Origin of the sequence: Mycobacterium sp. 1165196.3, assembly GCF_001673415.1 — a bacterium.
Taxonomy (GTDB): domain Bacteria; phylum Actinomycetota; class Actinomycetes; order Mycobacteriales; family Mycobacteriaceae; genus Mycobacterium; species Mycobacterium europaeum_A.
On sequence record NZ_LZLU01000078.1, the window covers coordinates 1 to 40,491 of the forward strand.

38 protein-coding genes and 2 pseudogenes are annotated in these 40,491 nt (G+C 68.5%); 18 read left to right on the forward strand and 22 right to left on the reverse strand.

The features are described from left to right. Window positions 1–182: 182 nt before the first annotated feature. Window positions 183–1,388 (forward strand): annotated as a pseudogene (locus A5659_RS07965) (cation-translocating P-type ATPase); the annotation flags it as partial. Between the two features lie 6 nt (window positions 1,389–1,394). On the opposite strand, the gene A5659_RS07970 reads toward A5659_RS07965, so the two are convergent. Then, complete coding sequence (locus A5659_RS07970; protein WP_067180265.1) at window positions 1,395–2,960, reverse strand: AMP-binding protein; 1,566 nt, start codon at window positions 2,958–2,960, stop codon at window positions 1,395–1,397. Continuing rightward, window positions 2,950–3,864, reverse strand: a complete 915-nt coding sequence (locus A5659_RS07975) for an SDR family NAD(P)-dependent oxidoreductase (protein WP_066870045.1) — start codon at window positions 3,862–3,864, stop codon at window positions 2,950–2,952. Before A5659_RS07975 ends, A5659_RS07970 begins: the two co-directional genes overlap by 11 nt. A gap of 283 nt (window positions 3,865–4,147) precedes the next feature. Between A5659_RS07975 and A5659_RS07980 the strand changes: the two genes are divergently transcribed. After that, window positions 4,148–4,891, forward strand: a complete 744-nt coding sequence (locus tag A5659_RS07980) for a cutinase family protein (protein ID WP_066870042.1) — start codon at window positions 4,148–4,150, stop codon at window positions 4,889–4,891. A gap of 21 nt (window positions 4,892–4,912) precedes the next feature. On the opposite strand, the gene A5659_RS07985 is transcribed toward A5659_RS07980, so the two are convergent. The 4 genes from A5659_RS07985 to A5659_RS08000 form a co-directional block, all read right to left on the reverse strand. Next, window positions 4,913–6,277 carry an aldehyde dehydrogenase family protein gene (locus A5659_RS07985; protein WP_067180304.1) on the reverse strand — a complete coding sequence of 455 codons (1,365 nt, stop codon included), beginning with the start codon at window positions 6,275–6,277 and terminating at the stop codon, window positions 4,913–4,915. A 35-nt stretch (window positions 6,278–6,312) separates the two neighbouring features. Next, window positions 6,313–7,407, reverse strand: a complete 1,095-nt coding sequence (locus A5659_RS07990) for an AMP-binding protein (RefSeq protein ID WP_067180268.1) — start codon at window positions 7,405–7,407, stop codon at window positions 6,313–6,315. Between the two features lie 136 nt (window positions 7,408–7,543). Next, complete coding sequence (locus tag A5659_RS07995; RefSeq protein WP_067137919.1) at window positions 7,544–8,308, reverse strand: SDR family oxidoreductase; 765 nt, start codon at window positions 8,306–8,308, stop codon at window positions 7,544–7,546. Window positions 8,309–8,470: 162 nt separating this feature from the next. Further along, complete coding sequence (locus A5659_RS08000) at window positions 8,471–9,430, reverse strand: oxygenase MpaB family protein (RefSeq protein WP_066870035.1); 960 nt, start codon at window positions 9,428–9,430, stop codon at window positions 8,471–8,473. A 191-nt stretch (window positions 9,431–9,621) separates the two neighbouring features. Between A5659_RS08000 and A5659_RS08005 the strand changes: the two genes are divergently transcribed. From A5659_RS08005 to A5659_RS08015, 3 genes are all read left to right on the forward strand, one after another. Continuing rightward, window positions 9,622–10,227 carry a TetR/AcrR family transcriptional regulator gene (locus A5659_RS08005; protein WP_067180308.1) on the forward strand — a complete coding sequence of 202 codons (606 nt, stop codon included), beginning with the start codon at window positions 9,622–9,624 and terminating at the stop codon, window positions 10,225–10,227. Window positions 10,228–10,267: 40 nt separating this feature from the next. After that, window positions 10,268–11,644, forward strand: a complete 1,377-nt coding sequence (locus tag A5659_RS08010) for an adenylate/guanylate cyclase domain-containing protein (RefSeq protein WP_066870032.1) — start codon at window positions 10,268–10,270, stop codon at window positions 11,642–11,644. Window positions 11,645–11,780: 136 nt separating this feature from the next. Beyond that, a complete protein-coding gene (locus tag A5659_RS08015; protein WP_066870028.1) occupies window positions 11,781–12,527 on the forward strand; it encodes a methyltransferase domain-containing protein in 747 nt (248 codons plus the stop codon). Window positions 12,528–12,561: 34 nt separating this feature from the next. Here A5659_RS08015 and A5659_RS08020 read toward each other — a convergent pair whose 3' ends face one another. Continuing rightward, a complete protein-coding gene (locus A5659_RS08020; RefSeq protein WP_067025525.1) occupies window positions 12,562–13,011 on the reverse strand; it encodes an SRPBCC family protein in 450 nt (149 codons plus the stop codon). 59 nt (window positions 13,012–13,070) lie between these two features. Further along, window positions 13,071–13,766, reverse strand: coding sequence for an SDR family oxidoreductase (locus tag A5659_RS08025; RefSeq protein WP_067180272.1), 696 nt, complete (start codon window positions 13,764–13,766; stop codon window positions 13,071–13,073). Between the two features lie 84 nt (window positions 13,767–13,850). Between A5659_RS08025 and A5659_RS08030 the strand changes: the two genes are divergently transcribed. Then, entirely contained in the window at window positions 13,851–14,510 is a 660-nt protein-coding gene (locus tag A5659_RS08030; RefSeq protein ID WP_231997773.1) for a CGNR zinc finger domain-containing protein, read from the forward strand. On the opposite strand, the gene A5659_RS08035 is transcribed toward A5659_RS08030, so the two are convergent. The 3 genes from A5659_RS08035 to A5659_RS08040 all read right to left on the reverse strand — a co-directional run bounded on the left by A5659_RS08035 (window position 14,445) and on the right by A5659_RS08040 (window position 16,246). Further along, window positions 14,445–15,056, reverse strand: coding sequence for a bifunctional 2-polyprenyl-6-hydroxyphenol methylase/3-demethylubiquinol 3-O-methyltransferase UbiG (locus A5659_RS08035; RefSeq protein ID WP_067180276.1), 612 nt, complete (start codon window positions 15,054–15,056; stop codon window positions 14,445–14,447). The genes A5659_RS08030 and A5659_RS08035 overlap by 66 nt on opposite strands. Before the next feature lie 28 nt (window positions 15,057–15,084). Further along, on the reverse strand, window positions 15,085–15,246 hold the full coding sequence (locus A5659_RS28090) for a hypothetical protein (protein ID WP_197497949.1): 162 nt from the start codon (window positions 15,244–15,246) through the stop codon (window positions 15,085–15,087). Window positions 15,247–15,400: 154 nt separating this feature from the next. Then, a complete protein-coding gene (locus A5659_RS08040) occupies window positions 15,401–16,246 on the reverse strand; it encodes an SDR family oxidoreductase (protein WP_067180280.1) in 846 nt (281 codons plus the stop codon). 93 nt (window positions 16,247–16,339) lie between these two features. On the opposite strand from A5659_RS08040, the gene A5659_RS08045 reads away from it, so the two are divergent. Then, window positions 16,340–16,954 (forward strand): PaaI family thioesterase, encoded by a 615-nt coding sequence (locus A5659_RS08045; RefSeq protein WP_066870011.1) that lies wholly within the window; start codon window positions 16,340–16,342, stop codon window positions 16,952–16,954. Window positions 16,955–16,968: 14 nt separating this feature from the next. Here the strand turns inward: A5659_RS08045 and A5659_RS08050 are convergent, their stop codons facing one another. The 4 genes from A5659_RS08050 to A5659_RS08065 form a co-directional block, all read right to left on the reverse strand. Beyond that, window positions 16,969–17,733 carry a DUF2127 domain-containing protein gene (locus tag A5659_RS08050; protein ID WP_066870053.1) on the reverse strand — a complete coding sequence of 255 codons (765 nt, stop codon included), beginning with the start codon at window positions 17,731–17,733 and terminating at the stop codon, window positions 16,969–16,971. Between the two features lie 65 nt (window positions 17,734–17,798). After that, the gene (locus A5659_RS08055; RefSeq protein WP_067025520.1) at window positions 17,799–19,187 is read right to left on the reverse strand and encodes an MmgE/PrpD family protein; all 1,389 of its coding nucleotides are present in this window, start codon (window positions 19,185–19,187) and stop codon (window positions 17,799–17,801) included. Between the two features lie 111 nt (window positions 19,188–19,298). Continuing rightward, a complete protein-coding gene (locus tag A5659_RS08060) occupies window positions 19,299–20,255 on the reverse strand; it encodes a LysR family transcriptional regulator (protein WP_067025517.1) in 957 nt (318 codons plus the stop codon). Window positions 20,256–20,264: 9 nt separating this feature from the next. Continuing rightward, complete coding sequence (locus A5659_RS08065; RefSeq protein ID WP_066870003.1) at window positions 20,265–21,140, reverse strand: IclR family transcriptional regulator; 876 nt, start codon at window positions 21,138–21,140, stop codon at window positions 20,265–20,267. A 124-nt stretch (window positions 21,141–21,264) separates the two neighbouring features. Between A5659_RS08065 and A5659_RS08070 the strand changes: the two genes are divergently transcribed. From A5659_RS08070 to A5659_RS08090, 5 genes are all read left to right on the forward strand, one after another. Next, window positions 21,265–22,308 carry a zinc-binding dehydrogenase gene (locus A5659_RS08070; RefSeq protein ID WP_066870000.1) on the forward strand — a complete coding sequence of 348 codons (1,044 nt, stop codon included), beginning with the start codon at window positions 21,265–21,267 and terminating at the stop codon, window positions 22,306–22,308. After that, complete coding sequence (locus A5659_RS08075; protein WP_067180284.1) at window positions 22,305–22,718, forward strand: nuclear transport factor 2 family protein; 414 nt, start codon at window positions 22,305–22,307, stop codon at window positions 22,716–22,718. Before A5659_RS08070 ends, A5659_RS08075 begins: the two co-directional genes overlap by 4 nt. After that, window positions 22,719–23,540: an SDR family NAD(P)-dependent oxidoreductase gene (locus tag A5659_RS08080; RefSeq protein WP_067025514.1), complete on the forward strand. Its 822-nt coding sequence runs from the start codon at window positions 22,719–22,721 to the stop codon at window positions 23,538–23,540. A 244-nt stretch (window positions 23,541–23,784) separates the two neighbouring features. After that, window positions 23,785–25,089 carry a sodium:proton exchanger gene (locus tag A5659_RS08085; protein ID WP_066877115.1) on the forward strand — a complete coding sequence of 435 codons (1,305 nt, stop codon included), beginning with the start codon at window positions 23,785–23,787 and terminating at the stop codon, window positions 25,087–25,089. Between the two features lie 28 nt (window positions 25,090–25,117). Further along, window positions 25,118–25,954, forward strand: a complete 837-nt coding sequence (locus A5659_RS08090; protein ID WP_082975976.1) for an SDR family oxidoreductase — start codon at window positions 25,118–25,120, stop codon at window positions 25,952–25,954. Here the strand turns inward: A5659_RS08090 and A5659_RS08095 are convergent. The 6 genes from A5659_RS08095 to A5659_RS08120 form a co-directional block, all read right to left on the reverse strand. Next, window positions 25,951–27,720 carry a SulP family inorganic anion transporter gene (locus A5659_RS08095; RefSeq protein ID WP_231997775.1) on the reverse strand — a complete coding sequence of 590 codons (1,770 nt, stop codon included), beginning with the start codon at window positions 27,718–27,720 and terminating at the stop codon, window positions 25,951–25,953. The two genes, A5659_RS08090 and A5659_RS08095, sit on opposite strands and share 4 nt — an antisense overlap. Window positions 27,721–27,744: 24 nt before the next feature. Beyond that, window positions 27,745–28,818, reverse strand: coding sequence for a sulfate ABC transporter substrate-binding protein (locus tag A5659_RS08100; RefSeq protein WP_066877131.1), 1,074 nt, complete (start codon window positions 28,816–28,818; stop codon window positions 27,745–27,747). Between the two features lie 177 nt (window positions 28,819–28,995). Further along, window positions 28,996–30,561 carry an NAD(P)/FAD-dependent oxidoreductase gene (locus A5659_RS08105; RefSeq protein ID WP_067025510.1) on the reverse strand — a complete coding sequence of 522 codons (1,566 nt, stop codon included), beginning with the start codon at window positions 30,559–30,561 and terminating at the stop codon, window positions 28,996–28,998. Further along, window positions 30,558–32,357, reverse strand: a complete 1,800-nt coding sequence (locus A5659_RS08110) for an NAD(P)/FAD-dependent oxidoreductase (protein WP_067025509.1) — start codon at window positions 32,355–32,357, stop codon at window positions 30,558–30,560. The genes A5659_RS08105 and A5659_RS08110 overlap by 4 nt, the downstream gene beginning before the upstream one ends. A 157-nt stretch (window positions 32,358–32,514) precedes the next feature. Next, complete coding sequence (locus A5659_RS08115) at window positions 32,515–33,009, reverse strand: DUF417 family protein (RefSeq protein WP_066869971.1); 495 nt, start codon at window positions 33,007–33,009, stop codon at window positions 32,515–32,517. Window positions 33,010–33,076: 67 nt separating this feature from the next. Then, window positions 33,077–33,691 (reverse strand): TetR/AcrR family transcriptional regulator, encoded by a 615-nt coding sequence (locus A5659_RS08120; protein WP_066869968.1) that lies wholly within the window; start codon window positions 33,689–33,691, stop codon window positions 33,077–33,079. Window positions 33,692–33,851: 160 nt separating this feature from the next. Between A5659_RS08120 and A5659_RS08125 the strand changes: the two genes are divergently transcribed. Further along, the gene (locus A5659_RS08125) at window positions 33,852–34,412 is read left to right on the forward strand and encodes a pyridoxamine 5'-phosphate oxidase family protein (protein ID WP_067025508.1); all 561 of its coding nucleotides are present in this window, start codon (window positions 33,852–33,854) and stop codon (window positions 34,410–34,412) included. Here the strand turns inward: A5659_RS08125 and A5659_RS08130 are convergent, their stop codons facing one another. Further along, window positions 34,413–34,883, reverse strand: coding sequence for an SRPBCC family protein (locus A5659_RS08130; RefSeq protein WP_067180289.1), 471 nt, complete (start codon window positions 34,881–34,883; stop codon window positions 34,413–34,415). A gap of 126 nt (window positions 34,884–35,009) precedes the next feature. Here A5659_RS08130 and A5659_RS08135 point away from each other — a divergent pair, with 126 nt between their 5' ends. The 5 genes and pseudogenes from A5659_RS08135 to A5659_RS27640 form a co-directional block, all read left to right on the forward strand. Next, window positions 35,010–35,222: a heavy-metal-associated domain-containing protein gene (locus tag A5659_RS08135; RefSeq protein WP_066878453.1), complete on the forward strand. Its 213-nt coding sequence runs from the start codon at window positions 35,010–35,012 to the stop codon at window positions 35,220–35,222. Next, entirely contained in the window at window positions 35,219–37,474 is a 2,256-nt protein-coding gene (locus A5659_RS08140) for a cation-translocating P-type ATPase (protein WP_067180292.1), read from the forward strand. The genes A5659_RS08135 and A5659_RS08140 overlap by 4 nt, the downstream gene beginning before the upstream one ends. 173 nt (window positions 37,475–37,647) lie before the next feature. Next, window positions 37,648–39,048, forward strand: coding sequence for an alpha/beta hydrolase-fold protein (locus tag A5659_RS08145; RefSeq protein WP_067180296.1), 1,401 nt, complete (start codon window positions 37,648–37,650; stop codon window positions 39,046–39,048). A gap of 255 nt (window positions 39,049–39,303) precedes the next feature. Beyond that, window positions 39,304–40,113, forward strand: coding sequence for a polysaccharide deacetylase family protein (locus tag A5659_RS08150; RefSeq protein WP_067180300.1), 810 nt, complete (start codon window positions 39,304–39,306; stop codon window positions 40,111–40,113). A gap of 153 nt (window positions 40,114–40,266) precedes the next feature. After that, a pseudogene (locus tag A5659_RS27640) lies at window positions 40,267–40,491 on the forward strand (triacylglycerol lipase); the annotation flags it as partial.

Consider the following 40,491-nt stretch of genomic DNA (forward strand, 5'->3'; position numbering starts at 1 on the left):
CGAGGTTCTTCGCCGCGGCGTCCACGGCGTCGGCGTCGGTGTCGTCGTCGTCGGTCTCGTGCTTCCAGCCGCGCTGCGCCACGGCGAGCACCCGCAGCCCCTGCTCGGCGAGGCCGTGCACCATCGCCTCGGCCCGCTTGAGGTCGGCGTCCGGGTCGGCGAATTTGCAGCGCGGCTGGAAGCACGAGACCGACGACGACGACACCGACGCCGACGCCGTGGACGCCGCGGCGAAGAACCTCGAGTTGCTCGGCTACGTCGGGCTGGCCGACACCGCCCGGGCGTCGGCGCGCCCGCTGATCGAGGCGCTGGTGGACGCCGACCGCGACGTGGTGCTGATCACCGGCGACCACCCCGTGACGGCGCGCGCGATCGCCCGGCAGTTGGGCCTGCCCGAGGGCGCCAGAGTGGTCACCGGCGCCGAACTCGCCGGCCTCGACGAGGACGCCTGCGCCAAGCTGGTCGCCGACGTGCAGGTGTTCGCCCGGGTCAGCCCCGAGCAGAAGGTGCAGATCGTGGCCGCCCTGCAGCGCTGCGGCCGGGTGACGGCGATGGTCGGCGACGGCGCCAACGACGCCGCCGCCATCCGGATGGCCGACGTCGGTATCGGGGTGAGCGGTCGCGGTTCGTCGGCCGCCCGCGGCGCCGCCGACATCGTGTTGACCGACGAGGATCTGGGCGTATTGATGGACGCCCTGGTCGAGGGCCGCAGCATGTGGGCGGGCGTGCGCGACGCCGTCACGATCCTGGTCGGCGGCAACGTCGGTGAGGTGCTGTTCACCATCATCGGCACCGCGTTCGGCGCCGGCCGCGCCCCGGTGGGGACCCGTCAGCTGCTGCTGGTCAACCTGCTCACCGACATGTTCCCCGCGCTCGCGGTAGCCGTCACCTCGCAATACGTCGAACCCGACGAAGCCGAATACGAATCGGCCGAGGCCGCCGAGGAGGCGCGCCGCCTGCACCGGCGCGCCGTGCTCACCGGGGCCACGCCCTCACTCGACGCCCCGCTGATGCGCCAGATCGTCACCCGTGGCGCCGTCACTGCCGCCGGGGCGACGGCCGCCTGGGCGATCGGGCGCTGGACGCCGGGTACCGAAAGGCGCACGGCCACAATGGGTTTGACCGCGCTGGTGACGACGCAGCTGGCGCAGACGCTGCTGACCCGCCGGCACAGCCCGCTCGTCGTGGCGACGGCCCTGGGCAGCGCCGGCGTCCTGGTCGGCATCGTGCAAACCCCGGTGATCAGCCAGTTCTTCGGCTGCACGCCGCTGGGGCCGGTCGCCTGGTCCGGGGTGCTGGGCTCGACGGCGGGAGCCACCGCGATCTCGGCGCTGGCCCCCAATTGGCTGGCCAAGCAGGTCGCCGCCCTGGAGCCCGGCGAGGAATGATCGTGTTCAGCCGGACAACTCCCGGCGCAGCACCTTGCCGGTCGGGTTGCGCGGAATGCTGTCCACGACGTTGATGTCGCGGGGCTGTTCGAAGCGGGAGACCCGGTCCTTCAAATATTCGCGCAGCTGCGCGGCGTCGATCTCGCTGCCGGGCTGGGCGACCACGTACGCGGCCAGGCGCTGACCGAACCGCTCGTCGGGGACTCCGATGACGACGTTCTCGGCGACGGCGGGGTGCTGGGCGAGCGCGTTTTCGACCGCGCGCGGATAGACGTTCTCGCCGCCGGAGATGATCATGTCGTCTTCGCGGCCGACGATGAAGAGCCGGCCCGCGTTGTCCAGATAGCCCATGTCGCCCGTGCTGGTCATGCCGTCGACGACGGCCTTCGCGGCGCCGTCGGTGTAGCCGTCGCTGGTCAGTTCGCCGCCCACGAAGATCCGCCCGGTGACCCGCGGCCCGACCGGTCTGTCGTTCTTGTCGAAGATCCGCACCGGGCAGCCCACGACCGGCCTTCCGACGGTTTCGGGCGCTTCGCGCAGATCCGCCGGCGTGGCCAGCGCACCGATGCCGACCTCGGTGGAGCCGTAGCCGTTGTAGAGGACGTCGCCGTAGGCGTCCATGAACCGCTGGCCCAACGTGGGATCGAGGCGGTCGCCGCTGGAGATCACCGTCCGCAGGTAGGGCAGCGGGTTTCGCGCCCGCACCTGCTCGGGCAGCTCCAGGATGCGCGCGAGCACCACCGGCACCGCGGTGAAGGCGTCGGCACGATGCAGCGACGCCTGCGCCAGCGCGGCTTCGGCGTCGAACTCGCGGCGGGTGAGCACGGTTCCCCCGAGCGCGAGGGTCAGCATCAGCATGCCCAACCCCAGCCCGTGAAACATGGGCATTGCCACCGAGATTCGCGACCCGGTGTGCAGCCGGGTGCGGTCCAGGATCGTCACCCACACGCCCACCGCGGAGCGCAGCTGCGGTGAGCGGGGCACCCCCTTGGGGGTGCCGGTGGTGCCCGATGTCAGCAGGACGATGCGGCCGGGGGCGGCCACGGCCGGTCTGCCGGCGCCTTCGTCGGCGCCGAGCGTCGCCGGATCGACGGTGCCGACCGATTCGTCAGCGGCCCGCAGCCGCTCGACGAATTCGGCGTCGGTGACCACGGTCGAAATGCGGTGCGCTTGCACCGCGGCGGCCAGCGCGTCGCTGCGAAACTCCGTGCTCATCGGGACGACATCGGCGCCCAGCAGGGCGGCGGCGAACACGCCGGCCACAAAACCGCGTCCGTTGCGGCACATCACCCCGACCGCCTGCCCGGGTGCAACGCCGTCGTCGGCCAACCGCCGCGCCAGCGACTCGGTCACCAGTTGCAGCCGGCGATAGCTGAGCGCGCCGTCGTCGTCGACGATCGCGGTCCGGTCGGGCCACCGGGCCGTCGTGACCGCCAGCAGGGTGTACGGATTGGTGCCGCCCCGGCGTGCCTCGCGAAGCAGCCGGAAACCCGCCAGTGGCGCCGGCGGACTCAGCAGGCCCGAGCGCAGCAGGGCCCGGGCAGCGGTGGGAATCACCCGGTCATTCGTCATTGTCGGCCTCGTCGGTGTCGGACTCGCTGAAGAACCGGCGATGCCACAGCCGGGCGGCGTAATCGGCCGGCCCCGCCAGCAGCACCGAGGCCAGCTCGGCCGGCAGCACCCAGGGCGGTTCGATGGTGCGGGGCCGCTCGATGACCGCCTTGGCGATCGCGTCGGCGGCCTCGTCCGCCGACAGGCCGGGTAGGCGGCCCAGCAGCGGGGTGGGCGCGATCATCCTGGTTCGGACCAGAGCGAAGTAGACAGTGGTCACGTCGACGCCGTCGGTGTGCAGTTCCGGAGCGACGCTGCGCAACCAGCGGTCGAAGGCGCCCTTCGATGCCTGATAGGCACCCCATTGCGGACCCGGCGCCACCCGCACCCCGACGCTCGAGACGTTCACGATGTGCCCGCTGCCGTTGTCACGCATGGCCGGCAGCAGACCCAGGAGCAGCCGCACCGGTCCCAGGTAGTTGATGTCGATCGTGCGCTGGAAGTCGTGCGGCCGGTCGTACTGGTCATGCAGCGAGCGACGCAACGATTTGCCGGCGTTGCTCACCACGATGTCGGGCGGGCCGTGCTCCTCGGTGATGCCCTTGGTCAGGGTGCTCACCGCGGATTCGTCGGTGAGGTCGGTGGGATAGGCAACCGCGTGGCCCCCACCGGCATTGATCGACGCCGTCAGGTCGCAGAGCCGTTCCTCGGATCGGGCGACGACCAGGACGGTGGCTCCCGCGGCGGCCAGGCTGCGCGCGGTCGCCTCGCCGATGCCGTAGGAGGCGCCGGTCACCAAGACGGTTTTGCCGGAGACGGCGCCGCGCAACTTGTCGGGATCCGACACCCGCGCCGGGTTGGCCACGTGGTCCGTGACCGTGTTCAGGGCCTGCGTTAGTGCGTTCAACTTCGCTGCCGCATTCACTCGAGCCGCTCGCCGAGGTCGGCTGTTGCTTCACCGTAACCCCGGCTCGTAACTACGAGTAGCAGACCACACTGGGGTGCGGGCCCGCGCTCCGGCCCGGCGCTGCCGCCCAGCGGACGACCCGAGCGAGCGGTGGGCGCGACGGGCCCGGGCGCCCGCGCCGGATGGCGTCGCGCACAACCAATCTCAGCCCGTCCGCAATCGCGGCGGTTATTTTATGAGAACACGGTAATTTCGGTGTTTCTGGTGTTTAAGCGGCGTGTTGGCTGGGCACAATGGCGGCATGATCGCACGTCACGTCATTCGTACCCTTGGTTCCGCAGTAGTTCTCGCAGCGTCGGGCGTGGCCGTTTCGGCCGTGTCCGCCTCCGTTATCCCCTCCGCGTCGGCCCAGTGTCCGGACGTGCAAGTGGTGTTCGCCCGCGGCACCGGTGAAGCACCGGGCGTGGGCCCCACCGGCCAGGCCTTCGTCGACGCCCTGCACCAGCGCGTGGGCGGACGGTCCTTCGACGTCTACCCCGTCAACTACCCCGCCAGCGATCAGTGGGCGACCGGCATCGACGGCGTCAGAGACGCGGGCGCGCACGTGAATTCGATGGCCCATGACTGCCCCAACACCAAGATGGTGCTCGGTGGCTACTCGCAGGGCGCGGCCGTGATGGGCTTTGTCACCTCGGCCGCCGTGCCCGACGGCATCGACCCCAACACCGTGCCCAAGCCGCTGGCCCCCGACGTGGCCAACCACGTCTCCTCGGTGGTGCTGTTCGGCATGCCCAACGTGCGGGCGATGAACTTCCTCAACGAACCGCCCGTGGTGATCGGCCCGGCGTATCAGGACAAGACCATCAAGGTGTGCGCCACCGAGGACCCGGTCTGTTCCGACGGGATGAATTTCGCCGCGCACGACACCTACGCCGACGACAGCGCGATGATCGACAAGGGAGTCTCGTTCGCCTCCAGCCACCTGGCCCTGGACGGCCCGGCCGCAACCGCGGTCGCGTCGCCGCGTGGCAGCTTCGGAGAGTAACCGCCTGCCCGGGGTTCCTGGCTAGTCCCTGATGAAGCCCTTGTTGCGCATCAGGGCATCGGCCAGGAATCCGTCGTGCGGAATGTGCGGGGCGTGCCACCACGTGGGGTGGTGGCCGCAGTAGACGTTGCCGACGGTCGGCTCGGCGATCAGATCGTCGATCAGCGCCTCGTCGCCGGTGATCGCGGTGACCACCAGCGAATGCCGTAATGGTTGGACCCCGTCGTGGCGCGACCAGGCCGACACCCACGCACACGGGAAGGGCAGCTCCAGGTTGAGCTGGTCCGGATCGGGTTGTGCCATCACATGCAGGGCCGGGCGCAGCGCGGCGTAGCCGTCGCCGAGTTCGGCGACCACCCGGTCGGCGCCGAGCAGCGGGGTCGACCCGACGGCCTTGGCCGCCAAGATGTTCGCGACCGCGCGCGCCTGGTGGACGGGCAGGGTGGGCAGGACCGCCCGCTCGTCATCGGTGGGCAGCGGTTCGATCGCCGCCAGCCGTTCGGCGATGGCATGGGCCAGCGCGGCGGGATCGCCCTCGTAGAGCACCGCGGTGGTGTTGACGCATGCCATGCCGCCGTGGTTGGCGATCGAGTCGACGATGACGTCGAGGTAGTCGCGCCAGTCGCGGTCGGCCGTGATCACGATCTTGCTGCGCCCCGGCCCGTTGACGATCACCGCCGGGTCGTCGGCGTACTTGTCGACCACCTGCTGGCCCCCGTACACCATCGCCAGGTCGGCCGCCCGGATGATCTCGTCGGCGCCGGCATGGTCGGTGGGCAGGTAGACGGCGTCCTCGGCGCGGAACCCGGCCCGCCGCAGCGCGCACACCAGCCGGTGAGCCGTCAGCGGCTCGCGGCGTGAGGGGCGCACCGCGACCCGGTAGCCCAGCGCGAGGGCCTGCGGCCAAAGCCCATGGACGCCCGGGCCGTTTCCGGCCGCGTGCACCGCGAACACCTCCCCGCGCCGCACCCACACCGCACCGCCCGCGCGGGTCCGCTCCTCGCGCCAGTCCAGCGCCGCCCCCACCGGCCGCGCCGGCCGCACCGCGTCGACGGCGTCGCCCACCGCGTCGGCCACCCCGCGCGCCCCGGCCCGGGTGACCGCGATCGGCATGCCCGAAATCCGGGCGGCCAACGTCACATAGGCCTCGAAATCCAGCCCCGCGACGACGCCGTCGGCGAAGATGCCGGCGGCGCGGGACAGCGCGGCCACGCGCCGGGCAACGGGCAGCGGTGCGATCCTGCGCTGCGCGCCCAGCGTCCGTGAAACATACAGCGGTGGAACCAGGCTCAGCTCCGCGACCGCGGCACCGGCGGTGGTGGTGACCAATTCGCGTTTGCGGGTCCGGTACTCACCGCCCGCACCGAGGGCGTCGAGTGCCACCAAACCGGTTGCCGCACAGCCACTGTCACTGTCCACGCTCAGTACACGCCCTCGATGACGGCCTCGCCCTCGAAGGTGGACACCGGCCGCACCTCGCTGACCGAATCGCTGAGATCGCCCGCCGGTCCGGGCATCCTGATCGCCCGGTCGCGCTCCAGGTTGTTCGGTATGAACATGCCCTTGCTGATGTGGTGCATCACCACCTGGCCCGGACGCCCGTAGGGCACCCGTTCCCCGGTGTCGGGATCGACCACCCAGAACACCACATACGGGGTGCGCGGATCGAAGACGAAGGAGTCGTCGTCGCCGGTCCGGGTTACCGCCTGTGACAGCACCATGGTGCTGCCGAACGCCATGGCGATGGTCGTCGCGGGAAAGATGTCGCGCAGCAGGTCGAGGGTGTCGGCGTCCACGTGCGCCCCGCTGAGCAGCAGGTAGCGGATCTTGTCGTTGACCAGGTCGACCACCCGATCGTTGCGGGCGATCGCCTCCAGCAGCGGCGGGGTGGTGTGCAGGTTGGCCACGGACTGCGTCTGCAACACGAAGACGGCCTGCTCGACAACGTGGTCGACGTAAGCCGCCACCTCGGTTGCCGCCCCGCGCGCGGCGAGCCGTTTCACCCAGCGGGGATCGATGTCGATTGCGTGGAAGACGGAGCCGAGCCGCTGCGACACCAGCCGGGAGAAGTAGCCGACGCCGTGCGGACCGCTCGGCATCAGACACAGAAAGCCCTGGCCCCGCCGGAAACCGCCCGCGGCGAAGTCCTCGGTTTGCCATTCGACTACCTGTGCGACCCAATCCGGCAGCTGCACAGTGCGTTTCGGGGCGCCGGTGGTACCCCCGGATTCGAAGATCTGGGGCACCGGTGGCCGGGACCCGTAACCGCGCGGAATGAGGTCTTCCACTGGGACACTGCGTAATTCGTTGACCAGGTTGGGGAACAGTTGTAGGTCGGCGAAGGTGTTGACGTCGGTCAGCGGGTTGAAGTTCAACGTGCGGGCGGCCCGCAGCCAGAACGGCGAACCGGTGTCGTCGCCGAAGTGCCAGGCCATCGCCGCCCGCAGGTAGGCCTCGGCGTCCGCCACGGGCGCCGCCCGCGGGACGCCCAACAACGAGAAATCGACTGCGGCCATGCCCTCGATACTCTCGCATCCAGGACGGTGCCGCCAAGGACGACGGGCGCCCGCGGCCAGCGGCGTGTCCCCTTATCCGCTTATTTCACAAGGAATTTCATCTATGTGCACGCGGTGTTCAGCGGAACCGCCCGGCCTAGCCGCCGAACATGGCGGTGATCGTCTCGTTGAAGCGGGGGTAGATGTCGTCGTAGGTGCCGTCGCGCTCGGCGAACCGGAACATCTTGGCGCGCTCCACCACGATTTCCTTGGCCTGCGGCTGCGTCTGCAACAGGGTGACGGTCTCGGTGATGTAGTCCTCCAGCGGCATCGCCCGGGGATCGAATCCCCGCTCGCCCTGCAGCGCGGTTTGCACGTGCGGCGGGATGATTTCGATCACCTGCACCGAAGTGCCGCGCAGTTGGAAGCGCAGCGATTCGGTGTAGGAGTGCAGCGCCGCCTTGGAGGCACAGTAGCTCGGGGTGAGCGCGCTGGGCATGAAGGCCAGACCGGACGTGACGTTGAGGATGGTGGCGTGCGGCTTGCGCAGCAGCGCGGGCAGCAGGGCCGAGGTCAGCCGGATGGGGCCCAGCAGGTTGATGGCCACCGACTGCTCGGCCAGGCCGACGTTGCCGGTGGTGAGGTCTTCGACCCGTTGAATTCCGGCGTTGTTGACCAGCACGTTGAGGTCCGGGTAGTGGTCGGTCAGCTGGGTGGCGAACCGGCGGATATCGGCGGCGTCACCCTGATCGAGCGACAGCGTCTGGATGCCGGGGTTGGCCTCGGCGACGGCCCGCAATTGGTCGCTGCGCCGGGCGGCGATGATCACCTGGTTGCCCAACCGGTGGAAGGATTCGGCCAGACCTCGGCCGATTCCGCTGCCACCGCCGGTGACCAGAACGGTATTGCCCGTCATCTGCATCGCGGTACTCCTTCGGGTCGCCCTGCCACCGGCTCGATCGACCGGCCCACTGAGCCGACCTAGCGGAATGCCCCAATGCGCAGCCGGCTAACCACCATGCCTCATCCGCACGGGCGCTGTCACGGATATCGCCGCGACGATGCCGAGCCGCCCCAGACCCGGTTACGCGGCCGGGCGGTTGTGCAGCCGGCGCGGGTCGACGCCCGCGCGGTCCCACGCGTCGGCCGCCCAGCTCGTGTAGAGCACCCGGACGGGCAGCCGGTTCAACAGCGGGTTGAGCGCGCGAATGGCTGCGGCGACGCGCTGAAAGCGCTTCTCCTTCTTGGCATCCCATCGCAGCTGGCACACCTCGCGCATCTGCGGCGGAAGCGTTCCGACCACGACCAGCCGGGTGTAGGCGTTCAGCGGAGCCGAGAGCACTTTCCACACCGGTTTGGGCATCCGGCGCGGGCCCGGGATGCCCTTGCGGATGTAACCGGTGCCGTACAGCACGGTCTTATGGGGGACGAACCGGTCGAGCATCTCGTCCCAGTAGGCCAGGAAGTCGTCGTAGGTCTGCGGTTGCCCGCGGTCGCTGACGCCATACAGGCTGTACCAGAGCTTGCCCTCGTTGAAGATCTGCTCCTTCTCTGCGCGGCTCAGCCTCCGGATGAACATGTCGGTGTTGTAGATGACCTGGTCGACGAAGCTGGCGTGCGCCCAATAGAACAGCTCGGGATTCAGCGCGTGATAGCGCGAGCCGTCGCTGACCGTGCCCTTGATCGTCTTGTGAAAGTCCCGCACCTTGCGGCCCCACTCGTACGGTTCGTCGGAGTAGACGGTGTTCATCAGGGGCGGTGCGGTGCGCTTGGCCCGACCGAGCGTGTCGCTGAAGATGACGGAGTGGTCCAGCACGCCCTGGGCGAGCTGCTCGATGCAGTTCTCCACCCCGGCGGTGCGCTGAAAGCCGAACAGCTGAGTCCGGACGTCGCCGTAGAACTTCCAGATCAACGAGTCCGGCCCCAACCGCGGGGCGGCGTCGGCGATCTCGTCGTCGACCGGCATCGGCATCGCCTCGCGAACGCCGGTATCGAAACGCGACCCCGCACTTGCCGCGGTTAACTCATCGTTTTGGGCGGTCATGCCCACCTCCTCGCCGTACCCGCGCCGCGCGACGGCAACCCGGTGTGAATCAGTGACACAAAGATGTGTCTTTGTTTCAGTCGCCTCGAACACTAACAAGCGCGCGTCGCCGTCGCACCTCCCGGGCAGGTCTTCGCGCCGGAAAAGTCGCCCGTGAACCATGCCGAGGAGTTGATACGATGCCGCCAATCATGCAGTCCGAACCGGGCTCTGCCACTGCCGAGGCGCTCACCGATCTCGACCGCACCATCTTGGACACCGCGCGCAGCGTGTTCGAGATTTACGGCGTGCGTCGGGCCAATATCGACGACGTCGCCGCCCGCGCCGGGGTCAGCCGCAGCACCATCTACCGTCGCTTCCCGACGAAGGAGAACCTGTTCGCCCACGTGGTGCGGCGCGAAGCCGGCCAGTTCTTCAGCACCCTGGACCAGGCGACAACCGGCTGCAACCCGCAACAGGCGGTCGTCGAGGCCTTCGCGCTCGGGGTACGCCTGGTACAGGACTCCGCGCTGTACTCGCGGATCGCCGAGAGCGAACCCGAACTGTTCGGCATGTTCTCCCGGTCGCAGGCGTTTCCGATTCGCCAGTTCGCCGACGGGATCGCCCACACCCTGCGCCGTTGCGGCGCCGACCTGGCCGAGGCCGACCTGGACAACATCGCCGACATCCTGCTTCGCGTCGCCTTGGGCATCATCGTCTTCCCCACCGACCGGCTCGACACGTCCGATCCGGCGGCGGTTCGCGACTACGCCGCGCGCTATCTGGTGCCGATCATCGGCGGCGAGCGGTCCCGATAATGGGCCTCGAATTGTCGGCGGCCTGAACTAGCCTTGAACCGTGGCTGGGAGTTCTGCGGCGCCGCGGACTCGGTACGCCAGTTGCGGTGAGATCGACATCGCCTATCAGGTCTTCGGCGATGGCCCGATGGACCTGCTCATGCTGCCGGGCCCGCTGATCCCGATCGACTGCGTCGACCTCGAGCCCTCGATGTACCGCTTTCATCGCCGGCTCGCGTCGTTCTGCCGGGTGATCCGCTTCGATCAGCGCGGCATCGGCCTGTCCTCCCGGGTCCCCTCGCTGGACATGCTCGGTCCGGAGTCATGGGCGCAGGATGCGCTCGCCGTGATGAATGCGGTGGGTTGCGAGAAGGCCACGATCTTCGCTCCGGGTTTCACCTCGCTGGCCGGTCTGGTTCTCGCGGCCGACCACTCCGATCGGGTGAACAGCCTCGTCATAGCCAACGGCGCGGCGCGCACGCTGCGGGGGCCGGACTATCCCATCGGCGCCGAACTCGACGCCGCCGAGCGATTCACGTCGGTCGGGATGGAGCCGGACGCCGTCGAGCAGGGCTTCGACATGCTCGGCATCATCGCCCCCAGCGTCGCGCACGACGACGCGTTCCGCTCGTGGTGGGACATGGCCGGCAACCGGGCGGCGTCACCCAGCATGGCCCGTGCGTTCATCAACAAGGTCCGGGAGGGCGATGTCCGCGACAGGCTGCCGCGCGTCGCCGTGCCGACGCTGATCGTCCATCGCGACAACCCCGCCTTCAGCCCCGTCGAGCATGCGCACTATCTCGCCGAGCGCATCGCCGGCTCGCGTCTCGTCGAACTGCCCGGACAGGACTCCCTGTACTGGGTCGGCGACACCGGCCCGATGCTGGACGAGATCGAAGAGTTCATCACCGGAGTCCGCGGCGGCTCCGACGCCGAGCGGCTGCTCACCACCATCATGTTCACCGACATCGTCGGCTCCACCGAGCGCGCCGCCGCGCTCGGCGACCACCGCTGGCGCGACCTGCTGGACAACCACGACAGGATCGTGCGCCACGAACTGCAGCGGTTCGGCGGTCGCGAAGTCAACACGGCCGGTGACGGATTCGTCGCCACGTTCACCAGCCCCAGCGCGGCGATCGCCTGCGCCGACGCCATCGTGGACGCCGTTCGTGTGCTGGGCATCGAGGTGCGGGTCGGCATTCACGCCGGCGAGGTCGAGGTGCGCGGCGCGGACGTCGCGGGCATGGCCGTCCACATCGGCGCGCGGGTGGCCGCGCTCGCGAGACCCAGCGAGGTGCTGGTGTCGTCCACGCTGCGCGACATCGTGACCGGCTCGCGGCACCGGTTCGGCGACCGCGGCGAGACCGCGCTCAAGGGCGTGCCCGGGTACTGGCGGCTGTACGCCCTGGTCCGCGAGCACGCCGTCGTTCGGCGGTAACCGGACCGCAAATCGCAGCGGTCGAAGAGCCGGCGCCCCCGGCGTAGGCTGCGGACGGGACTCACCGGAGCCGAAGCATCCCGGCTTTCCGTTCGATTTCTGGCGTCCGGCTTGGTATTTGACCGAAGGAGTACGCATGACCGACGTGCACGTCTCGCTGCCTCCCGCCCTCCGGCGCGCGCTGGACCTGCTCATCGATCCGCCGGCCGATCCCGACGTGAGCCGGGGCTATCTCGACCTGCTCGGCCCCGGCGCGGCCGCCGGTGGCGCCGTCGAGCAGAACACCGGCCCCATCCAGGCGGCGTGGGCCTCGCCGATCGGGTCGCTGCTCTACGACAACGCCCAAGCGCTTTCTCGGCGCTGGATCAGCGCATGGCAACTGCCGCTGGAATGGTTGGACGTTCCGCAGGGCGGTATCGCGCTGGACGTCGGATCGGGGCCGGGCAACGTCACCGCGTCGCTGGCCCGTGCCGCCGGTCCGCAGGGGCTGGCCCTCGGCGTCGACATCTCCGAGCCCATGCTGGCCCGCGCGGTCCGCAACGAGGCCGGGCCGCAGGTCGGCTTCCTCAAGGCCGACGCACAGCGACTTCCGCTGCGCGACAGCACCATTGACGTGGCGGTGTCGACCGCCGTGCTGCAGTTGGTTCCGAATCCGGCCGACGCGCTCGCCGAGATAGCGCGCGTGCTGCGCCCCGGTGGCAGGCTGGCCGTCATGGTGCCCACCGCCGGGCGCCTGGCCCGGTATTGGCGGATGCTGCCCAACGTCGGGGCGCACGCGTTCGACGACGACGAAATCGGGGATGCGTTGGAGAACAACGGCTTTGCCAGTGTGCGGGTGAAGACCCTCGGGACGTTCCAGTGGGTGCGCGCCAAGTTGGGCTGACGCGCCCAGGTTTTTCGATGGCGGGTGCGCGGACCTAGTCCGGCGACTGGGCCAGCACGGCGAGTCGGTCCATGGACTCGCGCAGCATCTCCGCCGTCGTCGCGCGGGCGCGCTCGAGGCGGGTGGCGTCGGTCAGCGCCGTCCAGTCGTAGGTGTGCGTCACCGTGGTGAGTTCGGCGTTGACCGGGCTCAGTTCCCAGCGCCACAGGTGCCCCGGCGGCTGCTTGCCGGGTTCGGCTGGGCGCCAAGCTATTACACTGCCCTCGACGAACTCGGTGACGTGGTTTTCGCGCACCGCGCCGTTGGTCAGCGTCGTCTTGAACACGTCACCCACGCGATGCACACGACCGGAGGCAGACGATGCCAGATTGCCGTTGCCGTCCCAGCTCGGCTGGCGGGACGGATCGGCGATCAGTTCGAAGATGCGCGCCGCATTGGCCGACATCACGCGGGTGGCGCTCACGATGCGTTCGGTATCGGACATATCGCTATCCAAACACGTGCGGCCGTACGGCGCGCCGGTGACTTTGGGCGGCAGGCGGTTCACCCCATTCGGGGCAGCGCCTCGATGGGTCCGGACAGTACCGATTTGACGTAGCGGGTGTCGTCGTCGGCCAGCACCTCCGTGTCGTCCCGCTCGATGCCGTCGACGATCGCCCGGGCCACCTGGCGCGGATCGTTCTTGCGTGCCTCGAAGCCGGCGGTCATGTCGGTGTCGGTGAAGCTGAGGTGCGCGGCGACGACCAGGGTGCCCTGCTTCTCGAGCTCGATGCGCAGCGAGTTCGTCGTCGACCACAGTGCGGCCTTGGAGTCGCCGTACCCGCCGGATCCGGGCATCCAGGACAGGATCGAGGCGATGTCGACCAGCGCACCGCCGCCGTTGTCGGCCAGGATCGGGGCGAAGGCCTTGGCCACGCGCAGCGCGCCGAAGTAATTCGTCTCGAAGACCGCTCGCACCTCGTCGATGTCGCTGTCAAGCAGTGTCCGGGCGCCGAGAACTCCGGCGTTGTTGATGACAATGTCGGCGTCCGCCGCCGTGGACGCGAGCGCGGCAACCGAATCCGGGTTGGTGACGTCCAATGCGACGCTGACCACGCGGGGGTCCTGGCTGGGCTTCGGCGCCCGGGCGGTGGCGTAGACCTTCGCCGCGCCCCGGTCCAGCAATTCGGCCACGATGGCTTTGCCCAGACCGCGCTGCCCACCGGTGACCACTACCGTCGACCCCTTGACGTTGACCATGTCCTGCTCCTTTGACGTAGGCAAAAATGTTTTGATTGCGTCACGCTAATTGACCGCCGTGACATAGTCAAGTATTCTTTACTTATGTCTTCTCAGTGGGTTGCGTCACAGCGATACGGCTGTGGCGGCGCTCCCGGTGGCCTGGGCCTGGTCCAGGACTTCCTCAACACGAGGGCCATCGACGGGTACGGGCCGGACCTGCTGGCCGAACCACGCCTCGCCGGCGACTGGGCGACGGCCGCCGTGCGGGCGTGGTCGGCCGCGCGCGGCGTGGACCTGTCGCCCCCCGAGCTGGGTGCCGCCGACCTGGCCAAGCTTCGCGCGCTGCGCGCCACCATCGAGCAACTCGTCGCCGGCGAACAATCGCGATCTCATGGCGCCGACGGCGTCGCCGCATCTTTCGCGCTGTCCGATGCCGGTGAGGTGCGGTTGGATCCCCATGGCGGCGGTTGGCGTTGGCTGGCATCGGCGCTGTGGGGCGAGATCCTGTTGAGCCAGCAAGCCGGCACCTGGCGGCGGATCAAGCGTTGTCACAACCACCGGTGCGGCTCGACGTTCTACGACCGCTCGAAAAACAACAGCGGCGTCTGGCATGACGTCAAGACGTGCGGCAACGCCGTCAATCTGAGGGCCTCCAGGGCGCGCCGGCGCGAACGCGAACGTGAACGCGCGCTGCACTCAGACGTTGCGCCAGAGCAGTCGGTAGCGGTAGTAGACGCCCCGCCGGATGCGGGCTCCGGGTAGGACGTCGTCGGCCGCTCGCCGGATCTCGGCCAGGCTTTCGCGGGGATGGGCGACGGGTACACCGATGTCGCGGGTTTCCCGGTGCAGCCTCGAACCGGCGCGTACCGCCGGTAAACACAGACCGGCCCACAGCCAGTCGGCAACGCTCTTGTTGGCGGACAGTCCCACCACCGCCAATTGCCCAGCGGGCCGCAACATTTGACGCACCATCTGCAAGGTGTCGCGCAGCGGCAGGTGATGCAGGCTGGCGACGAACGTGATCAGGTCGAAGGAAGCCTCGCCCGGCTCGAACTCCTCGAAACGCCGCAGTTGCGCCGAGGCGTTCGCGATCGGCTGCAATCGCTGCGCGGCGCGCCTCACCGATGTCGGATCCGCATCGATCCCGACGACGCTGCGCGACACCGCGGCTAATCGCTGAGCCAGCAGCCCTTCCCCGCATCCGACGTCCAAAACGTCGCCGCGGTGCCGCGAAGCGATGCCGACCAGCCACGGGTGATAGGCGCTGTTGTGGTTCCAGTAATCCTGGTGTTCTGCGTAGTCATCCACCGTCGACTCAGTCTGCCTGACCGGGCCGTCAACAGCGCTCGGCGCCCCGGGACATCAACCGCGGGCCCACGGCGGCCGGCCGTCGGGTGCTTTTGAGCATCGCCTGCCAGGCGCCGGAGGCACGTTTCAGGGGCGCGACCACGTCGAAAGTCGCGGGAGCCTGGCTGACCCAGGCTGGAAGTGTGGCCACCGTCTGATCCTTTGTTCTTTCGGCTTGTGCGCCGTCTCATTCAATTGCACCGCAGCCGTTTTACGGGGGTGCCGCGCCGCGGTAAACGCCACGAAAAGCCGTTCTGTGGTCTACCGCACACGCGGGGCGCGAGGAAAGACACGCAACAGTTCCCCTAATGAAAACCCTTGAACCGGCGTAGATACCCGGGCAATCGGTGTGCGGGCACAGCCTTGGGCCAGTCGTCGGGGCGAAAATACGCGTCGGTACCGCCGGCCACGAATACTACACTGCCGCACAGGAAATCGGCGGCATCGGACAGCATGAAGCACATCCACTCGGCCATGTGCCCCGCGTCACCGAAGCCGCCCACCGGCACCGGAAACGCCCGGACGGCCTTGGCCTGCCTCGGATCCGAGAGTTGCTCCTGCAGAAGAGGTGTCATGATCGCGCCCGGTGACAGGGCGTTCAGCCGCACGCCCGACCCGGCCCACTCCGGTGAGGCCGCATGTCGCCGCACCCAGCGGCTGACCGCGATCTTCGAGGCGCCATACATCATGGTCGGCGCCCCTCGGCCAAGTAGCCGCACCGCCCGCCACGCCTTGTCGGCATCGTGTGCCAGCAACGCGTTGACGGCCCGACGCGGCACCGCGGGCATCGTCGTCGCCGAATTGCTGGCCACCACAACAACCTTCGCGCGCTCCGCGGCGGCCAGCGCCGCACGCCAGGCGACGAGTAGCTCGACCACCCCGAAGTAATTGACCGCAGCGATCTGCCGGGCGCGATCCCGGCCGCGGCCGGGACCCAACCCGGCGGCCAGCACGGCGCCGTCTAGCCTGTTGCCCGCGGACGCCAGGACGCGTTCGGCGGCCGCCCTGCGCCCGTCGGGCGTCGACAGGTCGGCCACGACATCGGCATCCTTGATGTCGACGCCGATGACGGTGTGCCCGTTGTCCCGAAGGCGCTGCGCCGTCTCGCGGCCCATCCCGGAAGCCGATCCGGTTATCGCGTAGGTCCCCATTGACTCCTCCGTTCCCAGCGCAGTATGCCCGTTGACCCCGGGCGCTCCGGTGGGCACCAGCCCACCCAGCGGACGCACTGTTAAGTTGCCAGGATGCATGACCCCACGCCCTGCATCGATTTCAGCCAACTCGAGTCGGTTTACGCGCCGCTGGCCGAATCGGTCCGCCGACTCCTAGACATCAGCATCCGCACCGAAGCCGGGCCCGCGGCGGTGGCGGCGGCCATCGCCAGGATCGACAGTGCGACAGACGAATTGAGCGACGCGCTGCTACCCGGGCCGTTCGGTGTACACCGAACCGCCGACGGCCAGACCATCGCCTGGGGCAACGCCGTGGTGGGTCTGCGAAACCCGGTGGCCCCACCGCTGGTCATCCATCACGATCCCGACGGACTGGTGTGGTCGGAATTCGTGCTCGGCGCCGCCTACGAAGGCCCACCGGGTACCGTGCACGGCGGCGTCTGCGCCCTGGTGCTCGACCACGTGCTCGGGGCGACGGCCCACCAGCCCAACAGGCCCGCCTATACCGGCACGCTGACCCTGCGCTATCGCCGGCCCACCGCGCTGGGCAGGCCGCTGCGCGCGGAGGCTCGCGTCGATCGCGTCGACGGGGTCAAGATTTTCGCCGTCGGCCAGCTGGCCGACGATCAGGGCGTCACCGTCGAGGCCGAGGGCGTTTTCATCCACCCCAAGCAGCCACCGGCGTAACCGTCGGGCTTCGCTCAGGTTCCGGCCGCGGCCCGTTCGACGTCGAGCAGCTGCTCCCCGCGTCGTTCCTCGTCGTAGGCCTTCCGCCCGCCGCGCAACCCGAACAGCCGTTTCGAGACCAGTAGGTAGATCACCGCGGCGACATTGATGGTGAAGGTCACCAGCCGGGTCATGGTGATGCCCTTGGCCAGGTCGTGGATCTCGAGGGGCAAGAAAACCGAGGTGGCTATCACCGCGAAGTATTCGCCCCAGCGTTTCAGCAGCCACAGGCCCACCCCTTCGACGACCTCGAGCAGCGCGTAACCGGCCAGCATCAGGGTCAGCAGGGCCAGGGTGGACGGCTTGGCCGCCAGCGCCTTTTCCAGTTCGTGCACGATGGTCATCTGGTCGACCTTGAAGCCGGCGGTGCGGAAGATGGGCAGGTCGCGATCGAGGGTGGCCTGGATGGCACCGCGCGCTCCGCGGAACTTCCACACCGCATAGGCCGCCAGCGCGATCACCACCGCCCGCAGCAGGCGTTCGACCGCCAGGATGCGGATGATGATGGCCTGTCGTAAAGCCTTGCCGCGCATGATCATCGGTGCGTCTTCGGCGCGACCGCGCCCGTGTGGCTCGCCGACGGTGAATTCGCCGCACCGCAGGCAGCGCCACACCTCGCCCAGCCCGGTGCTGCCGCTCAGCCGGTCGGCGAGGGACTTCTCGTCGGGCGCGTAGGTGACGTGACCGGCAACCGCGCAGGTGACCAGCTCCCAGCGGTTGCGGCCGTGTTCTTTACCCATGGCCGGATCATTCATGGCGGGCGGTCGGCCACGCAAGGGGGCGAGCGCTACGTGCCAGACGGGTGTCAGAAGCGCGGCCTACTGCGCGCGCGCCGCGGCGTGGAAGGCACCGATCCGAGCAACCCGGTGAGTTCGGTGACCTCGATCTCGTCAAGCCGGGCCACCGCGGCGACGATCTCATCGCGCAGCGGCTCGTCGCAGAACGGTTCGGCGAGCCAACCGAACTTGTCCACCACGCGGTCCCAGGACATCGGGCGGGTGGGTGATCCCTCGTAATCCGACTGCTCGCGGCTGAATTGGCGCCCGTCGTGGGTGATCACGTGCACCCGCGCCGCGGTGCGTTGCGGATAGTCCGCGGTCAGGTCTGCGGCCGGAACGACCTGCACCCGGGACAACAGGTCGATGACGTCGCTTTGCGAAACTCGGTCGTTCTCAAGCTGTTCGGGGCCGACGCCACCGTCGAGCAGGGCGACCGCGGTCAGGTATTTGAGGTTGTAGTCGGCCCGCTCCTTGGTGGTCGGGTGGTCTTTGTCGCCGTAGGCTCCCCCGCCGGCGAAGTCGTAGGCGCCCTGAAAGACCTCGAGGACCACCCGCGCGACATCCGCACCCTGCAGACCGTGCTCACCGCGCACGGCCAGGATCGCATCGATGACGACCTGGCCGTGGATGAGCGAGCAGTATTGCTTCAGGTAGGTCTGCTCGACACAGGTGAGACTCCGGTCGGCGGTGTGCAGATCGATGCGCTGATCGAAGAGTTGCACCAGCCCGTGCGGGCCCTCGAAGAGCGCCTTGGGTCCGGTGATGCCACGCGCGGCCAGCATCGTCGTGTACACGGCGCGCATCCCGGTGATGGCCGGCGAGATGCCCTTCCAATTCGAAACCGGCTCGGCGTGCACCGCCGCCAGTGACACGTTGTCGGCCGCCGCGGCGGCAATGGCGTTGGCGGTCTGCTCGGCGCTCAGCCCCAGCAGCTTCGCGCTGCCCGCCGAGACCGACATCGCCAGCTGCAGCGCGTGGTTGAGTCCGCGGGCCATCACGGGAACCTGTGCGCTGAACCGGCATTGGATCTCGTAGGCGACCGCCAGCGCGAGCAGGAAGTCGGCTCCGCCGGCGCCGGTGTGCTCGGCCACGGCCAGCAATGCACCGACATTATCGGCGGGATGGCAGAGCCCACCCACCGTGAGATAGGTGTCGAGCAGATCGGGGTAGCGCACCAGCACCGCGTTGAAGAACGCGGCCTGGTCCACCGAGGCGCGCCCGCCGCCGACCAGGGTGGCCGTCGGGGCGCCACCGAACTGGGCGGTGTGGTCGCGGATCGTGGGGATCAGCTCGCCGTCCAGGGCACCGACGGCGCACGCGATGCTGTCGAGCACGTTGCGTTTCATCAGCGCCCGCGGTCGCCCGGTCAGGTCCCCCGGCCGGGCACCGACGACGAAATCGGCCAGCTCGTCCACAACGTAGTTATGTGCCACCACTTTTCGCCCCTCCGCTCTACGGACTTCAGTGAAGCCCCGCGCCGAGCCAGCGTCCACGATCCATCTCTTATGAGTGGTTGACGGAGGTTCTCACCGCACGCCGGCGCCGGTTTGCAGGACGCCCCGGTGGGGATCGTCGGCCGGAGTCCACCACCGTCCGGTGGGCGGGGTCAGCCAGTCACGACCGCGCGCAACCGCCAGCAACGACGTCACGGCACCGCGCACACTGGGCCGGTCATCGTCCTGGCGGTGTAGCAACGACCACGTCCACAGCGGTACCGGGTCGGCGACGGGGCGCCGGGTCAACCGGGGCGGGAGGGCAGCGGTGTGGCGCTTGGGTGACTCCAGTACGGCACCCGCGATCATGCGGACGTGCGCGTAGAACGCGTCGCCGGTGATGCCGCCGTCGTTGATTCCGACGACACGTGCGCCGGTGTCGGCGGCGAAGGCTTCGGCGAACCGATTCCACGATGACCATGCCGACGCGTCGTCGTCGACGAGGACGCTGACATGCCGTGCGCCAATCGGTTCCGATGACGCGGCCCCCGGAACGACCGCGCTCAGCGGCTCGGCGCGAAGCAGGTGCGGAGTCAATGCCCGCTGCTTGGCCTGCGCGTCGGTGATCCAGGCCAACGCGATGTCGAGGGTGCCCTCGGCCACCCGGTCCGCCTGCACGTGCGACGGCAACACCCACTCGTCCAGCCGCAAGGCCGCCGCGGACCCCACCAGGGCGTCGATGTCGTCGGGCAACCAGCTGACGTACCCGAGCCGCACCGGGGAGCTTTGCGCGGCGGTCCGCTGCAGCCGGTGCTTGGCGTCGTCGGCCAGTGCCAGAATCCGGCGCGCGTCCGGGAGGAACGTACGGCCGGCCTCGCTCAGCCGGACGCTGCGCCGGTCCCGCACTAGCAGATCGGTGCCAACTTCGCGCTCCAACGCGATGATCTGTTGCGACAACGCCGGTCCCGAAATGTGCAGGCGCTTGGCGGCGCGACCGAAGTGCAATTCCTCTGCGACCGCGACGAAATAGCGCAGCTGCCGCAGTTCCATGCGTCGAGCTTAAGTCGCCCCACCTGCCCCCTCGATCGCGCCCGCCCGCGGTGGCGATGCGCTGAGCTCGGTCGTCTCGTCGGTCAGCTGTTCCCCGATGTCCCGGATCTGTCGCGCGCTCAACGCGCACAGCGGGTGTACGGCCACCATCAGGGCGACGCGGCCCCGCTCGTCGAAAACCGGTGCGGCGATCGTCACCACGGGTTGCTTGCGGCGGCCCGGGTTGTCGTCGGAAAGAAATCCGATGGTGGTGAACTCGACCAGCAGCTGGTCCATGATGTGGCGCACCGGAGTCGGCATCTCGCTGCTGTCCAGCGTGCCGACCACCTGCACCGCCTGCGCGAGCGCCGGCGTCGTCCAGTCGACGTCGAAACCCCGCTCGCGAGTGTGCGCCAACACCTGCTGGAGGCGCTGGGTGCGGTCGGGATTGCCGCCCGCGCCACGCCGGATCCACGCGCGCTGCTCCTCCTCGGTGTCCCAGGCCGCCATCGCCACACCGAACGGCGGCGCATAGGGAATCCGATCCCCCGGTATCCCCGACGGCTGCGTGGCGGGTTCACCCTCAAAGGCGGTGACCACCAGGGAATCACCGAACTTCTCGACCACCGAACAGGCATAGCCGACCTCGCGGGAGAGCCGCAGCGCCGCGGACCGCGCCGCATGCGCGAGAGGGCGGGCCGTGTCCGTGCGCGCCGCCACCACGGCCAGCGCCGGGCCGAGGGCGAAGGTCTTCGTGATCGGGTCGCGACTGGCCCAACCGCGGTCGCACAACGTTTTAAGGATCGCGTGCGCGGTCGCCTGGGTGAGATCGAGTTCGCGGACAACGTCGGAGAAGCGCAGCCGCGCGCCCGCAGACCGCGCCAGCAGCTCGACGACATCGAGCACCCGGGCGGTCGGCGCTGACGTCGACCCGCGAATCGCTTGACTCCTTTGCGACGGCGTTCTTAAAGTTGTACGAACATTCGAGATTCTATATCGATTATTCGAGAAAGTTAACGCATTGCGCGCTGTGGTGTTACGCGACGGCCGGTTACAGGTCCGGGAGACACCGGATCCCGAGCCCGGACCGGGTGAGTTGCTGTTGCGCACGTTGAGCACCGCGATCTGCGCATCCGACGTGCACTTCATGGATCATCCCGAACTTGCCATCGACGATCCGACCGGCCGCTCGCTGTACGACACCGAGCGCGACCTCGTGCTCGGCCACGAATTCGTCGGCGAGGTCATCGGGCACGGGCCCGGCTGCACCGACCAATTCGCCCTCGGTACGCGGGTAGCGGCCATGCCGGTCCGGCTGGTCGACGGCGGCGCCGGCGGGATGCGCATCATCGGTCAGCATCCCGAGGCGCAGGGCAGTTTCGGTGAGCTGCTTGTGGTTTCGGAAGTGGCGGCCAAACCCGTGCCCGGCGACGTGTCCAGCGATGCCGTCGCGTTGACCGACGCGTTCGCCGTCGGCGAGTTCTACGTGCGGTCGGCGCGGCTGCAGCAGGGCGAGATTCCGCTCGTCATCGGCGCGGGAGCGATCGGGCTCTCGGCCGTCGCCGCCCTGGCCGGCCGCGGCGTGGAACCCATCGTCGTCGCGGACTTTCAAGCCGACCGGCGCCGGCTGGCCCGCGACCGCTTCGGCGCGCACATCGTGGTCGATCCGGCCGAAAAATCGCCGTTCGAGGCGTTCAACGAGGTTCGGGCGCAACGCGGATTGCCCGGTCCGGCAGTCGTATTCGAATGCGTGGGCGCGTCCGGACTGATTCAGCAACTGGTCGAATCCGCCGAGATGGGCACCCGCATCTACTGTGCGGGCGGCTGGTACACCGGCGACACCCTGGACATCACCACCGCCACCCGTCAGGGCGTGACCATCCAGTTCGGCGGCGGGCCGCACCCGCAGGACTGGTACGGCACGCTCGACGCGATCGCGACGGGCCGATTGGACCCGCTACCGAGCGTCGGCAGGATCATCGGGCTCGACGAGGTGCCCGACGCGCTCGATCAGGCCCGCAGGTCCGAGGGACCGCCCCGGATCGTCGTGCATCCGAATGGAGACATCCCGTGAGCGAACGCGATGACCGGCAGGACATCTCCGAACTGCTGGTGCGCTATGCGACGGGGATCGACCGCCGCGACTGGCCGCTGTTTCGCACCGTGTTCACCGACGACTGCCAACTCGACTACGGCGAGATCGGCACCTGGAGAGGCGTGGATGCCGTGGCCGACTTCATGGAGCAGGTGCACGCCCTGGCGGGGCATACGCTGCACCGCCTGACCAACCAGGCCATCACGCTGCATGGCGACACCGCCACCGCACGCACCTATATCGACGGCCTGATCATGTTCGGCGACAACAGCTCTGGCGTCAACGCGATCGGTTTCTACGACGACGACATCGTGCGCACGCCGGCAGGATGGCGCATCGCCCGCCGCCGCTACACCCAGGTTCGCATCACCACGGTCGGGGGCGCCTAGATGACGTTCGCGACGAAATACGGGCCGTGGGCGCTGGTGGCCGGCGCGTCCGACGGGGTGGGCGCGGCGTTCGCCGAAGGGCTCGCCGAGCGCGGTGTCAACGTGGTGCTGCTGGCCCGCCGGCAAGCCGTTCTCGACCGGGTCGCGGCCGAGATCGAAGCCAAGACATCGGCGCAAACCCGCACCGTCGCAATCGATCTGGCGCGGCCCGCAGCGGCGACGGCGATCGCCGAGGCAACCGCTGACCTGGAGATCGGGATGCTGGTGTATTGCGCGGGCGCGGACCCGAATTTCCAGCCCTTCCTTGCCAATTCGATCGAAGCCGCCGAATCGATGGTGCAACGCAACTGCATGGTGCCCATGCAGCTGTGTCACCATTTCGCGCCCGCGATGGTGGCGCGGGGCAGCGGCGGCATCGTCATCTTCGGTTCCGGTGCGGGGCTGGCCGGCGGACCCAACATGGTCGCCTACGGCGCCTCCAAGGCCTTCGACATGGTCTTCGCCGAGGCGCTGTGGGCCGAGCTGCACGACAAGGGCGTCGACGTCCTGGGCCTGATCCTGGGCAAGACCAACACCCCGGCATTGCGCGCGCTCGAATACAGCCGCGGCCAGATCGGCTCCCCCGACGAGGCGCCCTCGGACGCAGCGGCCGTGTCCGACGTCATCGCCGAGGCGTTCGAGAACCTGGGCAACGGCCCGACCCTGATGGTGGGCGACACCATGCGTGCCGCCGCGCAGCTGCTGGCGTCGCTGAGCCGCAATCAGGCCGTTGAGCTCTTCGCGCAGGCGGCCGCCGCCGCGATGGGTCCGGACGCCCAATGAGCGGCCCGGCTGTTCGCTGCGCGGCGCACCGCCGTCCGCGAGGTTTGCCAAAGTTCGAAATCAGGGCAGCCTAACTTTTGCTTCTGCGCTGCCCTGTGCAGCAAATACGGGCTTGGGCGCGGCGCCACTTTCGCTGACCCACTGCGTTGCTGAGCCCGCCCGCCGCGGGTACGTTGGGTAACCGGTTCACCGGTTCACCACGGCCACCGCGTCGACGTAAGCCACCCGATCGCCAGTGCGAAGGATGACGATGCTCGCCACCGACAGGCCCGCAGCCACCGTCTCGCCGACGGCCGGCTGGCGGCGCCGCACCCTGACCCGTTCCGGACTGATCACCGGCGCGTTCGTCGCCCCGGCGGTGGTCGTCCGCGTGACCGGCTTGCACACCGGCGCCGTGCTGGCCCTGCTGATCTTCGGAGCCGCGGTGGTGGCGGCCAGCTTCTTGCTGGCGTGGGCGGCCGAGGCGGCCCAGGTCGACGTCTCCGGTGGGCTCGCGACGGCGCTGCTCGCCTTGATCGCGGTACTGCCCGAATACGCCGTCGACCTCTACTACGCCTTCGTGTCCGGCCACAACGCGGATTACACGCAATACGCCGCGGCCAACATGACCGGGTCCAACCGGTTGTTGATGGGTCTGGGTTGGCCCGTCGTGGTGCTGGTCAGCATCCTGGTCGCCCGCAAGTCCGGTTCGGACAAGCCCACCGGTTTGACGCTCGAACCAGCAAACCGCGTCGAACTCGGCTTCCTGTTAATCGCCGGTGTCATCGCGTTCGTCATCCCGGCGAGCGGCCAGATCCATCTCGGGTTGGGGCTGGCGTTGCTGGCCTGGTTCGGCTTCTACCTGTACAAGATCAGCCACGGCAGCGTCGAAGAGCCCGATCTGATCGGCACCGCGGCCGCTCTGGGGGACCTGCCCGACGGTCGTCGACGCGCCGCCGTGGTCGGCCTCTTCCTGGTGTCGGGTGGGGTGATCCTGCTGTGCGCCAAGCCCTTTGCCGACAATCTTGTTGCCGCCGGCACCGAACTCGGCATCAACCGCTTCCTGCTGGTGCAGTGGCTGGCGCCGCTGGCCTCCGAAGCGCCGGAATTCATCATCGCGATCATCTTCGCCACCCGCGGCAAGGGCACGGCGGCCATCGCCACGCTGATCTCCTCCAAGGTCAACCAGTGGACCCTGCTGATCGGGTCGTTGCCGATCGCCCATCTGCTGGGCGGCGGCGGGTTGTCCCTGCAACTCGACCCTCGCCAGGTGGAGGAGGTGCTGCTGACCGCGAGCCAGACGATGATGGGCGTGGCGCTGATCTTGGCGCTGCGGTTCAACCGGGCCGCCGCGTGCACACTGCTCGGCCTGTTCGTCGTCCAGTTCCCGATCTTCTCGACGCAGGGACGGCTACTGCTCTGCGGTGTCTACGCCGCGGTGGCCATCGCGGCGTTGATCATCAATCGCCGCCACGTGGCCGGCACGCTCACAGCGCCGTTCTTCGGCACGGCCATCCGGCACAGCGGTCATCCCCACCTCGAAGCCGACGGTTCCGTCCGCCCGCACTAGCCCGCCGCCCGGCGTATACGGTCCAGGTATGAATCGAGTGTCGGTGATCACAGGCGGCGCGGGTGGCATGGGGCAGGCCACGGCGAAAATCGTCGGGCGCGACCACACCCTGGTGCTGTGTGATGTCAGGCAGGACCGGCTCGCGGCCGCGGCCGCGACGCTGCAGGACATCGGGATCACCCCCACGGTGGTCGATTGCGATGTCACCGACCGACAGGCGGTCGCGGATCTGCTCAAGACCGCCGGGGGTCTGGGTCCGGTGGTCTCCGTCATCCATACCGCGGGGGTCAGCCCCAGCATGGGCGCCGCCGACTACGTCATGCGCACCAACGCCGTCGGCACCGCCAACGTGAACGAGGAGTTCTTCTCGGTCGCCGACGAGGGCGCCGTGATCGTCAACGTGGCATCGATGGCGGCGCACATGTTGCCCGCGGAGATCGTTCCGGCAGACCAGTTTCCGCGGGCGCTGGATGACCTGGACGCCTTTATGGCCGCCATGCTCGCGGCATGCGAGATCGCCCCCGAAGACGCGCGTTCGGGTCTGGCATACGCCATCAGCAAGAGCTTCGTGAAGTGGTACAGCCAGTCGCAGGCGGAGCGCTTCAACACCCGCGGACTGCGCATCGTGTCGGTGTCGCCGGGTTCCATCGACACCGAGATGGGCAGGCTCGAGGAGCAGGCCGGCGCCGGCGCGATGGTCGCCAACGCCGCGGTCCCGCGGTGGGGTAAGCCGGAGGAGATGGCCGAGCTCCTCGCCTTCTGCGCCAGTGACAAGGCCGGATACCTCACCGGCACCGACATCCTCAACGACGGCGGGGTCATCGCCTCGATGACCGAACGGGCCCGGGTGACCGCCGGCGGCTAGACCAGGTAGTACAGCTCGGAGTGCGGGGCGAGTTCGGGCGCGCTGGTGAAGGGCTCCTTGACCTTCAGTTCCGCCAGCCTGTTGTGGGCGTAGCGCACCGCCTTGAGGGTGGCCGAGAATTCCTCGTCTTCTTCGGGGAAGACCTGCTCGGCCGGGAACCAGCTCTTGAAGCCCACGTTGTTCAAGACGCCGAGCGTATCGTCGCGCACCCCGGCCAGTAGGACGGTGACGCCGCGCTCGGTCACCTCACGCAGGAAGTGCTCGATGCGCTCGATGCAGACCACGTCCGGGTGGCGCACCCGCTTGAGCCGCAGGACCACGAACGCGATGCCGCCGTCGGTGATTCGCTGATTGATCGCCGACAGGTAGCGGTCGAGTTCGGGTGCCGCCCCGAAGAACAACTCGCCTTCGAGGTCGTAGATGACGATCGAGGGATCCGGCGAGTCGCCCGGAATGCGCTCGCGGACAACGCGTTCGGGTGTGACGACGAGTTCCTTGGACTTCAGCTTGGCCGCCCGCGGTACGAACAGCAGGATCGACAGGATCACCCCGAGCAGCACCGACTTGTCGAGGTCGACGGCGATACCGGTGAAGGCCGTGACGATCACCAGCCCGGCGTCATAGCGGGACGCCTTGAGCGTGTAGATCAGGCGCTTGAAATCGACCAGGCGGGCGGCGGTCACCAGCAACAGCCCGGCCAGCGCCGGCTGCGGAACGTAGCGCAGCAGCGGGGCGAACAGCAGCAGTGCCGCGGCAACCGTTGCGGCCGAGACGATTCCGGAGAATCTCGTCGCGGCGCCGGACTGGAAGTTGATCGCCGACCTCGACAGCGAGCCGGAACCGGGCAGGCTTTGGAAGAAGCCGCCGGTCAGGTTGGCCAGGCCTTCGGCCATGATCTGACGGTTGTAGTCGATCTTCTGTTGTGTCTGGTAGGCAATGGCTTTGGCGATTGACAGCGCCTCGATGATGCCGACGAAGGCGATGGCCAGCGCGCCGGTCGACAGATGCGGCAGCCACTCCGTGTGGACGTCGGGGACATGCGGCCCGGGCAGGCTGCGCGGGATCTTGGCGGCCACCGACACCGCGGTATGGCCGCCCGCGCCCGGCGTCGACCACCCGGCGAGGTAGGCGATCAGCGCGGTGATGACGAGCACCGCGAGCATGTCGACCTGCGGCCAGCCGTAGCGTTGCACCAGCTTGCGCAGGACGACGGCCAGCACCACCGCCGACGCGCTCAAAGTGAGTGCGCGGTAATTGATGTGATCGCCGTGGGTGAGCGTGAGCCAGACGCGGCGCAAGACCTGCATGTGGCCGTTGCCCTTGTCGCGCACACCCAGCGCGTTGCCCAGCTGCCCGATGGCGAGCAGGAACGCCGCGGCCGCCATGAAGCCGATGATGACTGACTCGGAAATGTAGCGGGTGAGGTTGCCGAGCTTGAACAGGCTGATCACGATCTGGAACGCGCCCACCAACACGGCCAGCAGGAAAAGCGCCTCGAAGAGCTCCTTGGAGTTCTCCGAGTCGATGAAGGCCAGCGCCGTGAACACCAGCAGCGAGATGGCGCTCGTCGGCCCGTTGATCAAATGCGAGGACGACCCGAAGATCGAGGCGACGATGGTCACGACGATCGCCGAGTACACGCCGAATCTCGGGTCCACCCCGGCGATCAGGGCGTAGGCCATCGCCTGGGGAAACGATATGGCGGCGACGGTCAGCCCGGCGATCACATCATGCCGACCCTTCACCAGGTCGTAATTCACACGCACACCCACGATGTCGACGTCTTTCCGCTAAGCACCCGACGCCGCGGCGGGCGCCGAGATCGTGTCCAGGATTCCGTTGGTGCCGAAGAACTGTTCCCGGGCGTCGCTCCAGTCCTTGGCGATGGCGCTGACCGGGAACAGGGTCAGCGGGCGCAGCCGGTCGGCATGCTTGGCCAGGATGGCCGGCTTGAAGGGCCGGTAGCCGTATTGCGCCACCAGTTCCTGAGCGGCGTCGGTGAACAGGTATTCGAGGTACGCCTTCGCGTGGGCCGCCGTCGCGGGATCGGTCACGTTCGCGTCGACCCAGGCCACCGCGGGCTGAGCGAGGATGCTGACCGGCGGATAGACGAGCTCCAGCTCGTCCTTGTTCGCCGCCACCTCGCGCAGCGCCTCGTTCTCCCACGTCAGCTGGACATCGCCGATCTTGGCCAGCGCGAAGCTGTCTCCGGCGCTGCGGGCACCGGCGTCGGAAACCGCGACGTGTTGCAGTAGCGACTTCACGTATGCGGTCGCCTGCGCCGGGGTGCCACCGCGGGTGGTGACCGCACCCCAGGCCGCCAACACGCTCAGTTGACCGTTGCCGGACGTCCGCGGATTCGGGGACACCACGGCCACCTCGGGATTGATCAGATCGGGCCAGTCGTGGATCCCCTTGGGATTGCCCTTGCGGACGACGAAGACGACGGTCGACGTGTAGGGCACCGAGGCATTCGGTAGCCGCTGTTGCCAGTTGCCGGCGATCAGGCCCCGCTTGCTGAGCGTGTCGATGTCGCTGATCAACGCCAGGGACACCACGCTGGCTTTTTGACTGCCATCGAGCACGGTGCGAAGCTGACGCCCCGAGCCGCCGTGAGACTCCTTGATGCTCAGCGTTGTTCCGTTGTGCGCGTGGTAGTCCGCGACGAATCGCTTGTCCAGCGCCGCATACAATTCGCGCGTCGGGTCGTAGGACACGTTGAGGATCTCGTTCGAACCACCCGCAGGGAGGTTCTTCAGCACGATCGCGGTCGTGGCGACGACGATGGCGAGAACGCCCAGAAGGCTCAGCCAGGGAAGCCGCAGCGGCCGGCGGGCCGTATCGGGTGGCAGCAGTTTCACCACGTCAACCACACCTTCCACCACCGACCATGATGATGTGCCAAACAGCCCCGTGTGGCACCGCACATTTTTACGAATGTTAACGATCGGGCCACCGGGCGGCAGCCTTGAGAATCAGCCTGAAGATAAATACCCCCACCGTGTTTGGGTCATTACGCGGCACCGAATGGGTCCGGGCGGTTAGCCCCGCGCGCCGACCCCGGCGCTGGATACACCGGCATCCTCGCCAACCCGGCCATGGATCCACTCCCCTGGCCGCAGCCGCCACGTCCGGCGGGCGTAGTCCAGTTCGGTGTACGGCCATTGGGTGACGATGCGCCCGGTCGGCGACCGGAAGTAGCTGTCGCACCGCGTCCAGATGGTGCGCTCCAGGTCCGCGGAAAGTGTGTCGTTGTACCGCTTTTCGGCCTCCGGGTGCACGTCGAGATATCCGCCGCGGCGCGCCAGGCGGCTCACCGCGCTGGCGACCAGCCGCGCCCCGGCTTCGAGGATGTAGACGATGGAGTTGCCGCCCTGGTTGGTGTTGGGGCCGTAGAGCATGAAGAAGTTGGGGAATCCGCTTACCGCGACCCCCAGGTAGGCGGATGGGTCGTCGCCCCAGTGTTCGTGCAGCCGGCGGCCGCCGGCGCCCACGACGTCGATGCCGCAGAGGTAGCGGGAGGTCTCGAAGCCGGTCGCCAGCACAATGGCGTCGACGCCCACTTCCCCACCCGTCGCCGTCGTCACCGATGCTGGGCCGACGCGGGCGATGGGGTCGGTGACCAGCTCGACGTTGTCGCGCTGCAACGCCCGGTAATAGTCGTCGCCCAGCAACACCCGTTTACAGCGGAACGGATAGTCCGGAGTCAGCGCCCGGCGCAGCGGCTCGTCATCGACGGTGCGCTCGAGAAACGACGTCGCGATCTGGGCGCGCGCGGTCACCACGGGGTCCTCGGCGAAAGTCGCGGTGTTGTCGTGCTGGAACTTCCAGATCTGCCAGCGGGTGCGGCGCAGCGCGAGCGGGCTGCGCCGGAAGCGGGCCAATTCGGTTGCGGTGTAAGGACGATCATCCTTGGGCACCATCCAGGGTGGGGTGCGCTGGAAGACCGTGACGCGCCCGGCGGTCTTGGCGAGTTCGGGGACGACCTGCACCCCGCTGGCGCCGGTGCCGATCACCGCGACGCGGCGGCCGGCCAGATCGAGGTCGTGGTCCCACTGCGCGGTGTGCAGCACCGGGCCGGTGAAGTCGCCCAGGCCGTCGATGTCAGGGCGGTTGGCAGAACCGAACAACCCAATCGCGCACACGACGACGTCGGCGGTCAGTGTGGTCGAGCGCCCGCCGCGCTCCAGCCGGCAATCCCACCCGCCGGTGTGCGGGTGCCAGTGCAGGGAGCGCACCGTGGTGTCGAGCATGAGCTGGCGGCGCAGGTCGAAATCGTCGGCCACCGATTCGAGGTAGGCCAGTATCTCGGGCTGGCGCGCGTAGGTGCGGCTCCAGGACGCGTTGGGGGCGAAGGAGAACGAGTACAGGTGGCTTTGGATGTCGCAGGCGGCCCCGGGATAGGTGTTGCGTCGCCAGGTGCCGCCGACGCCGTCGGCCGCCTCGACGATCACCAGGTCATCGATGCCCGCGCGGCGCAGCGCGACGGCGGCGCCCAGGCCGCCGAAGCCCGCTCCGATGATCACCACCTTCGGTCCACGGCGGCGCCGGGTCGCCGCGCGCAGTCGCCCAATAGCGTAGAGGGAGCGCGCTTTTCGGCTCGTCACGGCCGGTCCCCCGCGCGGCGGGTCAGCATTCCGTCCAGGCCACCGTCGGCGCGCCACCGCTGCAGGATGTCGGCGTACTCGGTGGGTCCGCCGAAGAAGAAGCTGCCCTGCCGAGTCTTGGCGTCGGCCTTGCCCTCCCGGTTGTAGTAGCCGGGCGTGCACACCTTGGCCCGCTCGGCACTGGCGACCGACCGGGACACCACGGTGTCGACCCAGGCGGCCTCGGAGGATGGCGCGGCCTCGATTTCGGTGATCCCCTCGGCGAGCGCGGTGGCAATGATCCACGCGACGTGGCCGGCCTGCACGTCGAGCAGGTACGGGAAGTTCACCGTCAGACCGGCCTGGGCGATGCTTTCGATGAAGCAGTTCGGGAAGCCGGTCGTGCACAGGCCCTGGAAGGTCCGCACGCCGTCGGCCCAGTGCTCGGTCAGTGTCACGCCGTCACGGCCGATCAGCTCGAACCCGGTGCGGCGGCAATAGTCGGTGCCGACCTCGAAACCCGTTGCGAAGATAAGACAGTCGAGTTCGTAGACGACACCGTCGACCACCACGCCGGTCTCGGTGATGCGCTGCACGCCGCGACCCCGGGTGTCCACCAGGGTGACGTTGTCCCGGTTGAAGGTCTGCAGATACTCATCGTGAAAGCAGGGCCTTTTGCAGAAGTAGCCGTACCACGGTTTGAGCGCTTCGGCGGTCGCAGGATCGGTCACGATCGCATCGACGCGCGCCCGGATCTCGTCCATCTTGGCGAAGTCGGCCAGCTCGATGTCGCGGCCGCGTTGTCCGGGATCGGCGAGGCCGTCCCCGTCGTGACGCATGACGGGCAGCTTACGGGTGATGCTCGTCCAGGCATCGGCGACCATATCCTGGTCGGCTTGTCCTCCGGCGGTGAGGATTTGGAAGTTCTGTATCCGCTCGTGCTGCCAGCCGGGCCGTAATGCGTTGGCCCACTGGGGATCGGTCGCGCGATTGGCGCGGACATCTACCGAGGACGGGGTGCGCTGAAAGACGTAGAGCCGGCGGGCGGCCGCGCCGAGGTGCGGTATGCACTGGATCGCGGTGGCGCCGGTTCCGATGATGCCGACGCGCTTGTCGGCCAGATGCTGCAGTCGGTCCCCGGTGTAGGCGTAGTCCCAACGACTGGTGTGGAACGCATGACCGCCGAAGGCGCCCAGTCCTTCGATGCCCGGTAACTTGGGCTTGGCCTGATACCCGTTGGCCATGGAGACGAACCTGGCCCGCATCTCGTCGCCACGGTCGGTACGGATGATCCAGCGCGATCTCGCCGCGTCCCAGTGGATTTCCCGCACGTCGGTACGTAGGCAGGCGTCGCGGTAGAGGTCGTAGTGTTTGGCGATGCGGCGGCAATGGGCGAAGATCTCGGGGCCCTTGGCGTATTTTTCGGTCGGCGTGTAGCCGAGCTCCTCGAGCAGCGGCATGTACACGTATGACTCGACGTCGCAAGCGATTCCGGGATAGCGGTTCCAGTACCAGGTGCCGCCCACGTCGGCCGCCCTGTCGATGAGCCGCACGCTTTCGACGCCGAGCTGGCGTAGCCGAACGCCGGTCAACAGCCCGCCGAATCCCGCGCCGATGATGGCGACGTCGACCTCGTCGGCGAGCGGTTCACGGACGAAGTCGTCGTTCACCCAGGGGTCTTCGGCAAATCGGGCGAACGGGCCGGCCACCTCGACGTACTGCGCGATGCCATCCGCGCGTAACCGGCGCGCACGCTCTTCGGCGTACTTGCGCCGCAGCGCGTCGACGTCTAGCGCCTGGCGAACGGTTTCGGTCACGGCCTGGGATTCCTCTCCGTGGCCTCGACCCTATAATCGATCGCTTCGCCATATCAAGGGCGCGCCGCGGCAACCCCCGACGGGGCCTGGCCTTAAGGCGTTGCGCGACACAATGACTGGGGCGGCTCCAGCCGCCGACGAGCGGGCAGCCGCGGTGCTACCGAGGGCCGCGCTCCTTGCCCGCGGCGATTGCCGCCGCCAGTGAGTCGCCCAGCGTCCACAGCGCCACCCCGATCAAGACCAGATCCTTGAGCAGAAACTGGCCGGGCAGCGCCGAGAGCACCGGAACGCCGTGGGCGTACGTCATGACCACGCCCGGCGTGGTGAAGAGGAAACTCAACGTGCCCAAGAACAGCACCACCGCCAGGGCGCTGCCGGCCGCCGAAACCCGCGGCCATAGCGGTTGCACCGCAATGAGCAGGGCGGCAACGATTTCCATCGTGCCGAGGGCATACGCGACGAAGGTGACGCTGAATACGTCATAGACCCAGCTCATCAGCGGGCTGTGCTGAATCAGCACCCGGGCCTCCATCTTCACGTACTTGCCGAAGCCGATCCACACCAAAACAAGCACCAGGCCGTACCGGCTGACGAGTTGGCCCCACCGGGTCAATGCCGGCGCCGCGGCCGGCGCGAAGGTTTGGTCGATCATCGGGCGAAGTCCTTTCGGCTCAATGCGAGGGCGTTCCTCCGACACACGGTTCAGGGCACGGTTGCGTTCACTTCGGCAACCGCTCGAGCCCGGCGACGATGAGCCGCAACCCGAACGCAAACTCGTCGGCCAAGGGGACGGGCAGGTCGTCGGCGACGGTCACCGTCGCGGGAAAGCGGGACGGATCGAGCCGGTGAAACGCCGCCGAGAGTTCGGCGTCCCGCTGAGCACCGTCGGCCGTCGCGCCCGCAAGTTGTAGCGCAAAGCCCAGGACATAGCGCGCCAGCGTCGCATACGCGTGGGCGGCGACCGCCGGTGAAAAACCGTTGCCGAGGAGAACGGCCAGGCACCGCTCGCGATTTGCCAACGCGTTCGGCCCGATCGGGGTGTACTCGACCAACAGGGGCGCGATATTGCCATGCCGGCTCAGCGCATCAAACATGTGCTGCGCGAACGAGATACACGCCTGCTGCCACGGCATCGCGGCGAGCTCGTCCGGGGCGAAATCGACCTCGCCGAGAATTTGGTCGATCACCAGTGACACCAATTCGGACCGGTTGGAGAAGTGGCGGTACAACGTGGCGGTGCCCGATTCCAGGCGCTGCGACAGCGACCGCATCGACAACGCCTCGGGACCCTGCTCGTCGACGAGCTCGACGGCCGCGCCCAGGATGCGCTCCATCGGTAGCGCCGGGCGACCGCGAGAACGGCGTGGCCGGTCGGTGTCGTCCACATCACGCAAGGTGGCTCTCCTGACCCTTGACAGCCCGACGTATTATGGAGACACTGTATCCATAATTACGCCCATGATTCAAGCGCCTTGACAGCAAGGAATACTCGCGATGCTCCTCCCCCTGGCGGCAGAACCCTTCACCGCGCCCACCGACCGTGACATGCTGCCCTCCGAGCGACGCGAGTTCGTCCGCACGCATCGCACCTGTGTCTTCGGCTACCGTCGTCGCAACGACGGCCCGGGCATGTCGATCGTGTACTACATCCCCACCGATACCGACGAATTGCTCGTCTCCACCATGGCCGGTCGCGGAAAGGCCCGCATCGTCGAACGTGACGGCAAGGTCAGCCTGTGCGTGCTCGACGAGCGGTGGCCCTTCGCCTATTTGCAGGTCTATGCCGACGCGACCCTCGACCAGGACGGGGATCTGGCGGTCGACGTGATGATGGCGGTCGGCGGTCGGATGTCGGGTCAACCACTGGGCGACGAGGCGCGGCCGCACATCCGGGAGATGTGTGAACGCGAGAATCGGGTGGTCATTCGCTGCCGGCCGTACTCCACCTTTGCGACGCCGCCGCGGCATCTGCACCGCAACGACCAGGCCAAGGAACTCAGCCACTGGGTGTCGGGTGTGATGCCCTGGGACGCAGCCGATCCGGCGGCCGGCTGATCACCCGGCGTAACGGTCACGCAGTTTGCTCAGCGTCGCTTCGATGCCCGAGGCGTTCGCCTTGGCGAAACCCATCCGCTCGTAGTACTTCAGCTTGTTCTTGAGCGCACCGGCGTCGCGGTAGTCGAAGGTCTCGGTGACCGTGGTCTGGGTCGGCGACACCGCCTCGAACTCCCACCGCCAGCGGTGACCCAGCGGATGGCGCCATTCGACCAGTTCGTTCGGCATCAACGCGGTGATCGTGCTGGTGATGCGGTAGGGAATGCCGAACATCTTCATGCGCGTCGAAAACTTCGAGCCCGCAACGAGTTGCGGTGGCACGGTGATGTTGTCGCGGACGGTGCCCGATCCGTCCAGTTCGTGGTGCCGGCGGGGATCGGCGACCAAGGCGTACAGTTCCGCGGCCGGGGCGGCAACGTCGACCCTGCGGCTCACCTGGCGGGGACCCCGGTCGACGACAGTGACGGTCATGATGTCTCCTTCCGCTACCCGGCAGCCTAATCCCGGCAGCCGATCCCACCTGCGCCAATAGCCCGCCGGGCCGTGCAGGCAGAATGGAGGGGTCCAGACCTGCCGGGGAAGCGAAGAAGGAGCGGCATGCCCACCAGCGAATATCGGGTGAGCGGGATGAGCTGTGGGCACTGCGAGGCCGCCGTCCAGAGCGAGGTGGCCCAGATTCCCGGCGTGCAGGAGGTGGCGGTCAGCGCCGCCACGGGCCGGCTCGTCGTCACCAGCGCACGGCCCATCGACGCGGATGCCGTCCTCGGCGCGGTCGACGAGGCCGGCTATGAGGCCGTCCTGGTCGCATGAGCACGCCCCCACGACAGATCAATCGCACCGCCGCAACCACCCCGTCCCGCATCGAGCTGGAGATCACCGGGATGACCTGCGCCTCGTGCGCGGCCCGGATCGAGAAGAAGCTCAACAAGCTCGACGGCGTCGCAGCGACCGTCAACTACGCCACCGAGAAGGCCGCCGTCACGGCCCCCGCCGGTTACGACCCGCGGATTCTCATCGGCGAGATCGAAAAAGCCGGGTACGCCGCCGCCCTGCCGCGAGGCTCGACACCCGATGACCGGGAGCTGGCCTCGCTGCGCCGGCGGCTGGCCACCGCGATCGTGCTGGCCGGGCCCGTCATCGCCATGGCCATGGTGCCCGCGTGGGATTTCCCGCACTGGCACTGGGTTTCGCTGGCCCTGACCACACCGGTCGTCGTCTGGTGCGGCCGGCCCTTCCACGGGGCCGCCTGGACCAACCTCAAGCACGGCGTCGCCACCATGGACACGCTGGTCTCGCTCGGCACCCTGGCGGCATTCCTGTGGTCGATCTACGCCCTGTTTCTCGGGGCCGCCGACCAACCGGGTATGCAACATGACTTCGAGCTGACCGTCGGGCGCGACGGCGCCCCGTGCCACGTCTACTTCGAGGTCGCCGCGGGTGTGACGTTGTTCGTGCTCGCCGGCCGGTATTTCGAGAAGCGGTCCAAGCGGGCGGCCGGCTCCGCGCTGCGCGAGCTGCTGACACTGGGCGCCAAGGACGTCGCGGTGCTACGCGACGGTGCCGAGACCCGCATCCCGATCGAGCACCTCGCGGTCGGCGACGAGTTCGTCGTGCGTCCCGGGGAACGGATCGCCACCGACGGGATCGTCGTCGCGGGTTCCTCGGCCGTCGACGTCGCCATGCTGACCGGCGAGTCCGTCCCGGTCGAGGTCGGTGCGGGCGACGCGGTCACCGGCGCCACCGTCAACGTCGGCGGCCGGCTCGTGGTGCGCGCCACCGGGGTCGGGGACGACACCCAGCTCGCGCAGATGGCCAGGCTCGTCGAGCGGACGCAATCCGGCAAGGCCCGGGCGCAGCGCCTCGCCGACCGCGTCTCGGGGGTGTTCGTTCCCGTGGTCATCGGCCTCGCGGTGGCGACGCTGGCCGGCTGGCTCGCGGCGGGCTTCTCGCTCACCACCGCGCTGACGGCGGCCGTCGCGGTGCTCATCATCGCCTGCCCATGCGCGCTGGGGTTGGCCACTCCGACCGCCCTGCTGGTCGGCACCGGACGCGCCGCCCAGCTCGGCGTGCTCATCAACGGGCCCGAAGTGCTCGAGGCCACGCGCAGCGTCGACACGATCGTGCTCGACAAGACCGGCACCGTCACCACCGGCAAGATGACCCTGGTCGACGTCATCCCCGGCCCGCAGACCGACCGCAGCACGCTGTTGCGTTACGCCGGGGCCCTGGAAGACGCCTCCGAACATCCCGTCGCGCGGGCCATCGCCCGGGGTGCCGTGGCCCAACTCGGCGCGCTGCCCGCTCCCACCGACTTCACCGGGATCGACGGCGACGGCGTGCAGGGCACGGTCGACGGGCGTGCGGTCGTCGTCGGCCGCGAACGCTTGCTGACCGAACGCGGGATGCACCTCGACGCCGCGCTGTCGGCGGCCAAGGCCCGCGCCGAGGCGGAAGGCAAGACCGCCGTGGTAGTCGGCTGGGACGGCCTGGCCCGCGGCATCCTGGTGGTCGCCGACACGATCAAACCGTCCAGCGCCGAGGCGGTCCGACAGTTCACCCGACTGGGCCTTACGCCGGTGCTGCTGACCGGCGACAACGCGGGCGTCGCCGCCCGCGTCGCCGACGAGCTCGGGATCGCGCAGGTCATCGCCGACGCGACGCCCGCCGACAAGGTCGCCGCGGTGCAACGCCTCCAATCGGAGGGCAAGGTGGTCGCCATGGTCGGCGACGGCGTCAACGACGCCGCGGCGCTGGCCGCCGCCGATCTGGGCCTGGCCATGGGCACCGGCACCGACGTCGCGATCCAGGCCGCCGACCTCACGGTCGTCCGCGGCGACCTGCGGGCCGCTGTGGACGCGATCCGACTGTCCCGGCGGACGCTGGCCACGATCAAGACGAACCTGCTGTGGGCGTTCGGGTACAACCTCGCCGCCATCCCGCTGGCCGCGCTCGGCATGCTCAACCCGATGTTCGCCGGCGCCGCGATGGCCGCCTCCAGCCTTCTCGTCGTCGGCAACAGCCTGCGGCTGCGCTCGTTCACCAGCGTCGTCGACGACGCATGAGCGCGGCAGCAGGGTCGAGCGGACCTTGCTCGGCCCACACGCTGAAACGGTCGGCTGACGGATCGCGATCGTATGGGATAGTTGGTCCGGCCGCCGTCTTCGATGACCCCGACCGGCCCTCGGATATTCACCGCACCCCCGCACAGCGATCGATCTAGCGAAGGTCACGACCGTTGGAGCAGTTCTTCGGACAACTGTCCCTGCTGCATGGCTGGTTCCCGCCGGCCGTGCAGGGGCTGGCGCTGCTCGTGCTGCTCGTGGCGATCCAATGGCGTGCCGGGAGCTGGCTCAAGCGGGTGCTGCCGGTCGCGCTGATCGCGGCCGTCGCGGTGACCCTGCTGGCGCGGTGGTACATCACTTCGCTCGGGGTGGCCGGCGACCCGGCACCGACGACGCTGTGGCTCTGGATCGCGATGAGCGGTCTGGCCGCCGCGGTCTTCCTGGTGGGGTGGCGGGGCGTCCGCTGGTGGCGTCGCGGGGTGGCGCTGGTGTCGATACCGCTGTGCGTCCTGTGTGCCGGCATGGCGCTGAACGGCTGGGTCGGTTACTTTCCGACCGCGCTCGCCGCGTGGAACCAGCTGACGTCGGTGCCGCTGCCCGACCAGATCGACCGGCTGCGGGTGACCGAGATGCAGATCGCCGGAACCAGGCCGACCAAGGGCGTGGTGGTGCCGGTCGACATCGACGACAATGTCCCCTCTGGCTCGCACTTCGCCCACCGCCGAGAGCTCGTCTACCTGCCACCGGCCTGGTTCAACAGCAATCCGCCGCCGCGGCTGCCGGCGGTCATGATGATCAGCTCCGCCTTCAACACCCCCGCCGACTGGCTGGGCCCGGGCGGCGCGTTCACCGCCATCGACAACTTCGCGGCCGCCCACCACGGCTTTTCCCCGGTGCTGGTGTTCGTCGACCCCACCGGTTCCTTCGACAACGACACCGAGTGTGTCAACGGCCCCCGCGGCAACGCCGCCGATCATCTGACCAAGGACATCGTGCCCTTCATGGTGTCGAACTTCGGCGTCAGCGCCGACCGCGCCAACTGGGGCGTCGCCGGCTGGTCGATGGGCGGTACCTGCGCGGTGGACCTGGCCGTCATGCACCCCGAGTTGTTCAGCGCGTTCGTGGACATCGCGGGTGACCGTGGGCCCAACGGCGGCTCCACAGATCAAACCGTCGCCCGCCTCTTCGGCGGCAACCACGACGCGTGGGCCGCCTTCGACCCGGTCACCGTCATGACGAAGCACGGCCACTACGAAGGCCTGTCGGGATGGTTCGACGTGCCCTCGTCGACGGAGGCGCGCACGGTCGCGCAGGAAGCCAGCCCCACGCTCACCGCGTCCAGCAGCGATCCCGCCGCCAACCCCGAAGGCCAGGACGCCGCGGCGAACTCGCTGTGCGCCGTCGGCACCGCCCACGGCATCGCCTGCGCGGTGGTCACCCAACCGGGCAAGCACGACTGGCCGTTCGCCGCCCAGGCGTTTGCCACGGCACTGCCCTGGCTGGCCTCGACGCTGGGCACACCAAGCACCGAACCGGTGCAATTGCCGCAACGCGCCGCCGGGGAACCGCACTGATTCACCAGCCGGCCCGGACCGTGAATTAGCCGGGGTCGGCGAAATTCACAGCTGACCCTCCCGTAACGGAGCCGACTTCTCGGCGCGGCGAATGGTACGGTTCGCTGCTGTGGCCTCGATGTTTTGCATCAAAGGCGGTTCCTGCGTGGACCCGCTTGGTGCGCAGCGCGCCACAATCCGGATGCGAATCCTCGCGCCGAAATCACCATTTTTATCGCCTCGTGATCATTTGATCGACGCCGTCGCTTGTCAGCCATGAACCGCCGCCAGTTCCTGGGATCGCTCGCCGCGTCTGTCGTCGCCGGCGTCGGCGCCGCCCGGCTGATCGTCGATCCGCAGCCACGCACCTTTGCCCAGACGCCGGCGGCCGACGTGCCGACCTCCGGACCGACCGCCCCACGGGCCCTGTTACCGCCCCCGCCGCCCAGCGCCCGCATACCGCTGCCCGGCGGCGGCGCCCTGATGAAGCTCCCGGGCGAGGGTGACCTGCTGGCGCTGACCGTCGACGACGGCGTCAACAGCGACGTGGTGCGTGCCTACACGCAGTTCGCGAAGGACACCGGCATACGGCTGACCTATTTCGTGAACGGGATCTACGACTCGTGGACGGACAACCTGGGGCTGCTTCGGCCGCTGGTCGACAGCGGTCAGATCCAGCTCGGCAACCACACCTGGTCACACCCTGACATGACCACACTGACCAAAGAGCAAGTGGCAGAACAGCTCTCCCGCAACGACGCGTTCCTGAAGAAGACGTACGGCATCGGCGCCAAGCCGTATTGGCGGCCGCCATACGCGAAGCGCAACGCCGCCGTCGACGCGGTGGCCGCCGACCTCGGTTACCACGTCCCCACGCTGTGGTCGGGCTCCCTGTCGGACTCGACGCTGATCACCGAGGAGTACATCGTCCAGATGGCCGATCAGTACTTCACGCCGCAGGCCATCGTGATCGGGCACCTCAATCATCTGCCGGTCACGCACGTCTACCCGCAACTCGTCGACATCATCCGCGACCGGAACCTGCGCACCGTCACGCTCAACGACGTCTTCCTCAAGACGCCGTAGCGACTGCTAGTCAACGGATTCCGGCTTCATGCACCGGGCGCCACCGCACCACCTGGCAATTCTTCGGCCAAAAACATGCGCCGGACAATTCAATCTCTAAAAATTTAGAGATTGCTCTTCCGCTGACGGCCCGGTGATTGTTACCGTTCCGTAATGCATCGGGCCGGGGGAATTTTCGCAGTACTGCTGGTAATTGCGTGCGCACTCGTGGGAGTGGGAAATGCGCGGGCCGACGGCGGTGACGAACCGCAGTACGCCGACTTCTACACCCCGCCGGACCCGCTACCGCCCGGCCAGCCTGGCGATCTGATCCGTACCGAGCCTTCGCGGCTGGTGCTGGAACCCTCCGGACAACTGGGCGCGATCATGGCCACCGGC

Coding starts and splice junctions, on each gene's coding strand:
- A5659_RS08150 (WP_067180300.1), top strand. CDS start 39,304: ATGAACCGCCGCCAGTTCCTGGGATCGCTCGCCGCGTCTGTCGTCGCC.
- A5659_RS08120 (WP_066869968.1), bottom strand. CDS start 33,691: ATGGAGCGCATCCTGGGCGCGGCCGTCGAGCTCGTCGACGAGCAGGGT.
- A5659_RS07970 (WP_067180265.1), bottom strand. CDS start 2,960: ATGACGAATGACCGGGTGATTCCCACCGCTGCCCGGGCCCTGCTGCGC.
- A5659_RS08125 (WP_067025508.1), top strand. CDS start 33,852: ATGCTCCTCCCCCTGGCGGCAGAACCCTTCACCGCGCCCACCGACCGT.
- A5659_RS08005 (WP_067180308.1), top strand. CDS start 9,622: ATGCAGTCCGAACCGGGCTCTGCCACTGCCGAGGCGCTCACCGATCTC.
- A5659_RS08080 (WP_067025514.1), top strand. CDS start 22,719: ATGACGTTCGCGACGAAATACGGGCCGTGGGCGCTGGTGGCCGGCGCG.
- A5659_RS08020 (WP_067025525.1), bottom strand. CDS start 13,011: ATGTCCGATACCGAACGCATCGTGAGCGCCACCCGCGTGATGTCGGCC.
- A5659_RS08130 (WP_067180289.1), bottom strand. CDS start 34,883: ATGACCGTCACTGTCGTCGACCGGGGTCCCCGCCAGGTGAGCCGCAGG.
- A5659_RS08090 (WP_082975976.1), top strand. CDS start 25,118: ATGAATCGAGTGTCGGTGATCACAGGCGGCGCGGGTGGCATGGGGCAG.
- A5659_RS07990 (WP_067180268.1), bottom strand. CDS start 7,407: ATGGCCGCAGTCGATTTCTCGTTGTTGGGCGTCCCGCGGGCGGCGCCC.
- A5659_RS08030 (WP_231997773.1), top strand. CDS start 13,851: ATGTCTTCTCAGTGGGTTGCGTCACAGCGATACGGCTGTGGCGGCGCT.
- A5659_RS07980 (WP_066870042.1), top strand. CDS start 4,148: ATGATCGCACGTCACGTCATTCGTACCCTTGGTTCCGCAGTAGTTCTC.
- A5659_RS08025 (WP_067180272.1), bottom strand. CDS start 13,766: ATGGTCAACGTCAAGGGGTCGACGGTAGTGGTCACCGGTGGGCAGCGC.
- A5659_RS08135 (WP_066878453.1), top strand. CDS start 35,010: ATGCCCACCAGCGAATATCGGGTGAGCGGGATGAGCTGTGGGCACTGC.
- A5659_RS08050 (WP_066870053.1), bottom strand. CDS start 17,733: ATGGGTAAAGAACACGGCCGCAACCGCTGGGAGCTGGTCACCTGCGCG.
- A5659_RS07995 (WP_067137919.1), bottom strand. CDS start 8,308: ATGCAGATGACGGGCAATACCGTTCTGGTCACCGGCGGTGGCAGCGGA.
- A5659_RS08115 (WP_066869971.1), bottom strand. CDS start 33,009: ATGATCGACCAAACCTTCGCGCCGGCCGCGGCGCCGGCATTGACCCGG.
- A5659_RS08040 (WP_067180280.1), bottom strand. CDS start 16,246: ATGGGGACCTACGCGATAACCGGATCGGCTTCCGGGATGGGCCGCGAG.
- A5659_RS08060 (WP_067025517.1), bottom strand. CDS start 20,255: ATGGAACTGCGGCAGCTGCGCTATTTCGTCGCGGTCGCAGAGGAATTG.
- A5659_RS08140 (WP_067180292.1), top strand. CDS start 35,219: ATGAGCACGCCCCCACGACAGATCAATCGCACCGCCGCAACCACCCCG.
- A5659_RS08045 (WP_066870011.1), top strand. CDS start 16,340: ATGCATGACCCCACGCCCTGCATCGATTTCAGCCAACTCGAGTCGGTT.
- A5659_RS08000 (WP_066870035.1), bottom strand. CDS start 9,430: ATGACCGCCCAAAACGATGAGTTAACCGCGGCAAGTGCGGGGTCGCGT.
- A5659_RS08085 (WP_066877115.1), top strand. CDS start 23,785: ATGACGATGCTCGCCACCGACAGGCCCGCAGCCACCGTCTCGCCGACG.
- A5659_RS08015 (WP_066870028.1), top strand. CDS start 11,781: ATGACCGACGTGCACGTCTCGCTGCCTCCCGCCCTCCGGCGCGCGCTG.